The following is a 57,671-nucleotide window of genomic DNA, read 5'->3' on the forward strand; positions in this document are numbered from 1 at the left end:
TGGCCAGAGATGAGCGACGGTTTCACTCATCTCGCCAACATAGTCATAGCTTAGGTTGAACAAGGTCTCGTCAGTCCGCTCTAACAGTAGTTGCCTTATCAGGGCGCGTTTGAATAAGTCAAATCGTAGCGTCCCAGCTAGTGCTGCAATTGCCCATCCGCGGTCGGGATCAGGGGTGGTCGCCAAGTAGTGCTTTATGGCGCGAGCTTTGGTGGTTTGTCGGTTCGTGAAATACAGCTGTTCGAGCAGTTGTGAGAAGGCTTCCATTAATCACTGGCCTCTTCATCAAAACCCAGAACGGCTAGAGCTTGCGCTCTATAGCCCATGTTTTGCGCTTGGTAAACCAATGCCTCTTCACGCCCATGGGTAACCCAAACTTCGTGCGGATTAACTTCTTGAACCGTTCGCAGTAACTCAGGCCAATCACAGTGGTCGGAAATGATCAGCGGTAATTCGGCATTGCGCTGCTTACTGCGGGCGCGGATCTGCATCCAACCTGAGGCCATGGCGGTTAGCACGTTCGGTAACTTGCGCGACCAGCGGTCATTGAGTGCTGAAGGAGGGGCAAGCACTATTTTGCCCGCCAGAGTGGTTAAATCGTCCACATCACTGACCGCCACTAACTCACCGAGTTCAACGCCGTGTTGAGTATATAACTCACACATTTTAATCAGCGCACCATGCAAATATATGGGCTGTTGATAACCCAGTTCACGTAGCGCAATGATGACGCGCTGACACTTACCCAACGCGTACGTGCCGACTAGGTGACAACGCTCGGAAAACAGTTGCAGTGAGCGCAGTAATTTTTCAATTTCCTGTGCAATAGGGGGGTGCTTGAACACGGGTAACGCAAATGTTGCTTCGGTAATAAAAACATCACAGGGTACGACCTCAAATGGTTCACAGGTAGGGTCGTGACGCCGTTTGTAATCACCTGAGACTACTAACCGGCTGCCGCCGTAATCGATGACCGCTTGGGCTGAACCCAGGATATGTCCCGCTGGACGGAACTCAAGGATCACTGGATTACTCACGTCTGAGTTAAGCTGCAGTGCTTGTTTGTATGGCAAGGGTGTGGCTCGTTGCCAAGCACTTTCAGCATAGCGCAACTGCATAATATCGAGCGTTGCTGGTGTCGCTACAACCCATGTATTGTTGGGGCGCGCATGGTCTGCATGTCCATGGGTTATGATCGCACGAGCAACAGGCTCATGGGGGTCGATATAGCAATCAGCAGGTACGCAATATAAACCAGCATCACGGACTTCGAGCCACTCTCTGGGATGTTTCAAAAGCGGTTAGAATTTCTCTGTTTTAGCATGGTCTCTTTTTACGTAGACTTTGCTGAAATGGATGTTTCTGATGATTTGGGATACGCTCTGGCGAACTTTAGTCGTGTAGAGAAAAACTATGAACGTGCAATTTCGATTGGCGGATTATCATAATCCCGCAGATGCATCCGCTGTGCTTAGCTTGTTGGACGCTTATGCGCAAGATCCCATGGGCGGTGCAGCGCCATTGATCGACGAAGTTAAAGCTACCTTGATTGCTAAATTAGCCCAGCAGCCAGGCGCATTTTCCATTATAGGATTTAATGGTGAAGAGGCGGTTGCATTAGCCAACTGCTTTACCGGCTTTTCTACGTTCAAAGCCAAGCCGCTAGTTAATATCCATGATTGCTATGTAGCCCCACAGTGTCGTGGCCAGCATGTTGGTCAACGCTTGTTAGACGCAATAGTTAAGGAAGCGAAGGAGCGTGGTTGCTGCAAAGTCACACTGGAGGTGTTAGAAGGCAACGTGCGCGCCAAAGCAGCCTACCAGAAGTATGGTTTTCGTGGTTATACATTGGATGATACTTCCGGAGCCGCGGTTTTTTGGGAGTATCCTTTGTAATCAACGTAGTAGCGTTAGCACAATCTAGCGTTGAACTGGCAACTGGGCTTGGCTGGCCGTCCACGGCCCTGGCTCAGAGCATTCTAAGATATTAGATGATGCTTTCGCGCAGTTCATTGCGACCAAACACCCACAACCTTTGCTTAATTTTTTACTTCAACCTTCGGCCTAATCTAACGCCATTGAGGTCAGCTCTTTATCGCGTTAATTAAGCTGATGAAATTTGCTCTGAAAGTGATCGGGTCGAAGGTCAGTTGCGTTATATTCGCATGACGAACTCATCCCAAATGTTACCTCTAGCTTTTCAGCGTTGGTTTGAACAACGCGGTTGGAGTCTGCGTGAGTATCAACAATGGATGCTGTCTGCGTATGCGAATCAACAGTCTAGTTTGCTCATCGCCCCAACCGGTGCAGGAAAAACCTTAAGCGGGTTGCTACCCTCATTAATTGAACTTAGTCAGGGAGAGTATCCGGGGCTTCATACACTTTATATTTCTCCCTTGAAGGCCCTCACTCACGATATTGAGCGCAACGTACTACAACCTGTGCTAGACATGGAGTTGCCTATTACCGTTGAAACCCGCACCGGGGACACACCAGCACATAAGCGGCAGCGGCAGCGCAGAAAACCGCCCAACGTTCTGTTGACTACCCCAGAGTCACTTATGTTGATGCTGTCCTACACCGACGCAAACAAGTTATTTGGGCAACTTAAAGCCATCGTAGTCGATGAAGTGCATTCATTCGCCAATGGTAAACGCGGCGACTTTACAGCATTAGCACTCGCAGAGTTGCGCGGTCATGCGCCGCAGGCGACGACGTTTGGATTGTCGGCGACAGTGGCGCGGCCTGCAGCATTGGCCAAATGGTTGGGTAGCAGTGGTAATCCTGTGGTTGTGCACCAAGTTGAGGATGTCACCAAGCCTAGGGTTAGCATCATGCGCTGTGCAGAAAAAATCCCTTTTGGTGGGTTTATGGCGAAGTATGCTGTTACAGAGATCTATGCCAGTATTCAAGCGGTAGAGACAACGCTGGTGTTCGTTAACACACGAGCGCAAGCTGAACTATTGTTTCAGTTCCTTTGGGAAGTCAATTCAGCAGGCTTAGCGATCGCTATCTATCATGGGTCGTTAAGCAAAGAGCAGCGGCGGAAAACCGAAGCTTTGGTCGCCGCGGGTAGTATCCGTGCGGTAGTCACTACCTCTGCACTAGAGCTCGGTGTGGATTGGGGCAATGTACAGCGGGTTATCCAAGTAGGTGCGCCCAAAGGCGTGAGTCGTTTACTGCAGCGCATTGGTCGTAGCAACCATCGCCTCAATGAACCGTCTGAGGCGCTACTAGTTCCAGCTAATCGTTTTGAAGTGCTGGAATGTGACACCGCGATTAGAGCGATAGAGAAGGGGCAACTTGACGGTGAGCCCTTTATTCGAGGCTCTCTAGACGTAATCCCACAATTTATAGTCAATACGTTGTGCAGTAGAGCAGCTAAACCGGATGACATATTTCAACGGGTCCTGCAGGCGCCGACTTACGCAGATTTGGATCGCGCTACCTTTGATGCGTTATGGCAATTTACCTGTGATGGTGGCTATGCGCTGCGTGCCTACGATCGCTATCGACGACTAGAGGCAAGTGATGATGGTACCTTTCAACCAGCCTCGAAACGCGTGATCCAACGCCATCGACAAAACATCGGCACTATTGTTGAAGCCGGGCGTTTGAAAGTTAAGCGCTTGCGTCGATCACATCAAGGTAAGGTCATCGGTGAAGTTGAAGAGTACTTTGCCCAACAGTTGGTTAAGGGGGATACCTTTTATTTTGCTGGCGAGGTTTTAAAGTTTGAAGGGATCAGAGATATGTTTCTCGAAGCTTGGCCCAGTAAAGCCATGGATCCTAAAATTCCGAGCTATGTGGGTGGGCAAATGCCATTATCCACCTTCCTTGCGGATGGGGTGCGCGAGTTATTGGCAACGCCATCTGCATGGAATCGATTGCCAGTAGACGTGCAGGACTGGTTGTCTTTGCAAGCCTTATATTCGGCTATTCCTGCCAGTGAACGCATTCTGATCGAGCAATTCCCCTATCGACAAGCACAATACACGTTGTTTTATACGTTTGATGGTCGCAAAGCACATCAGACGCTTGGCATGTTGCTTACACGGCGAATGGAGAAGCTCGACTTACAACCACTCAGCTTTAGTATCACCGATTATGGTTTATCTATCTGCTCAATCAAACCAGTGACGGCGCAGCATATCCCGCATTTGTTTAATCCTGATATATTGGGCGATGAGCTTGCAGATTGGATGCTTGAGTCGCCAATGCTAAAGCGCTCGTTTCGCCGAGTGGCAATGGTTAGCGGATTGATTGAACAGCAGTATTTTAGTCAACGCAAATCGATGCGGCAGGTGACGTTTTCGACCGATCTTATTTATGACACCTTGCGCGAGTACGATCCTGACCATATTCTTCTGCTGGTCACGCGTGAGGATGCTGAGCGCGAACTTCTCGACTTATCACGTTTGACTGACTTACTTATCCGCTATGTGGGTAAGACCGATTTTAAAGTACTGGAAAAAGTGTCGCCTTTAGCCATTCCTATTGTGCTTGACGTGCGCAGTGAGCAGGTTAAAGGCGCAGGCCAGGCTGCGCTACTTGAGCAAGCAAGTTTGTATCAAGAAGCAGAAAGTATGTTGGAAGACGTACGCCAACTATTGACTGGAGCGGCGGAAAGCGAGTAATGGATGAAGCAACGTTAAAATATTTAATTAGCGCTAAGAAATCACTCCCATTTCGAATTCAAGAACATTTATTCCTGTTAAATGCCACGGGAACAATTTACTGGCCAGCGAAGCGATTACTCGTGGTCTCAGACTTACACTTTGAAAAAGCCAGCTTTTTGGCCCAGCAAGGGGCTCCATTACCCCACTACGATACTCATGCCACACTGCTTAAACTTAGCGCTGATATTAATCAGTTTAAGCCAGCAATGGTGGTCTGTTTAGGCGATAGTTTTCACGATCTCGGCGCTTGGCGCCGCTTGGGAAGTGCCGAGAGAGCGCAGCTATTTAGCCTTGTGCAAGATTGTGAGCGTTGGGTGTGGATTGAAGGTAACCACGATCCTGAACTGCCATTAGAATTACCCGGTGAACGACACAGTGAGTTGCAGAGTGAAGGAGTGGTGTTTACCCATGAGCCCCATAATGGTGCGGCAGAGGTATTTCAGGTAGTCGGCCATTTCCATCCCAAGCTGCGTAAGCGTGTCGCTCGCCAAACTATGTCAGGGCGGTGTTTTGCTGCCGGCAAGCAGCTTCTGATCATGCCAGCGTTTGGCGCCTATACCGGAGGCTTAGATGTTGCCGATAAGGCCTTTGAGCACGTATTGCCGAAGCGACAGCGCCAGTATTTTTTGCTCCATCAGGATTGTATTTACGCGATTAAATAATCGTTGTCTCGATTGCTTAGCCGCTAAGGCTGTGTCATCTTAATCCAGAGACTTCTAGCACGGAACCTTCTTTATGCTCAGCAAACGCGATTTTCTCCGCTTGTCCGCAAAAGCGCTAATTGCTTCAGGGTTAGCAGCAACCGTACCCATCACATCTGAACTAGGTGCTACCTCTGCCGTCACACTGCGTCAATCAAGCAAATTGCTGCAATTGCATTACAATGAGAACTCATTAGGGATGTCTCCTGCTGCGTTACAGGCAGCAATAGACGCTACAGGTGTGCTGGGTAATCGCTATGCTGATCAACCACTCGATGAACTGCGCGAAAAGCTAGCCGTTAAGCATAAGGTAGCGGGATCCCAGATTATATTTGGCAATGGCTCAACCGAAGTCTTGCAAGCTGTTAGTCGTCTAGCAGCCATGCAAGACGCTGTTTTAGTTGAACCTACACCAACGTTCGGCGCTCTCGCGCGTTACGCGAAAGCGCAAGGGATGCAAGTGGTTAAAGTGCCAGTTTCCGCGGATTTTGTGACCGATATTGCCGCTATAGAAGCGCAAGCAAATCAATACAAGGGTGCGGTATTAGTAAATTTATGTAATCCCAATAACCCTACCGGCACGATAGTCGATAGTGCTGCATTGGCAGCGTGGATCAGACGCGCGCCTGCCCAGCACATTTTTTTGTTGGATGAAGCTTATTTGGAATATGCACTGCAAAGCCCAGGTTATCAAAGTATGTTGCCGTTGGTGCTCGAAGGGCGAGAGAACCTGGTCATTGCGCGTACCTTTTCAAAAGTATTTGGTATGGCTGGGTTGCGCATGGGGTATGGTGTTGCTGCACCAAAAACGGCTGCACAATTGAATGCCCTCGGCGCCGATTTTAACTTAAATATTGCAGGTATTGCTGCTGCGTCGGCTTCTTTAGATGACCAAGATTTCTTTCTAACTAGCTTGAAAGCCAATGCCGAAGCTAAGCAGATCTTGCTTGGTACCCTTGATCAACTTAACCTCAGTTACATTCCCAGTCACACTAATTTTGTTTTGCACCGGATAAATAGCGATCTGCAAACCTATTCGCAACGGATGCGTGATAATAGTGTCAAGGTCGGTCGCAGAATGACCGCGGAAGATGGTTGGAATCGACTTTCTCTTGGAACGCCAGATGATATGCGCGAATTTAGCCAATTGTTGCTTAAATTTAGAGAACAGGGATGGGTCTAATCGCACCATCCCTAAACAAGGTTTATGAGCGCCAGCGTTTAGTTAGATCGTCATAAGCATCGATTCTGCGGTCACGGAAATACGGCCATATGCGCTTCACAGCTTCAGTGCGAGTCATGTCTATGTCAACCATCAACGTTTCTTCTTTATCACTGCTCGCTTGGGCGAGTATTTCGCCTTGTGGTCCAGCAATAAAACTTTGCCCCCAGAAGAAAATTCCATCGTTCTGATCATCAGGGGCTGCGCCTGGGGCAGGTTCAAATCCAGTTCGATTGGCAACAACAACCGGCACTGAATTAGCCACCGCGTGAGCTCGTTGGATGGTATGCCAAGCGTCGTGTTGACGCTGTTGTTCAGCTTTGTCGTCGGTCAGATCCCAACCGATTGCCGTTGGATAAAACAAAAGGTCGGCTCCAGCCATGCTCATCAGCCGTGCAGCTTCTGGGTACCACTGATCCCAACATACGAGCACGCCGAGCTTACCAACGGATGTCTCAATCGGCTGGAAGCCCATATCACCGGGGGTAAAATAAAACTTCTCGTAAAAGCCAGGATCGTCTGGAATGTGCATTTTACGGTACATACCAGCAATATCTGAGCTCCGGTCAAACACTACAGCGGTATTGTGATATAAACCCGAGGCACGTTTCTCGAACAGTGAAGTGACCAAAACGATATTTAGTTCGTCTGCTAAAGCGCCAAAAAACTCCGTTGCTGGGCCTGGAATAGGCTCGGCCAAATCGAAAGCATTGACATCTTCGTTCTGACAAAAATACAGCGTGCTGTGGAGCTCCTGAAGTAAAACCAATTCACAGCCGCTAGCCGCTAACTCGCGGACTCGCGCAGCGCTTTTTGCCCAATTAATCGATTTGTCATTGTTCTCAACGGCTTGTTGTACAAGTCCGACGGTCAGACTTTTTGGCTTAGCTGACATAGGATGAGACTCCTTTGTTTAATTGCTGAATAACGGCAGGCTTGAAGGTATTGCGCGGCACTTGCATGGTGATGCAATGTAAGCTGCCAAATTGTTGCACCAATGCATGGCAATTCACTGCAACGATTTGATGGTCAGGATAGGCTTTGCGCATAACCTCCAACGCCATTTCATCTTCCACTTGATCATACACTGGACAGAGTACATGCGAATTACAAATTAGAAAATTAGCGTAAGATGCTGGGAGGCGCTCACCCTCGGTATTGATGATTTCCGGCAGCGGTAATTCAAAAATTTCATGCGCGGGAAAGTGCATTCTAACTTCTTTTACTAGCTCACTAAGGCCCGCAAAATGACTATCCTCAGGGCGATTATATGCACTTTGAATGACGATACCATTGTCTGGTGTAAACCTTACCAGCGTGTCTATATGGCCATCAGTATCGTCGCCTTCTAAATGGCCATGTTCAAGAATGGTTGTTCTTTTTGCTCCAAGGGCATCAGCAAACAACATTTCATATTGTTGTAGCGGCATCTCACCATTTCGCTCAGGGTTAGACAAGCACAGAGCAGTGGAGAGAAGATGACCGTCTTGATCGATTTCCAGCGCACCGCCTTCACACACTACATCCACTGTCGCCAATGCATGCTGACAAAGTTCCGCGAGGAACTTTCGATTCACCACATTATCGCGTTGTGCAGAAAACTTATTACCCCAACCATTGAATTCAAACTCCACTGGTAAGCGCTGACCTTGCGTGTCAGAAAGTGTTAAGAACGCATAGTCTCTTACCCAGGTGTCATTGTACTCTGCAGCAATTAACAGTACTCGCGCATTTGCTAGCTGAGTTGATAAAGACGCGATGTCTTGGTTTCTGCAGAGCAATATCACACCTGCACCCGCCGCATTAATGGCTGCAATGAGTTGCTTATAGGTATTCGTTACGACGGGTAGCCAAGGTGCCCAATCCGTATTTTCATTCGGCCAAGCTAGGATCACCGCTTCACACGGTTCCCATTCGGGGATTAAGGTCGCAGTCACAAAACCTCTTTAACATTAAACAATGGAAACGCCAATTATAACGCACTTTATTTTAAATGACGCCCACCATCGAGGTGTAAAGTTTGGCCAGTTATAAATTCACTCTCTAGCAGATAGGCGACTGCTTTCACCACCTCCTGTGGACCAGGGCAAATTTGCAGTACAGACTTTTGCAGTGCCTTAGTGCGATACTCCTCTGAGTCGTTGTCATTAAACATGACTAACGCAGGTGCAATGCTATTCACTTTTACTTGTGGAGCCAGTTTGGCTGCAAAGGATAAGGTTAAATTATGTAACGCAGCCTTGCTGGCTGAATAAGCAATGTGTTTTTGGCTACCTTTGGTCTGCACATAATCTGTCATGTGAATAATATCGCTGACACCATCATAGGCGTTTAACAAATCGGCAAATGCCAGATTCATTTGATAGGGAGCTGATGCATGTACTTGCATCATCTTTTGCATTAAATCGGCAAAATCCGAATCAGCCTCTTCTTTGTCCCAGTCCGACGCATTGTGAATGACGGCGCGTAAAGTTGAAGTGTGCGCTTTCACCGCCTCGATGGCATTAGCAATACCTTCATTTGTGGCGAAGTCTGCAGCGATAAGGTGTGCGCCTAAACGGCTGAGTTCATCTACTGATGGTTTTCTGCGCCGGTATGTTATAATCACAGAGAAACCCTGTGCGATTAAGTATTTGGCAACGGCCAAACCGAGGCGTTGGGTGCCACCGGTAATCAAGATAGGTGATTTCAATCAACGGGTCCTTATGCGAATTTGCCTGAGGCAAGTTGGTATAAACATGTTGGTCAGTACGCGTGATAGGGTGACATTGGTTTTTTTTCGGGTCAATTAATCCCATTTATTAAGTTGTTGCGTATAACTGACTCAAGAGGAAACTGGAAGACGCTATGAGATCGAATGAAGCTGTGGTCGTGCGTGATGCATTGGAGCCAAGAATATCGCCTGAAGCTAAGCTAGTAAGAGAAGCTTTAGAAGCCCAAGGATTGGAAACGCCGATGGTGGCTAATCGTCTGTCTGATGAGCAGAAACGCGACAGAATACAAGCCGCTATGCTCACGGTTATGGAGACGCTTGGGTTAGATTTGTCTGATGATAGTCTTGCTGATACACCTGCTCGCATCGCAAAAATGTACGTAAATGAAATTTTTGCCGGCTTGGACTACAGCAAGTTCCCGAAGATTACCCAAATCGAAAATAAAATGAGCATTTCGCAGCCAGTACAAGTGTCAGATGTGAGTGTGACCAGCACCTGCGAGCACCACTTTGTTACCATTGATGGTACTGCAACCGTGGCCTATATTCCCAAAGAGACGGTTATCGGGCTCTCAAAAATTAACCGCTTGGTTGGTTTTTTTGCCCAGCGACCACAGGTACAGGAGCGCCTTACTCAGCAAGTAATGGTGGCTTTGCAAGCCCTGACCGGCACAGAAGATGTCGCGGTCACTATTAATGCCACCCATTATTGCGTGAAAGCGCGCGGCATCCGCGATAACAATTCCTTTACACGCACATCTGCATTGGGTGGTCAGTTTCTGACCAGCAGCGAATTGCGACGTGAATTTTTCCAAGCTTAATTTTAACGCGTCTTGTTCCTAAGAGTGAGACGCGCTACTCTTTCCACGTTTTCATGGATTGAGGTCAAAGGGATATGCGCTTTTTTTGGTTGGTATTTTTAGCACTGGCGAGTGCTGGGTGTAAGCTGACTGATCCTTCCCCTGTTGTAATAGACGTTAACCCACACGTGCACAGCGGTATGCCTAAAGAGCTGCGTCAGCTGGTCACGGTTGAAACGCTTCGAGGGGCGAAAAATCTGCCTGATACCTCAGTGCTTTTTGCCTTGACTACCGAGCAGCAAGCTCATTTTCTCAATTATTATACCGACCCCAGTCGAGCTGATATCGCCAAACACAAGCGCTTGTATAATTACATTGACAATTTATATGTAGGATTCACATATTTAGGCGATACCTACGATGCCCAAACGGCATTTGCGACTCAAAGTGGCAACTGCCTTTCGTTGGCCATTTTAACCACCGCGTTAGCAGATCTGGCTGGACTTGAAGTTGCTTATCAAGAAGTGAACGCTGCCCCAGTCTATCGTCGCTTCGATAATGTGATGACGCTATCGACCCATGTGCGTACTCACTTGTTTGAAGAGTTATCCCCCGAAGAACTTAAAACGACGGTAATTCGCGGCAAAATTATCATCGATTACTATCCGGAGCGCGGCAATATTCGGGGCAACATGATTGCTACGGACACATTTTTTGCTATGTATTACCGAAACTTAGCGAGTGATGCGATCATAAATGGTCAGTTAACTTTAGCTTACGAGTTATTGACTAATGCTTTGCAAATCGCCCCCAGTGATGCCGAATCATTGAACGCGATGGCAGTGGTTCTGAACAAGATGGGGTATTCACAAAAAGCCCTAAAGCTATATCGATATGCCGTGAGTCACGGCTCAGAATCGCTTAATTTATTAGCCAATTATGCTGTATTAGCACGTGCTATGGGATTTGTTGAAGAGGCGGAACAACTCAATGCTGCATTGTCGAAAAGTGATGACTCAAATCCGTATCGTTGGCTTGATTTAGCCAACGAAAGAATTCATCAAGGTAAGCACCATATTGCACGTTCAATGTTGACCAAGACGCTGGAACGAGCACCTTACTTACATGAAGCCTACTTCTCTTTGGCAAAAAGCTACTACCTTACCGGCCAACAAGACGCTGCGGACGAATCGCTGCGCAAAGCAGCTGAACTCGCTCAGCAACCAGAGACGGAAAAGCTTTATGAACAGAAGCGAGCAGTGTTAGCTATCGTTGATGATGAAGCGATTAATTAGTTGCGCTGTCATCGTCTAAACTGCTGGCGATGACATTGAGTTGTTCACCCAGCCCATCTGCAACGACGATCTCGAGCAAATGGTTACAGCGCTGACAACACACCTGATATTCGTGATATTTTTCTCTACATATTGCGGTATCAATTTTGTTAATTGAGCCGCAGTCCGGACAAATAAATTCTGCTTTTTTCATATCGCTGCCCATAATCGTTTCCTTGAAAATAGTGCGCAGTATCCCTGCTGGTTAAATTATAGTCAGCTTGGGTGGTTTTGGATTTGTTTTTTTTATATTTATTGTGGCAAATCAACTCAAACCGTAAACCACGAAATCCAAGAACCAAGAACCAAGAACCAAGAAACAAACCACAAACGTAAATTCGCTAGATTTCCATCTCTAACGCGGAGTCAGAAAATTCGTAGCTCGAAACCCAAGAACCAGCTTACGCTTGAGTCAATAACATAAATCACATCGATAGAGTTCATAAATGGGGGGGAATTTGTTTTGACGTGGCTTAATTACTAATGAGTATGGACGGGATTGAACGCACTGCGAAAAGGCAGTACTTGGTATGGCCAAATGACTACCTTCAGCCTTATTTCTGGCAGTCGTCAGATGCAGCTACTTCGTACAGTTCTAATGGCAAATCATCGGGATCACGGAAAAAAGTAAACTTTTGATTGGTATAGGGATCGACTCTCACTTCTTCAACAGCGACGCCATGTTCAAGTAGGTTTTCAATAGCACTTTGGATATTCTCAGTGGCAAATGCGAGATGCCTGAGCCCCTGTGCTTCCGGAGATGAGGGGCGTGGGGGCGGATTAGGGAAGGAAAATAATTCAATCTGGCCACCACCGGGTAGGGCCAGATCTAACTTGTAGGAATTGCGTTCAGCGCGATAATTCTCAGCCAGTACTTTGCAACCGACGACATTGCAATAAAAGGCTTTCGAGCGCGCATAGTCACTGCAAATAATCGCTACGTGATGAATACCCGAAATCATGTTAGGCATTATTGGGTAACTGCCAAAATATCTGGATTGAGGGTAAATTGCCGGCGAACTTCTTGGCCATCTGTTGACTCTGCAACGACTTCTATGGCGGTTATATTCTGCAAACGCGGTGGGGGAATAATGGCTGAAAAAGTCGCAGTATAGTCTGTCGCCAATTCGATGGTATTGCCCTCTTTATCAATTCCATAGGTCGTTACTTTAATGCCGGCCAACTCAGTTTCCTGCTCCAGAGTTACTGCATATTCAAACTTAACCCGCTCATTGTCTACGCGTTGGCTAACTAGTTCTAACGCTGTCGGGATTGCGGAAGGCAAGCTCTGGGTACCGCGGTAGAGGGCATACGAAAAGGGTGAAATTGTAAGCGTTAGTCGGTTGTCGGCTTGCTGTTTGTCGTAAGCAGGAACGACTGCATTGTAGTGAGAGTAAGCATGCACACTCACGTTTACGGTTTCGGAATTTGGATTAAACACGGCAACATACTCTTCTAGGGTATCTGGGTGAACCCGAGAAAATGCGAGAATACGTTTCGGATCAAAGTCACCGGCTACTTCAACCTCACGTAATTGCTGATAACCATAGCGCAGCGTATCGTGTTGTAAGCGTAATTTGGCTAAATGACTTAAACCAATATACAGCGGGTGGCTTTGGTCAAAATTTTCGTCGGCGGTGGTGGCGTCAGTGCCTATCAGATCGTTGTCATTGTAGCTTGCAACTTGTGAAGCAAACATATTTTCGCGTGCATCCACATCTCCAGCGTCTCCGGTGAAGCCTTGTTCATCACCGTAGTAAATCACGGGCACGCCGCGGGATAAGTACATAAACGCATGGGCTAATTGATTGCGTTGCAGCTGCTCCGCTTCGGGTGCATCAGGTTGAGCCTGCTGAATGAACATTCCAACCCGCCCCATATCGTGGTTACCCAGAAAATTCATCAGTTGGGTTGCATCACTGTCGGCGTCATTATAGTAGTCGTCATTCTGAATCAGTCTGGCGAGGCTATCCAGAGGCTGATCTTTGAAAAAGAAATCCGCAGTCGCGTACTGAATACCAAAATCTAACACGGAAGGCATGTTTCCGAGGGTCGTGTAGCGGCTAAGTACAGCTGGGTTGCCATCGTAAACTTCACCAAAAATGTAAAAGTGTTCGATGCCTTGTGCTTTGGCATGCGCCATGATCGCGGGAGAAAACGCTTCCCAAAACGATAAATCCACATGTTTTACCGTGTCGATGCGAAAACCATCAGGTTTAAATTCACTGATAATATTCTTGTAGATATCGATCATACCTTGCACGACAAACGGGTCTGAGGTGCGTAAGTCATCTAAGCCGACAAAATCGCCATTCAATGCACTTTCGCCTTGCCAAAAGCTATCCCCTTGGTTGTGATAATACTTAGGATCGTTTAACCAAGCAGGAGTTTTGGCATTCTCAAGTCCTGCAGGGATGAACGTCGTGTATGTATCCCCCGCGGCTAACTGCTCAGTGCTTTTATATTCACAACCCGACAGTCCTTCTTTAAAGCTGCCATCTGCATTGTGGCATTCAGTAAAACGGATCACGTCAGCAGTATGGTTGGTAATAATATCAAAAAAGATTTTCATGCCGCGAGCATGAGCTGCACTGATCAAGCTCTTAAGATCATCATTACTGCCAAAGTGTGGGTCAATTTGTGTAAAGTCGAGGATCCAATATCCATGATGAGCGAATCCGGTATTCTGAATGGCTTGGTTGCGTAAAATTGGTGTCATCCAAATCGCGGTAACGCCGAGATTCTGTAAATAATCGAGCTTTGCTTCAATGCCTTGCATGTCACCACCATGAAACGCCCACTTGGAAGTGACATCAAGTCCGCCAGCTGATATCGGTTGCGTCTTCGAACCATTATCATTGTCTGGGTTGGCATTATTGAATCTATCGGGCAAGACAAAATAGAAAACATCGTCCCGTACATCACGAACTGGAGATTCGTACACTACTGGTTGAGCAGCTAACGCTGGTTCGGCGCTACGGGGTGAGTCTTTGGAGGATGTGTTTGCTGACGTGTCAGGAGCTTTCTCACAACCTGCCAATAGCGCTGAAATCGATAAAAGTAGAACGGATAGTCTTATATTTTTCATTTGATTTTCCTAAGCTTACGGAACTTCCTGACCACGTGATTCTTGATATAACGCATACCAATCTTCGCGACTAAGACGAATATTAACGGCCTCAGCACATGCGCGAATGCGCGCTAGATTGGTTGTCCCTATAATCGGCTGGATTGCATTCGGTAAACGCATCAACCAAGCCAACACAATGGCTTCAGGTGAGCATTCGTATTTCTCTCCAAGGGCTTTTATCTTTGCTGCTGCCGCTCGCTGACTAGTGTTTTGTGCTCGTTCTTCTGAACTCAGTTTACCTTGGGCCAAACTCCCCCATGCTTGCATCTGTAGGTTGTTCTCGGTGCAATAGGTTAAAAGATGGCTGTCGAAGCTGTTGTCTCTGGCACTTGTACTTCCGGTGGTTAAACTTTCCTCTAACCAATCGCACTGTAATAGGCTCATTTCGATTTGATTCGCGACAATGGGTAAATCCAGATACTTTTGCATAAAACTGATTTGCGCACTTTGCATATTGGACACACCGATTTGCTTTATTTTGCCTATTGAAATGAGCTTGCGCAGGATCTCAGTCGTTTCAACGACATCCATCAAAGGGTCGGGGCGATGAAGTAAAAGAACGTCGAGCTGCTCGATATTTAATCGGCGTAAAATACCGTCTACAGATTGCTCTATCCAGGTGGCAGAAAAGTCGTAACGTTTTGGGCCCTTTTCATCAGCAAAGCGGATCCCACATTTACTCTGAATGACCATCTGATCACGCAGTTCAGGTGCCCGCTTCAGACACTCGCCGAAGGCTATTTCGGCTTTACCAAAGGTATAGATATCGGCGTGGTCAAAAACCGTTATCCCTTCCTCTAGGGCAGCTTCAATGACTGCTTGGGTATGCTTAATGTCATTTGTCGAAACCGGGTCGGTATTCCAACCGCCGCCCAGCCCCATGCAGCCGTAGATCAGTTGGCTCGCACGCGGAAAAGAAGTCTGTATGGGTAAAGATGTATGTGCTTTCATCGTGTTAGCTTAATCAATTTATCGCGTAAATGCGTATGAATACGTTTGTAGCCTATTGTGACAGAGTTACACAATAAAGCGGGGATAAATTGATGAATTCAACGCAGAATACTTACCATGCTGGTTTAGCTTCCGTATTGTTTGCGCTTGCTCTTGCTCTGCTTAGCGGATGCACCGCTATACCCAGTGGTGTTAAGCCAGTAAATGACTTTGACGTTGAGCGCTATCTCGGCCAGTGGTATGAAATCGCTCGTTTTGACCATTCCTTTGAACGTGGCTTGAGCAAGGTTACCGCCCAGTACACTCGTCGCGAAGATGGCGGAATTGATGTGACTAATCGCGGATTTGATGGTGCCAGCAAAACATGGGAAGAAGCGAAGGGGCGCGCTTATTTTGTTGATTCACCGACGGTAGGACATCTGAAAGTGTCATTTTTCGGTCCGTTTTATGCCAGCTATGTGATCATGGCTTTGGATAAAGATGGCTATCAATATTCTTTGGTCACAGGCCCAAACCGAGATTATTTGTGGATCCTCGCAAGAGCGCCAAGTCTCTCTGCCGAAATGACCAATCAATTGATTACGTATGCGGAACAGCAGGGGTATGACACCAGTAGGCTGATTTGGGTACAACAATAATTGACCTAGCATAGCGATAGCATTGTTGTTTAAATGGGGCTATTCTTTGCTCAGTGACAACTGTTCTCTCGAAGAGTAGTCCCAATAGTATGGAGGCTTTCCTTTTTCGTGTAGTGGAGGATGGTGTGCGCCATAAAACTGAAATAAATCTCGTTAAAACACTGCTTATTATCAGTGTCTCTCTGTTTGTAACGCCGTCCATATTTGCCGACGCTGTCAATCAGCGCTACTCAATCAACTTTGCCCCGAACCCGTCTTCGGTCGCACAGCTCGAGTTCTATCATATTTTGGTCAGTCGCTTCGAACGCCAATACCCACAAGTCGATGTGCATATTAATTCGCAAATGATGGAATCTCATAAACAGCGAGTAGCAGATTTTAACCAAGGTAACACGCAAGATATTGATGTGATGTTAGCTTTTGCTGGTACTCAGCTCGAATCATTGATCCGCAGTGGGCATATTGCTGCCATAGATGAGGTTTGGTTTAAACACGATCTCGATAATGTATTTCCATATTCCACTAAACAAATGGTTAGCATTGAGGGTCAACCGTTTGCAATTCCACTGGCTTACTATCAATGGGGCTTTTATTACCGCAAGTCATTTTTTCAGCGTTGGGGCTTATCGGAACCTGAGAATTGGGAACAATTCCTAGCGACAATTAAGCAGCTAGCTACAGTGGTTGATAGCCCTCTTAATTTTAGTGGAGCAAACCCATGGACAACACTTGCTTGGTTTGATTATCTGTCACTACGCCTTTTGGGGCGAGAATATTATTTAGAGCTAATGGCGGGTTCGCGAAGCTTCAATACTCCAGAGGTCGCAAATGTTTTTGAGCACTGGCAACAACTGATCCAAGCAGGAGCGTTCGATCCAGTTCATAAAGGACTGAGTTGGCAACAGTCTTTGCCTTTCTTTTACCGTGGTAAAACCGCTTTGATGTTACAAGGGAATTTCTTTTTGGCAGATGCGCCAGAGAGCCTATTAAGCGATATTGGTTTTTTCCCCTTCCCGCGCATGAGAGTTGACATGCCAAACTATGAAATAGCACCGATGGATACGGTCGTTATGGCTTCGCACGCAAAAGACAAGCCATTCGTAAAGGAGTTTTTAGTGTTCTTGTCGCTGCACGAAACGCAAACCTTTTTCTCTGAATACGTTGATGTGATTTCTCCGCGCAGTGATTATCAACCTAACAACAACTACTTACTACAGGTGGGCGCAGAATTATTGCATAACGCTGATGGGCTCGTGCAATACTTTGACCGGGAAACAGACCCTGAATTTACTCGTATTGCAGGAGAGACTTTTGTGACATTTATGAGTGGAGAAATCACGGTTGAGATGGTACTAACTAAACTCGAAAGTGCCCGGCAGATGTATTTGCTTAAACCTTCCTCTTAGTCAGAATTACGCTGGCAACAGTCTGCCAGCGTGGCTATCTTCCGTTAGGATGTCGCGGTATCCGTTATGGGCTGACCGCGCCCGCCATTGACCTTATGTTTCGCTATAGCCAACCACGCACCGAATAAACACACTGGCAGTGGCATAATGAGTTTTGCTACTTGCTGCAGTAGGTGATGTTCGGGATTTAGCACAATGCTAAGTGCGCCATAAAGGGTAAGTCCAATAGCAAAGTAACAGGCGTGCTTGTATCCGTATGCGCCGGTTTTAACTGTAATTGCATAGGCACAGCCAAGCGCAGTAAGGCTGCCAATCATGGCGGTACCGATGGTAATTAATCCAGAGTTTGCCGCCAGCGTCTGCAGTTCAGATGTTGTGTATTGATCGAGCGGGATACCTGTCTGCCAATACAGAGTTAGCAAGATAGCTAAGGTTGCAGAGATAAGAATATACAAACCAAAGGCAACAGCTAGGTTTTTAATCTTAAGTGGTTGTTTGTTCATCTATAGAGTCCTTTTTGCATCAAACGGTACTTGAGACCAGTTTGAAGGGGTTAAAAAATAGATGAGCCAAGCTGATATTTTTTCTGAGTACGCAGGTATGTCAGTAAAAAAATAACGGCAGAAATGATCAACACAATAGACAGGCTATTCTTCAACAACTGAAAGGTTTCGTGATCGATTTTCTGCATATCGAATGCGGAAAATATCCCGTAAAAACCAAACAAGTGGCTAACAAAAACAACAGCAAAGCCAATGTATAATTGCTTCACCGCTTGTTTGCCCTGTTGACGAAGCCGTATGTTATCTTTGCTTTCGCTATAGGTTTCGTGCTGACCCTCTTGGAGTTGTTCTGCGCTAGCTGAAGTTTCTTCGCCCATTTCCATTAACGCGGTATCTTCTAACAGTCCTTGAATATCAATATCAAAGACGGCGCACAGGCATTTTATGCTCTCTTGCGATGCAACGGCCTTGGCTTCAATTCTTTGCACTGTTCTTAGACTTAACCCTGATAAATCAGCGAGTTGCTGCTGTGACCAGCATTTGCTCTCGCGGAGTTGTTTAAGTTTGTTAGCGTTAATTTTCAATAGCACGAATGAGTCTCCTCGTTGGCTCAGTGTTAAACTAACAAGAAAACCCTATCTCCTTTACGAAACGACAGCGTTAGCGTTACGTTACCAATAAGACACTGGCTGTCAACGCCTTATTTTATAAAGCATTATCTTGAGGTGGTCACTGCGTCGCTGCAATAGAACAAGAGAAGTTAGCTCATCGGAAGCAGCGATAATCTTTGCATTTGTACAGAAAAATAAGCCTCAATAATGAAATAACTCTGTGACTTGGCAGGTCTGTGTAATCTGTTACTCTAATGCAGTGGTTATTTTTCAATCACTATTTAACACGGATTGCGCTTACCCATGCTGAAAAGCCATACAGAAGTCCTTGAGCAAGCACTTGAGATAATATCAACCATGACAGTTGAAGAGTATCAGCAGGTTCTTTCGCCGCATTTTAGCGGTTCGATTGGACAACATATCAGGCATATTATCGATCATTATCTGGCGCTTGAGCAGGGCGCATTGCTCGGGCATGTAGACTACAATCAGCGCCATCGAGCAAGTAATATTGAAAGATGTAAGCAGGAGGCAACGGCAGCGATTCAGGCAATAGTGACATGGTTGCATGGATTGGAACCAAGTGCTTTAGGTCGTCAGATTGTGATTGAAAGCGAAGTCTCCGTAATTGGAACACAAAGCGAACAGGGGGTGTCGACATTGGGTCGAGAAATCATGTTTGTTTCCAGCCATGCCATCCATCACTATTCATTGATTGCTATCATTCGTTCTTTGCAAGGCGGAGTGGTTCCTGAATTATTTGGCTATGCACCCGCAACCATTAGCTACATCAATCATCGCGAAACATAATCGACATAGCTTCGCCACTTGTCACCTAAAAAAAGCTGCAGCTGTTTTTCTGGTGCCTTCGGTAGCTCTACACTCAACAAGAAGCCTGGTGTGTCATTAAAGTTCTTGTCGATACCAAGGCAATGGAAGGTCGCGCCGAGCTTCAAGTACTGCTTCATCAAAACGGGAATGGATTTTCCATCGGCTTCTAAGCTAACTAAAAAGCTCGGCAATAAAGTTTGTAATTCTTTCTGCGTGTACTCTTCGCTTAGCTCGGGTTGCTCTGGCATGGGAAAAAAAGCACGCGGTTTAACGCTGCTGGAGTTCTGCGCATACGCTTGCTCGATCAGCTTAACGCTGCGCGGATCATAAAGTTTACTGACCGAAACAGTACCGTACAGTGTGCGGTATTGTGGGTGGCGCGCCACAAACGCGCCAATACCTCGCCAAAGTAAAAATAAACCTAAGCGGGAACGTTGCATATGCGGGACGAGAAACGAACGACCCAATTCTAAGCAGGGTTGGAGCTGGTTAACAAATGTTGGGGCGAAATTAAACATGCGGTTCAAATACAGTTGTTCTAAGTCGCCTTGAGCCAATAAACGGTCCGTCTGCCCCATTCGATAAGCACCAATAATGGCTTTTGTGTCACGATCGAATACAAAGAGGTGGGTATAAGTACTGTCAAAATAATCGGTATCAATCGGTTCTCCGCTGCCTTCGTTAAGCTGTCTGAAAACCATTTCACGCAACCGAGCAATTTCAGTGACTAAATGCGGGACTTGGGCCTGATAGGCATAGTAGATTTCAAATTGGTTGTGTGTGGCGAGCAATTGTTCTGACGGTAATTCGAGTAGCTCCTTACTGATTAAATTAGCATCCACTTTAGGTGCCAATGGTTTGCTCTCGGTATACCGGTTAGGTGGCCACTCTTGTTGCCAGGTCGTTTGCTGCGCATAGCTAAGAGCTCGACACTGCACCGCAGTGGAAACTAATTTTGCCGGAACGGGATATCCGCTTCCAATACTGATTGTTTGCCCTTGTTTGTTGAGTAATTCGTGACCCAATAAAAACATTCTCAGGCGATGATATAAACGTTCAACCGAATAGAAAAAGGGACTGTTCTGGCCACTCACAAAGATGGGCACATACTGACAACTAGAGGTTTGAGCTAAACGGGCAACGAGACGATTCCATGGATGTTCACGGATTCGACCGCGCTGACGATCTGAAAAGCTGACTTTACCTGCTGGGAAAAGTAGCAACGCGTTACCCTGTTGAATATGCTGCTTGCACTGTCGTAATGACGGACCGTTGCGAGGATCGCGTTCCGCCAGAGGATTGGTAAAAATGAAAAAACTCTGTAGCTCTGGAAAAATTTTCAGGCCCTGATTGGCTAAGACTTTGAGTTCCGGCCTGACTTGCGCAATCGCACGGGCGAGAACAACGCCCTCAATACCCCCAAAAGGATGATTACTCGCGATCACTACCGGCCCGGTGCGAGGGATCCGCTCCTGCAGGGTCGTTAATCCCTCAACCTGCAAGTCCAAAATCTGGATCAACTTATCTGCGAATTCTTCGCGTGATAATCCCTGCATCTGGTGGTGTTGGTAAAGACGATTCATTTTTGCGACGCCCAGCAAACGATCTAATACAGCAAGTGCCGCGCGAGTGAAAAAACTGGAGGTATCGGTCAGTGAGCGCAGGGATATGTCGGTTCTTTGCATTACGTTAATTCTTGTTGTCTTTACCGGTAATCGACCCGTTTTGGGCAGATAAAATTTCCAACTGGACAGCGCAGTTGCTGAATCCACGACTAAATGCTGCTTCGCCCCAGACTTTAAGGCATAATATCATTACTTGTTTCATTGAGATCTGCAATTCATCTATGCTCAATTCATTGACTATCACAGCGCCGGATGACTGGCACTTACATTTCCGTGACGGCGATATGTTATTGGAAACCGTCCCTGCCACAGCGCGTTGTTTCAAACGGGCAATAGTGATGCCTAACTTGGTACCACCGGTCACTACAACCGCACTAGCACTTGATTACAAAGCACGTATTTTAAGTGCAGCAGGCGCTGACGCCGATTTTGAACCTTTAGTGACATTGTATTTGACCAACGACACCTCCCCTGAGGAAATTCGCTTAGCTAAACAGGCGGGGATTGTTGCTAGCAAGCTGTATCCTGCAGGCGCAACCACCAACTCAGATGCGGCGGTAAAGGGCATCGCAAGCTTGTATCCGGTGTTTGAAGAAATGCAAAATCAAGGCATGTTGCTACTGATCCATGGCGAAGTCACAGACAGCCATATTGACATTTTTGACCGTGAAAAAGAGTTTATTGATCAGCACATGCGCGCAATCACGCGTGACTTCCCTGAATTGAAAGTCGTGTTTGAACACATCACTACTAAAGATGCCGCTGATTTTGTAATCGCCAGCTCCGACAACGTAGCTGCTACTATTACGCCACAGCACTTAATGTTAAACCGGAACGATTTATTGGTTGGCGGGATCCGTCCTCACAACTACTGTTTACCGGTGTTAAAGCGTAATATTCATCAACAAGCGTTACGCGGTGTCGTACAGTCGGGTAATCCAAAGTTTTTCTTAGGCACTGATTCTGCTCCGCATGAAAAGCATAAAAAAGAATCCGCATGCGGATGTGCCGGCTGTTACAGCGCTTGGAGCGCAATTGAGCTTTACGCTCAAGTCTTTGAGGAGCTTGATGCATTGGACAAGTTAGAGGGCTTTGCGAGTCACCATGGCGCTGATTTTTATGGCTTGCCACGAAACACTGACACCATAACCCTCGAGCGCAAAAGCTGGACTATTCCTGAATCTATCAAATTGCCAAATGGCGAAGACATTGTCCCATTCATGGCGGGTAGCGCTGTGAATTGGCAATTAGCGAAGTAAAGGGATTCTTTGTGAAGCATCTATTCGTTGGTTCTTGCCTATGGTTGTTCGGTATGTACCTTTTGGGTGCTTATGCGAAGGCCTACGAAAATCAGCAGATCACTGTGTTGACCAGCCCGTTGCCGGTTTTCAGTGAGCAAGCTGACAATGGCAGAATGAGCGGATATTCGGTTGAATTTGCGCGCGCAGTGTTGCAGCAAGCTGAGTTAGAGGCGGAATTTGTTCCCTTACCTTTTGCTCGCTTAATCAGTCAAGTTAAGCAGCAGAAGAACACTATCGCTACTGGAATCGGCCGCACGGAGGAGCGCGAGGATGAGTATTTTTGGATAGCACCTATGACGGCCAATGCGGTCGGATTGTTTGCAATAAAAGACTTACCTTTCACCTCGATTAATCAGATCAACCAACCGATGACTATTTCCGTCTTGCGCGGCGACTACCGTGAAGAGTTTTTGCGTCAGAATCCTATGATCACAGTGGTTGAGCTGGACTCTTGGGCGCAGGCTTTAGGCTCAGTCTTACTGGGGCGGGTAGATGCGGTATTGTTTAGTGAATTAGGGGTATCTTTGACCTGCCAGAATGCTGTTTTGCAGTGCAGCGGTATTCGCCAAGTTTTCACTCATTCGGTCTCGTACAGCTACATGGCGGTGCCAAAAACTGAGGAGAATCGAGGGCTGGCAATGACGCTCACGCGAGCCGCTGCGGAGTTCATAAAAAGTCGCCAGTTTCAGTATTTGACCGAGCGTTGGCTGCCTCAGTTGCGCTTAGTTTCACCGAATGTTTCAGTCGTCGAGGGGGTTATTACACTCGGGCGAGCTGATGTGAAGCCTTCTTTATCCCAGTCGCTGTGGGTTATTACTAATATGGAGCCGATGTTCTCCTATCGCGATGAACGTGGCAATTTAACCGGCTACGCCGTTGAACTGGTGCGCAATATTTTGATTGAAGCGGGTTTAAATACGGAGATTCTAACAGCGCCTTGGCAACGGATCTTGGTTGAAAGTGCTATGAAACCCGATGTGTTAGTGTTTTCGTTGGCGCGTACTGCAGAGCGCGAGGATGATTTTCATTGGATCACCCCAATTACTCAAAACGCATATTCAGTGTTCACCATCGACGCCGATGTAGGAGCCGCGACAAGCTTAGTCACATTGCCGCCAAGCAGTAAAATCGCGGTTCTTAAAGGAGACTTCCGCGAAGAAGTGGTCTTGCAGCATGGGCATGAGGCGATTACCGCTGATACTTGGGGCACCGTACTGTCACGTTTCCTGAATGGTGATGCTGACTACTTATTCTTTTCTGATGGTGGCGTCGATATTATGTGTGACATCTTGGCCGCGCGTTGTAACGACATTAAAAAAGTCTTTACGTATCAATTGGCGACCACCTATTTAGCCATATCAAAACAAGGAACCGATGAGAAAATGATCCAGCGCTTAAAAAAAGCTGCTGAGGCGGTTAAAGGTTCACGGGAATTCCAAACACTGGTGGATTATTGGTTAACAGATTACGCCCAGCAATCAGCATTAAAAATGCATGAAACCGAGGGTATTGTTAAATTATGGAAAGCTGAAGATGAATAGCTCAGACTCGTTTGCCACATTGCCACTGGCTGATGCATTAAAAAAGTATTTACTGGCTGCGGGTTTTAGCAACTTAACACCTATCCAAGCAGCGGCTATTCCAATTGCTATGACCGGCAAAGATGTTATCGCCAAAGCGCAAACCGGGTCAGGTAAAACGCTGGCCTTTGCGTTGCCCATTTTGCACCGGATTAAGCCAGAGTTATCAAAACCTCAAGCGCTAATCCTCTGCCCAACACGTGAGTTAGCCGAGCAAGTAGCAGAGCAAGCAAGGGCTGCTGCGCAGTACATTGCCAATACTAAGGTGCTTACCTTATGTGGTGGCGTGCCGGTGCCGCCGCAAATTGCTTCACTGAAACATGGGGCGAACATTGTTGTTGGTACACCTGGCCGCGTAATGGACCATGTACTCAAACGACGTTTAGATCTAAGTGCCGTAGAAACCTTTGTTTTAGACGAAGCGGATCGCATGCTAGATATGGGTTTCGAGGACGAACTGACGGCGATTGGCAAAGCCTTACCGACGCAACATCAAACGCTATTATTTTCGGCTACTTTCCCAGCGACGATGGATAACCTACTGGAGGCGGTAACGTTAGATGCCGAGCGTGTGGATATTGATAGCAGTGACTCTGTGGGGAACATCCAACAACTCGTTTACCGCGTAGAAGAACATACGCGATTGACGATATTACAAGCGGTGTTAACGGACGAACAAGCATCCACAGCCATTGTGTTTTGTACGACCAAAAAAGACACTCAATATGTTACTGACGCCCTCATTCAAAGCGGATTCTCTGCAGTTGGCTTGCATGGTGATTTAGAACAGCGTGACCGCACGGCCATGCTCGCCATGTTTGCTTCACGCAGTGCGCGCGTGCTGGTTGCCACTGACGTTGCGGCGCGCGGGTTAGATATTGAAGCGGTTGAGCTGGTCATCAATTACAAAGTTAGCGAAGAGACTGAAACTCATATTCATAGAATTGGCCGCACTGGCCGTGCAGGCCAAAAGGGCAAAGCGATAACGCTTGCAAGTGAGGCTGAAGATATATTCGTTGCCCGAATCGAAGAAATGATGAATTGCAGCCTGCCTCGCAAAGGGGGGCAAGCGCTGCGTTTTCATGCCAATCGCATCATTGCGCCTGAATACACAACCATCCAATTAAGCGCGGGGAAAAAAGATAAATTGCGCCCTGGCGATATTCTCGGTGGATTGACCAAAGACGCCGGTATTGAGAATGACGATATTGGAAAGATAAAGGTCACTGCCACGGTCAGTTTTGTTGCGGTGAAATTGCGCAGCGTAAAACGTGCAATGGCGTTTTTTCGAGATGGCAAAGTAAAAGGCAAGCGAATGCGAGCCCGAAAATTAACCCCTATCACTGCAGTTTAACCTTAACAAAGCTTACTTGGAGATATTATGTCGGCCACTATCAGCGTATTAATTGGGTACATTCTTTGGACCATGCTTCTGCTCTTGTTACTTGCAGGTTATCGAACGGTAGTCGCAAAGGAACGTCGTTCGCTAAAATTTTCTGCAGATGGCAGTGATGTACCGCCGCTTGGTCATCGGATCACCCGAGCCCAAGCTAATTGCAGTGAGAGCTTCGTGTTTATCGGCGGAACGTTGCTATTAGCACTGGCGACCAATAGTGCCGTTATCACTGACGGACTCGCCTGGGTATTGCTTGGTGCACGGATTCTGCAGTCACTGACGCATTTGATTTCAACAAGCACAATAGCAATCCAAATTCGATTTGTGTTCTTTTTAGTGCAATTTGGTTTATGCGGCTATTGGCTAATTATGCTAGCGTTAAAATTTGCTGGCTAAATTGAGATTCTTATTATGGATAAGCTCCTGCAACGGATTACTGCATTATCACCGTGTGATTTCGCTGATGCACTGCCAATAGAGCAATTTATTGACCCGGCAATCCAATCGTTATGGCAGCCTATCCCTAAATTGGTCGGTCGCGCGTACACGGTAAGCTGTCCGCCGGGTGATCATTTAATGTTTCATGCGGCCATATATCGTGCAAAGCCAGGGGACGTCATTGTTGCAGTGGGTGATCCCGCGTTCGCCTTAGCGGGTGGAAATGTATGTGCGATAGCACAAGAGAATGGCATCGCTGGCTGTATTATTGATGGTCGAGTGCGCGACCTTGCTGAAATACGCGAGATGCAGTTTCCATTATTTGCCAAAGGGGTTATCCCAAAGCCTGGAGCGAAAAAACAACTCGGCGAGTTGCAAGGCAGTATTCAGTGTGGCGGTGTGACGGTGAATAGCGGTGATTATGTGATTGCCGATGAAGAGGGTATCGCGATTATTCCACAACAGGATATTGAATCGGCGTTGGAAAAAGCCGAAGCTCGGGCTAAAAAGGATGCCGAAACGCCTTTACCTGCTTGGCGAGAGCAACACGTAAAGACCGTGCAAACTGCGTTAACAAACTTAGGTTTTAGCGACCAAGACTAGCCATTCGATTAATTTATTAGGTAGTCGCCATGTTTTCTTTTTTTGAACGCTTAACTGAAGCGTTCCCGCCACACCCACCGACCCAGCCGCCGAAAACCATTTGGGCGTTTTGTCGATATTATACTCAAGGCATGTGGCCGATTATTCTCTTCGTGTCAGCACTGAGTGCCTGCATTGCCGCTTTGGAAGTTGCTTTGTTTGGTTTCATGGGGCAATTGGTCGATTGGTTTTCAGAACGCGATCGCGCTACTTTTATGGCTGAAGAAGGCCAAACATTGATGATTTATGGCGGGGTTGTGTTACTGCTGATCCCGGGTCTTATCTTTCTCCACGCCATGCTCAAGCATCAATCCTTGATGGGCAACTACCCCATGCGCATTCGCTGGCTGGCGCATCGTTACTTGATTGGTCAAAGTTTAAGCTTCTTCCAAAATGAATTTGCGGGCCGGGTAGCGACTAAAGTGATGCAAACGGCTTTAGCCGTGCGTGAAACCGTCTTGAAGCTACTCGACTTGATGGTTTACGTTGGCGTGTATTTTGTCAGCGTTGTTGCGCTGGTATTCAGTACGGATTGGCGCCTAAGTATTCCGTTGATGATTTGGCTGGTCATTTACATCACTATTTTGCGTATCCTCGTACCGAGATTGAAGCAAATCTCAGAACGCCAAGCTGATGCGCGTTCATTGATGACCGGGCGCATCGTAGACAGTTATACCAACATGATGACAGTTAAGCTGTTTTCGCATAGCCAGCGAGAATCAAACTATGCGAAAGACGCGATGCGTGGGTTTTTGCATACGGTTTATCCGCAGATGCGGCTTGTCACTGTATTGGAAGGTGCAATTGAGTTTCTCAATGGAACGCTAATTTTTGTTATGGGGGCGTTGTCAGTACACCTATGGTTGGCTGAAATTGCGTCACCTGGCGATATTGCAATCGCAATCGCGTTATGTCTGCGCTTAAACGGTATTTCCCATTGGATCATGTGGGAAGTATCTAGCCTATTTGAAAACATTGGTACTGTGCAAGACGGCATTAACACCCTCTCGCGCCCAGTGTCAGTCACTGATCAAGAGCACGCTCAGCCATTGCAAGTGCGGGGGGGGGAATTACGCTTTGACAAAGTTAACTTTGCTTACGTCCCTGAAAAAGCCAAAGATGCGCTACCTATTCCGGTATTTGAACAACTTAATCTGACCATCAAACCAGGTGAAAAAGTCGGGCTGGTGGGGCGTTCTGGTGCCGGTAAGTCAACCCTAGTTAATCTACTCTTGCGCTTTTACGATATTCAAGGTGGCTCCATTCAGATTGATGGGCAAGATATTCGCGACGTCGATCAAGAGAGCCTGCGCGCGCAAATAAGTATGGTGACGCAAGATACGTCTTTGTTACATCGTTCGGTACGCGACAATATTGTCTACGGGCGCAGTGGCGCTAGCGAGGAAGCGATGATTGATGCCGCGCGCAAAGCAGAAGCGCATGAATTTATCCAGTTGCTTTCTGATGCACAGAATCGTCGAGGGTATGACGCGCATGTGGGCGAGCGTGGTGTGAAGCTATCGGGTGGACAAAGGCAACGGATCGCCATCGCCAGAGTTATGCTCAAAGACGCGCCGATCTTGATATTAGATGAAGCGACATCAGCACTAGATTCTGAGGTCGAAGTGGCCATTCAAGGCTGCTTGGATCAGATGATGGAAGGAAAAACCGTGTTAGCAATCGCGCATAGACTGTCAACCATCGCGCAAATGGATCGCTTGCTGGTACTTGATAAAGGGCAAATCGTTGAATCTGGCACTCACAACGAGTTGCTCCAACTCAATGGTATTTATGCGAAATTATGGGCACATCAAACGGGTGGATTTATCGGGCTGGAATAGTTCAGTGCATTTCGCGCTTGTATCCAAAGTGGGAATAAGTATAATGCCAGTCCCTTCCTTGCGATGCCCTCGATTCCCTTGATTTAGAGACTTCACAAGGTAAGTGTAACTATTAATCGGTGAACGTGATGAGCGGTCACTGTAATAGGGGTGTAGTTCGAATTGGTAGAACAGCGGTCTCCAAAACCGATGGTTGGGGGTTCGAGTCCCTCCACCCCTGCCATATTAAGTTGCCGAATAATTCGGTAGGCGGCACAGTCGCACATGTTTAGGACATACGGGTAATGAGTGAGAAAGTAGAAAATACATCAGGTGGCGCATTTGACCTGATCAAGTGGCTAGTGGTTTTTGCGATCCTAGCAGCGATTATCGCGGGTAATTCAGTTTATGGCGATGTATCGGTATTGTATCGTGCCTTAGCAGCCGTTGTGGGTGTTGTGGTCGCTGGTTTTATTGCGGCAACAACAGTTAAAGGCAGCGCATTTCTTACCTATGCAAAAGAGTCTCGTACTGAAGTTCGCAAGGTCGTTTGGCCATCACGTCAAGAAGCAACACAAACAACCTTAATTGTGTTGGTAGCAACCGTTATTGTCGGCTTGATCCTGTGGGGTCTTGACGGGATCATCGTTCGCGTTGTTGGCTGGATCACGGGAATAGGAGCGTAATCATGTCAGATAAAAAATGGTATGTAGTGCAAGCGTATTCGCAGTACGAAGGACGCGTTAAGAAGACGCTCGAAGAGTATATCAAAATGCACGGCATGGAAGAGTACTTCGGACAGATCCTAGTGCCAACCGAAGAAGTGGTTGAAATGCGTGCTGGCCAAAAGCGTAAGTCTGAGCGTAAGTTTTATCCAGGCTACGTGTTAGTCGAAATGGATATGAATGAAAAATCGTGGCACTTAGTTAAAAGCGTGCCTCGCGTTTTGGGCTTTATTGGTGGTACTTCGGATCGTCCAATGCCGATTACTCAGCGTGAAGCAGATAACATCCTGAACCGTCTAGAAGAGTCGGTTGATAAGCCAAAACCAAAAACGTTGTTCGAGCCAGGCGAAGTGGTACGTGTTACCGATGGTCCGTTTGCGGACTTCAATGGTGTGGTTGAAGAAGTGGATTATGAGAAGAGCCGTGTGAAAGTATCGGTGTTAATCTTCGGCCGTTCTACGCCGGTTGACCTAGAGTTTAGCCAAGTCGAAAAAGGCTAAATCACAGTTAGTTGAAAAAGCCCGCAATAAGCGGGCTTTTTTATGCAAAACATAACGCTCGCATGCGTTGCTGTTCAGCTTGCAGTGTTTTAACTATTCAGACTACCAATCGGGCGCAAAGTCTGGGTCGATCATGCGCTGATCCGTATCAAGTGATGCTATGCGATCCATGTCTTCTGGGGTCAAACGAATATCTTTGGCCGCCAGATTGGCTTCAATATGCTCTGCATTGGTTGACGCCGGGATAGGTATAATGCCTTGCTGAATTTGCCACGCAATAGCAATACTTGCGGGCGATGTATCGTGCTCCTTTGCTATCGCCTGTAATACTTCGTTTTGCATAACTTCTCCATTAGCGATAGGCATATAGCCAACAACTGTGATCCCTTGGCTTTGACAATACTTCACCAAATCTTGATTTTGAAAAAACGGGTGTACTTCAACCTGATTACAGGCAATATTTTCTACTCCAATCACTGCCGCAGCTTCTTCCAGTTGCTGTTTGGTAAAATTACTGACACCGACGGCGCGCGTCATACCTTTGTGCATAGCACTGACTAGCTCGGTTAAATATTCCGCCATGGGCACTTTGTTTTTAGGACTCGGCCAGTGGATCAACAGTAAATCCACATAGTCAGTGTTCAACTTCTCAAGGCTTTCCTCCACCGAGGGCAAGAATTTATCTTTAGCTAAGTTATCGAACCAAACTTTGGTAGTGATGAACAAGCGACTGCGTGGTGTACTCGCGATGGCAGCGCCGACATCGGTTTCGTTGGCATAAATCTGTGCAGTATCAATATGGCTAAAGCCAGCATTAAGTGCCTTCTCTACTGCATGTTTAGCGGTATCTCCTTTCAGGCGAAAAGTACCGAAACCTGGGGTTGGGATAGCAACGTTGTACATAATCTACTCCTACTTAATTTTCGCAATAACAAGTTCGTTACTGAAAGAAGCATGCCAACCTCGGAACGCGGAGATTAGCGCCATAGCGCAAAGTGATATGCCTAATGTTGGGTAGCTTTTACATAGCAGTGACAGCAGTGTGAAAAATCTACTCAGCAAAAAAGTTTACGACTTGTTACATCTAATCGCTTGAACGATTTTTAAACAGGAGTACCGTGTAAGCGATAGTCAGTAATTGTAGGAGAAGCTCTATGGACGAAGGTATGATTTTCGTACTCACAATTTTATTTTTATTTGTGCTGCCCATTGTGTTTGTTGGTATTTGGACTAGCCATAAGAAAGACATGCTCAAACTTAATGGCCAACTCTCTACCTCAGAGAAAGCCAATTATGAAAATGAGTTGGCTGGGGTGAAAAAACGCTTAGAAGTCCTTGAGGCTATTGTCACTGACAAGCGCTATCAGCTTGACTCAGAAATAGCTGAGCTGCAAAAGTCTGATCGGATCCAGTAGCAAACTATTGCAGAGCTCATTCTTAGCATCTACGATAAAACGCAGGACAAAATAATTGCCTGCGTTGTTTTCCGCTTAAACAAGCTCAGCGTGGGCCAATGGAGTACTCTGTGGCCGTAAAGCAAATCGATCACCCGCTAATCCAACACAAACTTGGCTTGATGCGTAAAGCCGGGATCAGTAGTAAACAGTTTCGCGAATTAACTAATGAGTTAGGTTCTTTGCTGACCTATGAGGCCACACGAAGCATGGCCACGGAAACCGTCAACATAGATGGATGGGCTGGTGAGCCAATCCCAGTTCAACGGTTAAAAGGTAAGAAAATGACCGTGGTACCGATTTTGCGCGCGGGAATGGGTATGCTGGACGGCGTTATGAACCTGGTCCCAAACGCGAAAATCAGTGTGGTTGGATTTTACCGGAATGAAGAAACGCTCCAACCGGTGGCGTATTTTGATAAAGTGGTGAAGGACGTTGATCAGCGCCGAGCATTAATTATCGACCCCATGTTGGCGACGGGGGGAACACTTAATGCAACCATCGCACTGCTCAAGAGTAAAGGTTGTCAGCATATTACCGGCTTGTTTTTGGTCGCCGCTCCTGAGGGTATACAAGCCGTTACCGCCGCTCATCCTGATGTGGATCTTTATACTGCAGCGATTGATGAACGTCTCAATGAGAATGGATACATTTTGCCTGGCCTCGGTGATGCCGGCGATAAAATCTTTGGGACTCGATAGCGCTCGAGCCCCAGTTGATCTGTATCAAGGCAATCCCACCAATAGTAAGCGACACTTGCACAGTACAATACCGAATAATGAAGGGTTGTCATGCAAGAGCCACGGCTAATACCCTCGGGTGAATCTGCTTCTGATAAAGCAACCTTAAGCGCCAAAAACCTGATAAAAACCTACCAGACCGGCGAAGTTACAGTGCAAGCTTTACGCGGCGTGGACTTTGAGCTGTTTCCGCGTGAAATGGTGGTTTTACTTGGGGCTTCTGGCAGCGGCAAATCAACACTGCTCAACATTTTGGGAGGTCTCGATCTACCGACGTCAGGGCAGGTGTATTATCAGCAGCAAGATCTGAGTCAAGCGTCTGATGCTGAGTTGACGCGTTTTCGCCGCGACCATGTGGGTTTTGTCTTCCAATTTTATAACTTAATTCCTAGTCTAACGGCATACGAAAATGTTGCCTTGGTTACTGAAATTTCACCCCACCCCATCCCTCCTGAGGAAGCGCTAGCTTTAGTCAATTTAGCTGATCGCATGCATCACTTTCCTGCTCAGTTGTCAGGTGGTGAGCAACAGCGTGTTGCGATTGCCAGAGCGATAGCCAAACAACCCGATATCTTATTGTGTGACGAGCCCACCGGTGCACTGGATAAACACACGGGTATTTTAGTGTTGGAGGCGATTGAAAATATCAATAAGCAATTGGGTACGGCAACTGCCGTCATCACCCACAATAGCGTAGTCGGAGCAATGGCCGATCGCATTGTGCATATCTCTGATGGCTTGATTAGCCGTTGCGAGATAAATGCTAACCGCCAGCCGGCGAGCAGTTTAATATGGTAGCGATCTCGGCACTTAATCGGAAACTACTCCGTGATTTATGGCGCTTGCGCGGCCAGGTGTTGGCGATAGCGCTGGTCATCGGTTCGGGGGTTGCGACGCTAGTGATGTCGCTCTCTACGGTCGAAGCACTGCATGACACCACCAATGCTTATTATCAGCAATACCGCTTTGCCGATGTGTTTGCGCAGGTGACTCGGGCACCTGAACGAGTGGTAGAACAATTACGTCAAATACAAGGTGTGCAGACAGTAGAGTCACGCATTACCCATTATGTAACGGTGGATATTAACGGTTTTGCTGAGCCTGTAGTGGGACAGGTTATGTCTATCCCGTCACGCGGTCAGCCACTATTGAATCAGTTAGTCCTGAGGCAAGGGCGCTGGATATCACCTCATGCCGTTGACGAAATCATTCTTAGCGAACCCTTTGCACAAGCCCATGGCCTGCAGATAAATGATCCCATCGCGCTAATATTAAATGGTAGCAAACGTCAGTTTAGGGTGGTGGGTTTAGCCTTGAGTCCTGAGTTCATCTATAGCATCGGTCCGGGTGCGCTAATGCCAGAGGATTTGCGCTTTGGCGTTATGTGGTTAGCCCGCGATGTATTGGCCGCCGCTTTTGACCTCAAGCATGCTTTTAATGCAGTGGCCATCAAGACTATGCAAACGGCAGTTCTGGAAGATATTCTCGCCGAAACTGACTTGCTACTCGATCCTTATGGTGGCGGTAATGCCATCGGTAGAGCCGATCAAATCTCAAATTGGTTTGTCATGAATGAGATCGAGCAACAAAAAACCATGGCCAGAATATTGCCCGGGATTTTTATCTTGGTGGCAGTGTTTCTGACTAATATGGTGCTATCGCGTCTGATCGCAACGGAGCGCACTGAGATTGGTTTGTTGAAAGCCTTTGGCTATGAGCGCGTTGCGCTTATTTGGCATTACACAAAACTAGTACTGCTGATGTGTTTATTCGGCTGGATATTGGGTTCGGGGCTTGGGGCGATGTTTGGTCGCATGAATACACAAATGTATGCTGAAATGTTTCGCTTTCCACTGCTTATCTATCAACCGGGCTGGCATGCGTTTACCTATGGTGGCGCAGTTGCCGTTATGGCTGTGTTACTCGGGGCCTGGACTGCTGTTAGGAAAGCCGCCATCTTGCCGCCAGCCGTGGCTATGACTCCATCTGCGCCACCCAGTTATCGTCGCGCGATTTTTTCCACTAGCGCGTTTGGACGTTGGCTTGATCAGCCGACCCGTATCGCGTTACGGCAAATTGCGCGCTGGCCATTACGCTCATTCTTTACCAGCCTCGGCATTGCCTTTGCAATTGGGCTCACCATCATGAATTTACAGTGGACAGACTCGCTATCGCACTTATCCAGAGTCTTTTTTTTCGAAGCACAAAAACAAGACATTATGCTTGGTGTTCCGAAGCCATTGTCTATGCGCGCAATCCACGACTTCAAACAATTACCCGGGGTACTGCAAGCTGAACCCATGCGCATCGTACCTGTTGAGTTTAGTGTAAATGGCATTGTGCATCGTGGTGCACTCAATGGTATTCAGTCAGGTAGTCTGTTACAGCCAATCTATGACGACGCCTTAAGGCATACCAAAGCGGTCCCTGAAAACGGTGTAATGTTGTCGACTGCGCTAGCGGAAAAACTCAATGTTCGCGTGGGCGGACGGGTCTGGATCGAAGTACTGGAAGGTAAGCGCCTCTACTTTGAAGTACCGGTAGTGGGCACCTTTGAAACTTACATTGGCACTCCAGCATTTATTGAAATATCCGCGCTAAATCGATATATCGGTGACTCGCCAAGCTTTAACTATGTCAATTTGAAGATCGACTATGCGCAACAAATGGCATTGTTTCGTGCGCTTAAAAATACCCCCCAAGTGAGTGCTGTAATGCTCAAGCAAGCAGCCCTGCAAGCATTTAACTCAGTTATCATTGAACACCTCATGGTATTTATCAGTATGTTTGTGCTGCTGGCCTGTTTGTTGGCATTGGGCGTGGTTTATAACAGCACTCGAATTGCCCTGTCTGAGCGTGCACGCGAATTGGCAACACTGCGCGTGTTGGGGTTTTCCAAAGCCGAAATCAGTTATGTGCTATTGGGCGAAGTCATGTTTTTGGTGCTTTTCGCATTACCCTTAGGCTGCTTATGTGGGTGGCTATTGGTAAACGCTATGGCAAATGCATTCAATACGGAAATGTATCGGGTGCCTATGGTTATTGAAACTTCGACTTATGGTGGCGCCATCTTGTTGGTTGTATTAGCTGCTTTGATCTCCGCCATTATTGTGCGGCGCCGAACGAATCACTTGGATTTAATTAAAGTCCTTAAAACTAGGGAATAATGTATGCAGACTCGACATTCTCGTTTTATTTTATGGTCGCTACTACTGGGTGTATTGGTTGTGCTCATTGTTTTCTCATTTCAACCTAAACCTGTCCTTACCCAAATCAACACGGCGCAGCTAGGCGAACTGTTAATCAGTGTGAAGGAAGAGGGCAAAACACGGATCCATGACACCTATGTGATATCTACACCGGTAACCGGCAACTTAAAACGCATTAATGCAGATGTCGGTGACAGCGTATTAGTGTCAGAGACAGTGATTGCCAGTATCGAGCCGATTGACCCGGCTTTTTTGGACCCGCGCACTGAAGCTCAGGTAAAAGCCGAAATTGAAGCGGCTGCCTCGTCGCAGAAATTGGCCCAAGCACGCGTAGAGCAAGTAGAAGCGGAACTTGAATTTGCAGTTTCTCAGCTCAAGCGCATGCAGGAGCTTCGGATCAGCAACAGTGTTTCACAAACCCAATTGGATGAGGCTGCGCGGCTGCATAAAACGACTAAGGCAGAACTAGCAACGGCACGCGCTGCATTACAAATGCGTTTGTTCGAATACGAACGTGCCAAAGCGCAACTATTATCACCGGCAACAGTCCGTGCGCAGCCGCAGGAATGCGAATGCATCAATATAACCTCGCCGATCAATGGAAAAGTATTAAGCGTGTTTAGTCGCAGTGAAGGTGTTGTACAAGCGGGAACGCCGCTGGTCGAGGTTGGTGATCCACAAGACTTGGAAATTGTCGTAGAGCTGTTGTCATTTGATGCGGTAAAAGTTGTACCCGGTTACCCTGTATTGATCTCGAATTGGGGCGGGGAGGAAACACTGAACGGAACGGTGCGGCGTGTTGAGCCGGTGGGCTTTAAAAAAGTCTCTGCGTTGGGTATTGAAGAGCAGCGGGTGAACGTGATTGTGGCCTTTGAGAGTGAGTATCTTGAACGTGAACGCTTAGGGCATGGCTATCAAGTGGACGTTGAGATTGTACTGGAGACAAAAGCGGATGTATTAACTGTGCCCATCAGTGCGCTGTTCAGAGAGGATAATCATTGGGCGCTTTATAGCGTTGTAGAAGACACCATTGAGAAACGCATCGTCGTCATTGGTGCAATGAACGACTATGCTGCCGAGATCCAATCAGGATTAACCGCAGGGGAGGCATACATTGTTTATCCCAATGAGCAAACCATCGTAGGAGCGACAGTTGAGGCTTTATGATTACATGTGACCAATATGACTACATTGAAATTGTCTGCTTGTTTCACTACCCCGTTGAAATCAAGTGCAAATCCGGAGCGGTAGTAAGTGGTTGCGCGATGGATATCCAAAAAGATAGTCACCGAAATGAATGTATACTAATTACCACGCTAGCGACATCGCAGTTAATCCCGTTGGATGCTATAAGCTCGTTACGTATAACGGTGGACAACCCGCATTTTTCTGAGGTCTCGTTTCAAGCATAAACGGTGTTAGATGCGACGTAGCACGTATCTCAATTTCTTGAATGCAAGCTAATACTTAATTTCACACTGATTTCACAGGCACTTGATTAATCTTGTTTGCATCTAGCTAACAAGGTTACTCAAACATGGCGAATATCCCTTTTCGAGCGCTTGCATGCATGGCAATTGTCGCAATCAGCCTAAGCGGCTGTAGTGTGGTTAATTCCTTACGCATGATGCAAATAAATTCCGACGTAGAGCCGGTTTTTACTCAGCAAACTCGACTTAAATTAGACGCGGTATATGAAGGTGAAAAGCCTTACGTGTATGCGACAGTCAATGGTGAGAAGTTACTCTTCTTATTAGACACCGGCGCGCGCTTTTTGATCCTAATGGACACGCCAAAAGTGCAACAACTAGGCTTAGAGCGAGGCTTCGATCTGGCGTTAACCGGCTGGGGGGAAGACGGTAAAACCCAAGCCTATCAAACCGCTATTCAACGTATCGATCTTGGCGGCGTATTTTTTGATGACATGAAAGCTGCACTGATTCCGGTATCGCAAACCCATTACTACTTACGCGAAGATGAAGCGATCTATGATGGTGTTATCGGTCATGACATGATGCGCCACTTCACTTGGGAGTTTGATGCGAACGCTAACACGATCCACTTGTCAGCCGACCCCTATCGCCCCGAAACCAACGCGCAAAAGTTAGTTATGAGTAGCTTTATGAATAAGATTTCGGTGCAGGGTGAACTAACCTTTAATGCTGATACAACGGTAGAGGAAGCCTTCATCATTGATACTGGTAGTCGGCACTATGTAAAACTAAGCGCGGCCTATCCTGAGGCGAATGATATTACGATAAACTCGACGCGTGTTCGTGCTGCGGATTTTGGGTTGAGCGGTAAAACCGAACATGACCGGGTATCTTTGCCAACGCTCGCACTCGGTGATATCGCGGTGCAAGACGTCAAAGTTAACTTGATCCCAAGCGATGATGAGGATGACTGGTGGGTGTTGGGCAATGCATTACTCAACCAATTCAAAACGGTTATCGATTATCAGCAAGAGGCGATGTATTTAGTTCCGCAACAGCCATTTGTGACCGATTACAACTTGTTAGGGCTTGAGCTTAGGAAAATCAGAAGCGGAGAGTTTGTTGTGCGTTACGTGTTTCCCAAACTTCCTGCCAGCGCAACGGGGTTGCAGGTGGGCGATATCATTACACATATTGATGGCACAGTAGCTTCGCTTTTAAGCTTAAGCGAATACAATGATTTAGCCTCTGTTGCCGGTGAGCATGAGGTGTGTATCGCGCGGGAAGCACAATGCTTTGCGATTGTCGCAAAAGAAATCCCAGGGTACTCAGTCGGTCATTGAAGACACAATATACGGCTCTTTTCACATGGAAGAATGAGAATAGCAACCTAGTCGATAGTGCTGTGATATGCTCAGCAAACAGCGACAATTGATTTGGACTAGAGAATTGTTGTTGCTCGTACCGCTTAAAGTAGTGCTCACATTGCGAAAGAGGGAAGACTGGCGTGAACTATTTGGCACATATTCACATGGCGCATGTTTCACAAACGAGCTTAGTTGGAAACTTTTTAGGTGACTTTGTAAAAGGCAGTGACCTAACACGATTCCCGCATGAGTTACAAACCGGTATCCGCCTGCACCGTGCGATTGATAGCTATACCGATAGCCACCCGGTCATTAGCCAGTTACGTGAGCATTTTCCGCCGGCGTTACGGCGTATGTCTGGGATCATCATTGATGTGTATTTCGACCACCTACTGTGCCGCCATTGGTCACGTATAGAGTCGACTCAGCTGGAACATGTATTAGCCAAGTTTTACGCTGAGATCAACACAACAAACGTCCAACTCAACTCACGATTCTAGCAAGTACGCGAAGGGCTACTCAACTACCAATGGCTCGCCGATTATCACGATGAAGCGGCAGTATTCAGGGCATTGCTGCAAATAGAGCGTCGCTTAAACGGTAGAATCGAATTTGCACTGGAAGCAACAAAACTAGTGAAGGCCAAACGCGAGGTAATGGAATCTGAGTTTTTAGCGTTCTATCCGCAAGCGCTTGAGCATGTGTTGAAAGTCACTGAGGGGTTAAACGGTGAACCCACCGTTTAATGACTCGGTGACTTTCATACTAAGTCCGACTATGGGTTAGCCGTTTTCTACCATACAAAACGCATTTAGTTTGTTGCCATCTAAATCGCGGAAGTAACCGGCATAAAAGCCCTGTGTAGCGCCTTCTGGGCGAAAACCTGGCTTGCCTTCACAAGTGCCGCCAAGCTCCAGCGCTTTTTGGTAAAACGCATCGACTTGTTCGGGGTTGTCTAAAATAAGTGCAACCATGACGCCATTGCCCACCGTAGCCGGCTCTTTATTGAAGGGCAGAGTGACTGAAAGTGCACATTCATCAGGCTTGCGTGCCCAAGCGACGAAATAGTTTTCTTCCTCCATAAAGCGTGTCGCGTCGATGGTTGCGAGCAACGCATCGTAAAATCCAGCTGCGCGCTGTAAATCACTGGTTCCTAATGTTACATATCCGATCATTATTCTCTCCTCTGTGCTGAATGATGGCGTAAAAGAGCATAGTCGTTGACTACTGACATCTAGTGTCAGTAATGTTTATGTAGACTAAATAAAAGTAAACCAAGCAGAGCTGAGTTATGCGTAAATCCGAAAGGCTTAATGCAATTGTGCATTATTTGCGGCGAATGCATCACGCTGTCACCGCCGAAGTGCTAGCTGCTGAGTTTGAGGTCAGTGTGCGTACGCTGTATCGCGATATTCAAGATTTGCAAGATAACGGTGTACCCATTCTAGGAGAAGCGGGCGTGGGGTATGTGATCGACAAGAAATACCATTTGTCACCGATCATGTTTGATGCTGATGAAGTTGAAGCGATTGCCTTAGGTATCAGTTTGGTGACTAACTGGACGGATAAAAAATTTGCGCAAAAAGCACAAAGCGCATATCAGAAGATCCAAGCAACACTCTCAGCCCCGATGCTGAATGAACTGGCTCAAATAACCACATTTTCTGCGCCCAGCCATTATAAAATTCCATGGGAAGTGGATTTTTCCGAATTAAGGGAGTGCATTCGGCGTAAACAACGGGTGCAATTTAACTATTTAGATTTACGCGATTCGTTAACCGTTAGAACCATTCGGCCGTTGGCTTTAACCTCATTTAGCCCGGTATGGCTGCTAACCGGCTGGTGTGAGTTAAGAGAGTCTTTCAGAAACTTTCGCATCGACCGGATTTCAGGATTCACACCACTCCATGACCGCTTCAAGGATGAAAAAGGTAAAAATTTAGCTGCCTATATGGCGATTGTTGCCAGCGAGCAAGCGGAGTATGAGGGTTCGATTGATTGCGATACGAATTCAAATCTTTGATTTTATAAGTTTGAAGGAAGGCATCTCTTTTGTGCCTCCATTAGCCCATCATCCTGACGAGAGTCAGGACCTGCTGCGAACGTGAAGCTGACGTTAATACTTGGGCCAAACCCCAATCAGAAATGGACATTAAGCGGATATTCAATATATTTTTAGCAACTCTAGTTCGAAATGGATGTTTCAGTCCCCTCGGCAGGCAGTGTTGGAGCTCTGTGAAAAAAGCACTGGAACGAATAATTAGAATGCGAGGTTTTTACTTTCCCTTGTTGTCACCTTTGAACCTAGCGATGTATTTCTTAGCAGGGACTTGCCAATAAGGCTAGCTATCTTTTTGCAATAACAAGCCTTCGTAGTTGAGAAATGCTTTAACAATTAACGCTTTGCCGGTGCAAGCGATACCGTCAAAGTAACAAAGTAACGAACGACTGATTTGTCCGATTTGTGTAAGCTCTTAAGCATTGGTGGAAAGTGACTACAAAGCGATAAAAAAAAATAAATACCCCTTTATTTATTTTTTCCTAACATGAATTGTAAAACTCAGGCTAGGTTAATGAAAAAAGTACTTTCATAGTTCCAAGAGGATAATTCAGGAAAGCGGAACCTTAACCTTAAAACAGATAAAGCATGTTTAATTGATTTAGCTCAATTGTAATTCATTTCGAATACTTCTATTACTTATATAGTATTGTGTAACTTAAGCCCACATGAATCATATTAAATCAACAACGCTATCAAATTGTGACAAAGAACCTATCCACATCCCTGGGGCAATTCAACCTTTTGCATACGTAATAATTTTAGACTCTCTTTTCCAAGTCGTTGCAGTGAGTGAGAACATTGGTTTATTGTTAAATTTAAAGCCCGAACAATGCATTGGCCGCAACATATCCGAAATTCCCCTGTTAAACAGTATTTCGGGAACTGAGATTCAAGCGAATAACATCATCACTGATGTTTACTTTAATAATTCGTCATATACAGTCCACGTAACTGATTTAGCGCCAAAGAATTCTTATATATTTCTTGAAATTGAATCGTCAAAGCGAAATCTGGAAATGCTCAAAGAGCAACAAATAGCACTGCAGAAACTTGCTGCTGATTTCACCGGCAAGTCAGAGTCACAAGACTTTTTTGACGCTATTGTAGAAAACATAAGGAATTATACAGGGTATGACAGATGCATGCTCTATCGCTTTGATAAAGATTGGAATGGAGAGGTAATCGCAGAGAGCAAAGAAGCCAAACTAGAAGCTTTCAAAGGGCTTCATTACCCCCACACGGATATTCCTACTCAAGCCCGAGAGTTATACACCAAAAAACTTACCCGTATGATTCATGATGTTAACTATAGTCCCGTTCCATTAATTCAAGCTAGCAATGACTCATCACCCATCGATTTATCAAAAATTGATTCTCGTGCAATATCGCCTATGCACATACAATATCTATCCAATATGGGCGTTAAAGCAACATTGGTTCTATCTTTACTCGTTGAAGGAAAACTGTGGGGGTTGATCGCTTGTCATCACTATGGGTCAGAAAAATTATTAAACTATGCTGAGCGTGAAGCATGTGGGACTTTCGCGCTCATGGTTTCACTATTAGTTGAGCGCATGCAACGAGAAACACTTTCTCAAAGACAGGCGGGTGTTTTAAAAAAGCTTTCCCCTATGGCACTTATGGGAATATTAGAAAAGCCATTTACTGGCCGTGAAGTCGCCAATACGTTGCTTAATCTAACTCAATGCGACGGCATAGCCTTTGTTGAAGGTAAAACCATTCATACATATAAAAGGGTGGTTTCGACTGAGTTTTATCCAGAGCTTTGCAAAGAATCTGATATTAAAGACCAGAAACCTCGTTGTTTTAGCTCGTTGGCATGGCTTGACAGTGATGAATCTAAATTAGCCGGTTGTGCTGGCGCAATCGTTCTTGCATTGCCCAATGCAAATGACAATAACTGCCAAAGGAACTATATCGTCCTTTTTCGAAAGGAAATTACTCAAGTGGTCAATTGGGCTGGGAATCCCAATGAGAAAACCCAGCAAGCGGTTTTAAATGATGTAACTATGCTCTCACCGCGGAATTCATTTGCTCTTTGGCAAGAAACCATGAGCGGTTCATGTAGAGACTGGACCGAAGCTGATTTACAAATTATCAACAGCTTGCATGCTCTGCTAAAAGAAGCGTACTTCTCTCTTTCCCAAAAACGTAAAAACATTGAAATTCAAGTAATCGCAGAAACGAGTGACATTGGGTTATGGGTAATGGATATTCAATCTGGCGTCCTGAGTTGGAGTGACGCCATGTTTGATATTTATGGTATCGAACAATCCTCTTTTGATAACAGCTATGAATCATGGCTCTCATCGGTGGTCGAGGAAGAGCGGGATGATATAGCTGCAACCTATGAACGATGTGTTCACGAAAAACAGTTGTTTCAATCTACATTTCACATAAAAAACCCTAAAACGGGAATCCGACTAGTAAGAGCTCATGGTAAGTGTGTGTTATCAGAAGCTGGCGATGTTACCCGAATTGTGGGTACTAACGTAGATATTACCGATGAGTTATGGAAAACCGATACTAACTTAACAGCAAATTTGCAGACCGCCGAGCAAAGTAGGCTTATTTCGCTCGGCGAGATGACTGCGATGGTTGGACATGAAATTAATAACCCACTATCGGTAATATTGAATAGCCTAGAACTACAAGAGCTTGAAATAAATAAGTTACCAATAATGAATCCGCATATCTTATCTCATAACACTCGAGCCAAAAAAGCGAGCAAACGAATTGAAAAAATTGTTTCGGGGCTGCGGAGTTTGACAAGGCGTTCTTACACTGATGTCCAAAGCTCCGCATGTAAAGCATACGAATCGGTTCAAGAAATCGTTGAACTCATGAAGGAACTCTTCGGTAAAAAGGGCATAACCTTCACCCAAAATTTAAAAGACCAAGACACATGGGTAATGATAGAAAACTCGCTGTTACAACAGATTCTTGTAAATCTAATTAACAATTCAATTTATGCACTTGAAGACATTAAAGAAAAAAGCATAAAAATAGAAGGTAATAGAGTTGATGATGCTTATGTGATCAACGTAATAGACAATGGTGCAGGGATCCCTCAAGACGTTATAGAAAAGATTTTTCAAGCATTTTATACTACCAAACCTTCCGGAAAAGGCACCGGACTCGGCCTCCCAATTTCACGCCAACTGCTAAAACAATATAATGGAGATATAAAGTTAGAATCCTTAAAAGGGCAAGGCACAAAAGTAACCATTACTTTAAAAGTCACCTCATCTCCTTGCGAAAAAGGTATTGAAGATTCAGTAAACCATAAAGAAATCACAGTTAACAAAGTACTTATCGTTGACGATGAGGAGGATTTATTGGATGTCCTCAAACTGCAAGTTGAAACTCTCGGACTAGAAAGTACTATAGCTAGCTCACCTCAAGAGGGCTTGAAAAAAATAAAAGAAGAGCACTTTGACATTCTGTTAGTTGACTCTCAAATGCCTTTAATGTCAGGTGAAGAGATGATTTCAAACTTACCTCAAGAGCATCAAATATTTGTTGTATTAATGACCGGTGATGTCACCAAAACGATTGATGGCTTGAGTAAGCTAGGTATTAAAGTGAACCAACTGCTTCATAAACCATTTGGACTTGCTGAACTCAAAAATGTGTTGAGTGAAAAAGAAATATAAATCAAATTAATCGAGTAAAAACTCAAAGCTTTTTCTGGCACCAGTGAGAACTGATTTACGCTGTTTTTGGCTCATATCTTTATCGTAATCACTTAACCATGCTATAAACTGTTGCCAGCTTTCCGCTTCTTTCGCACATTCAGTATAATAATGAATCGGAAACAAAGGTTTAACCCTTTTTAAGTGACGACTTATAATTTTTGCACCATTAGTACTACCAAGCATCACATAAATAGCTCCAATTATCTGATCGGGACCGCAAATATCAAGCTCTGCTTCGCTTGTAGTATCTAATTCGGTATATTCTAGTGAATTCAGGTCGTCCCTGAGAGGCGAAGAATAGTCAGTTGTTCCGACGAATTTGACTATGTCTGGCGGTAACATAATTGTAAATAAACGCTCTAACGCGGTATGCCAAGAGAGCATCTTTATTAACACGCTCGTGTACTCTTCGCGAGTCAAGTCACGCATTAATAACCTATTGAAAGGATATTGATTTTCAACCCGGTCGTGTAACACACATGTGTCTATTCGTAACTTTTGCAGAATCGTCACTCTATATTATTTCTTCATTTTTACACTGTAATTAAAATGTAGCTTAAGAGACGTGCTAGCACGAAACATTTAAAACAATTATCAAAAAAACAACTGATTATTCGTTATCCAGACGCTACAGAATGGTCATCCAATAATGCAGTTTCAGATATAGAAAAGTGTGAACTCTCATCATTAAGTTGAGAAGCTATTCAAGAAGTATCTGGTTCCGACTCTTTCATTTTTTAAATAGTATAGGTGACCGCTTCACGACCTGAGTCATTCGACAACCCTTTTATGCATTTAAAAGTGGAGAATTTCTCTCTTAATGCCTTCAAGTATCGAGATTCACTGTAGGGTGTTTTCGTTTGCCAACATCTAAACACAATCCTCGCCTATTTGAATGCTAGTGCCCTAACTGCGTAAAATTTGTTCATTCGTTGTATTGAGTTTTGCTTAAGGCTGAACGAACGGTTATTGTCTTCAGGAGATCCTCGATTACTCGAGGATGACGGGTAGGAAGTTGTCTTTTGATGCCAGTCAGCGTAGCTCGTGGGTGTTCAAAGTACCTTGAGTTCAATTAGTGAATGCAAGATAAAGATATTTCGTTATTGCCGTCCCCATTCCTTTCCACCCATTTCTACCAACCGAGACGCGGCTCGTCGAAAGGAAAAGGCGAGATCATTGGCGGACGATAATTGTGCCAATGACACGCCAATTCGACCCGTCGCCGACCACTCATAATATTCCCCCTCTTTGGTACGAATAATGGTCGTCGCAAAAGAACTCGAGTTCCCCCCTTTATCACTGACAATTAATTCTCCATCTCCATCGCTGCTTTCGACTTGCGCTTCAAAATCAACAAACAGTTCGTAGAGCGGGACTTGTGCCGCCAGCACCAAGCGGGTGCGAGATTCATAACACGCGTCAATAAGGGTCACGAATCGTCGCGCTTCGTTGAGGTGATTGGCATCCAGTTGGGGGACGCGTTCCATGATGATGACCGGAAATCGGTCGCAGAGGGAAATATAATCGGCCGCCCCGAGCGGTTGGTAGCACAACTCGGAAAAGTCAAACCAGGCGCACCGGTCATTCAATCGGGTGACCTGCACGGTGCGACCAAAGAGAACAGGAATAGTCTCGGCCTCAGTTTCGGATGCAGTGCCACCAAATATTTCTTCCAACTGCGCCTGTGTGTTCTCAGTACTATTATTATCGCCATGAACATCCTTGTTTGACCAAAAATAGGATTGACCATCCGCCCAAGTTTCGAGTCGATAATCCTTGGCGGAATCCTCCATGGAAATAATGTCGAACGTGTGTTTTAACATGTCTATGAATGGCAAAAAGAGGGATCGGTTAATGCCTCCCTCATACAATGCATCGGGGGCGCGATTCGAGGTGGCCACCACCACGACATTCCAATCCAATAATAATAAAAACAGTCGTTTCAAAATCATGGCATCGGCAACGTCTGTCACTTGAAATTCATCGAAACAGAGGAGTTGGGCCTCTTGTGCCAATTGCTGCGCAATAACGGGAATCGCATCATCTCGTGGGTGCTTCTGTTTGTAGACAAAGATCCGATGATGAACGTCTAGCATGAATTCATGAAAGTGGATGCGGCGTTTGGTAATTTTCGCGTATTTGAGGCTGTCGCTGTCATTATTGCAGCAAGAATCATCATCAGGAACAGTAACCGACGCGTAAAAGAGATCCATTAGAAAGCTCTTGCCGACCCCGACCGGTCCATGAATATATATGCCTCGCGGTGGTGGACCAAAAGACCACAAATGGAACTTCTTTCGAAGAAAGGACTGGGCCGATGCCAGGGGTCGCGCCAGTACAGGTGAACTACTGCTTGTACGGCTGCTCTCTGTCGGATTTTCAGTACGCACGGCTACTGGTGGGAGCGAGGCAAGAGACTCGTGCAGGGCATCTAATTTTGCCGCCAGAGCGACTTGCGCGTCATCTCGTTGCATCTCCCCCGCTTCCACCTTGAGTTCATAAGCCGCTGTAACGGGACCCGTCGGGATGTACCGCCGAGCGACGCGATGTTTTGCTGTCATACTCTTCATCACAGTCTTCATTATGGTCCTGATGTGTTTATCAACATAATGATGTTGTACACCAGATTTCTGAAAGGGTATCAAATGGATTTGTATTAAAGACTCAAGTTTCTAAGACAAGCGTCCCCTAAAGTTGTGCAAGCCAGTTTTGAATATTTCATATTTAAACAGAGTTATCTGAGGCCAAGTTTGATTAACAGTATGATGATTCCTCACTCAAGATAGTCTTATAGTTCGAATTTTCTAACGTCAGCTGTTTGCTTCAGCATATCCTCGATTTCTCAAGGATGACGGTTTTTCACTGCATAAACTCCAAACTTAATAGCTGTTATCCGATCATAGTCGCTTCTTTACTGCCTTATAAGTTTTCTTGAAGTTTTTATCGTCCTCTATAGCGATTTCACTAAACACTGCTTTGGCTTGTGCTGGTTGGTCAGCCTTTAGGTAAAGCTCACTAAGTCTTAGCTGTGCCCAGCTTTTCGAGGGCAAGTCACGTTGAATCGCTTTCTTATCTTCTCGCCCAGCTATAAAGGTTTGACCATGCTGTATCGCAGCTGCGCTATTATCCCCTGATAAGAGAGCGATCCGTGCCAGTTGATAGTGAGCATTTAGTTGACTGGTAAACAGCTCTCTAGCTTCAGTTGCATTGTCAGATTCCGTAGTGTTTTGAGCGGTAAGCTCCGTGATCCTTTGATAATACTGGTTTGCTTCTGTCCAACGTTCTTCGCGATTGAAAACGTTGGCTGCGTAACTAAGGATGGGTAAGGAATGGGGATAGTCTGCTAGTAACAATTCAAGCTTTTGCTCGAAAGGTTCATCTTGAGCGCGAGCTAAGCGAATCTCTGCCAGGCCACCTAACTCTGGATCAATGGTTTTAATTTTAGTCACTAATTTTGCCGCCTCATCTAGATCACCACCGGCGATGGAGGGGGCATTTAGGTGAAAGCCGAGTAGACCCATGTAGGGATGGACTTCCTCGGGTGCTACTTGAATGGCTGTTTCTAAACTATTCAGAGCCTTCTCTGCATAACCCAGGGCACTAAAAATTGAATCTGATGCCTGCGCGCCCATAACCGTCGCATGGGTTAAATACACGCGATAATCGTTAGGAAACGTTTTAACCGCGTGTTCAGCAATGGCTTCGGCGTCGTCCAAATCTTTCCCTAACAGGGCAAGCGTATGCCATTGAGCGGTTTTCACTGTAGCGTCGCTTTCTGGTAGTTCGCTAACCAATTGGATGACTCGCTCATCATCTCCGGCATAGAAGGCTTCTTCGATAGCTTGCTCGTTCGCAGCAAAAACATTTGTGCTGAGCAATAGTAGAGCGAATTGCAAAAAAAGAATCTGCTTTAACATGGTGTCCTTTCCTAAGTTAGGGGTAGTAAAAATCGTGTGTGCGATGCTAAACAAGACCTTCCTAAGACTTTTACCCACCCTAAAAGTTTCTGCTGTGAAGCAAAAACTAACTTTGCAAGTGGTTCTTTGCTTGTGCCTCGGCTTCCTTAGCACGTTTCAATGCAGGCCTGGCTACCACTCGCTCAGCATAAGCTGATATTGAATCGAAAGGGATTGGCTGCTTGGCGTTTTGTGCCCATATTAGGATTTGTCCCGTGATAATATCGGCAACGCTAAAATCTGCGCCCAAGATAAATTCGTTATCGGCTAACATTTCATTGAGTATTTTCAATGCTTGTTGAAACTCCCATTGCGCCACCTCTATGATTGCTGGTACACGTTTTTCTTCAGGGAATACAAAGGTATGCTTGGCAATGGTCCAAAGCGGTTGCTCTAATTCGGTTAGGGCGAAGTACATCGCTTGTTCAAATCGTCCACGCGCATCTGAGCCACAGGTGGGGATCATGCGGCCTACCTTATCGGCAAGATGAGTTACTATTGCCCCCGATTCTGCAATCACCAAATCTCCGTCCTGAATAACCGGAACTTTCCCTAAGGGTGAAATGCTGCGGTAGGCGGGTTGTTTATGCTCACCCTGATATAGATTGATGAGTTGATACTCGTAGGGAATGTTGAGTTCTTCGGCAGCCCAGGTAATGCGCAATCCCCGGGTTCCGGGAAAGCTTAAAATTTTTAGCATGGGTAAATTTCCTTACCTTAGTTCATCGCAAAGCGGTTTATGCGAGTATAAGCTAACACTACGTCGTATGACGCTTAAATTTGCAACAAAAGGTGTTTTTTAGGCAGCTTTTTCTCGAGTTTTGTGTCGTGATTATTGTTTCGAGCTTTGATTTACTTTTGCTATGATAATCAGCTATTTAACGATCGCAGTTGTCATCAAGTTTGTGCAAAATATGGTTCAATGCAAAATAGTAGCAAGACAAGCGTTTATTGAGTGACACTACGTAGCGGGTGATATGGGATCTGACATAAGCAAAACATTAATTCAGGATCAACAATTGGATTTGCTCGTTCGCTCGACGTCCAAGGTTACCTATGTTTTCCCGGTTACCGCGAGCGTATTAGTTGCCGTTTTTTATGCACAAGTGCCACCTATGCAACTGTTCGGTTGGTGGTTGGCGGTTCTTCTGTGTAGTGCTCTGCGTTTCAGCGTGCTGCGACGTTATCGTCTTAACAAAAACACTGAACATGCTTATCAGCAGTGGCTAAAGGCACTACTAGTGGTTGATGTATGTAACGGCCTAACCGCCGGCATGTGTGCCATGTTTATAATGTATTTGCCACTAGAGTATGAACTTTTGGTGTTGGTAGTGCTGATTGCCATAACCATGGAGAGTGTTGGCGCGCAATCTGCTATTAAGTCTTCTTTCATCTGCTTTGTTTTGCCTCTTTTCTGCACCATGATTTTTTGGTTGCTGTTGGTCGGTGGGCAACTTAATTACGTGATTGCATTTCTCGCGCTGGTGCACTTGGTTTTGTTGTGGGGGAATTTTAAGTCACTCAATTCGACTATTCAGAGCAATTTTGAGTTGGCGATAAAGAATCAAGGTTTGAATGCTGAATTGCAGCAAACCAATCAAGAACTTTCCTTGTCGCGTGATCAAGCATTGCAAACCAACTTAGCACAATCCAAGTTCATTGCTGACATGAGTCATGAATTGCGCACCCCCATGCAAGGGCTGCTTGGCTCAATTGAATTAGCTAAGCAACAATCGACGAGTCCAGCGGTTGCCAAGACTTTACAGACTGCTCAGGCGGCAGGTGCCACTTTATTAAACTTGCTTAATGGCATTTTAGAACTCAGCCGAACGGAAGCAAAGATGCAATCGCAAAGCACCGAACCCTGTAATTTAGGCGTGCTTTGCCAAGAAATCATTGACTTAGTTGCTATAACGGCAGAGGCGAAAGGGCTAGGTATTTCCATGACCACCGAAGGCGCGTTGCCGCGCCTCGTGCACGTGGATAAAAATCGGCTGTCGCAAATCGTATTAAATTTTTTGTCTAACGCAATTAAGTTTACTGACCGGGGGTATATACGACTTTCGCTAAAACGAGTCCCTGCAAGTTCGGACCGCTTCATCATTACCGTCAGTGATACTGGTGTGGGTATCGATGAAGCAGATATTCCTCACGTCTTCGAACGCTTTAAACAACTGTCTGAGGGGCGTGAAAAGGGCGGCTCAGGTCTGGGACTGGCGATCTCTGCTGAACTCTGCCGCGTTATCGGTGCTGAGATCAAGGTTAATAGTAAAGTTGGTCGGGGTAGTGAGTTTTCAGTTGAATTCAGCGCCTACGTTGAAGAATCGACATCGCCGGAATACCAAAATGTCAGTCGATCTCCTGATCCAGATGTGAGTCATTTGCGGGTTTTAATCGCTGAAGATGAACCACTAAGTCGATTGGTGTTAGAAGCATTTTTTAATAACTTTGGGATCCAACCGCACATGGTTGTTAATGGCGAGGAAGCGGTAACTGTTTGCATGGAACAAGCATTTGACGTCATTCTGTTGGATTGTCAAATGCCAACGCTCAATGGGATCCAAGCGAGTCAAAAGATCCGCGAGACCAGTTCACAAAATGCGCATAGCTTCATTGTTGCTATGTCTGCTCATATTGAGGCGCAAGATGCCGAGATGGTCAAAACCGCAGGTGTAAATCTCCTACTGGGCAAACCCATCGAACAAAAACAGCTAACCCAAATCTTACAACAGGTTGACGCTAAGAAATGAATTGACGCTCATGCCGAGCAGTGTTTCTGCTGCTAAAGGCGAGTTCCTGATATCTTATTCGTACGCGCTATTGTGCCTTTCTCTGTGCAACCTATAAACTATAAATATGAACGCATTTCTTTCACTCTACATCACCAATTTATTTTTGGTTGCCGGAACCGGTTTGTTAACCACTTATGTCGCTCTTTACATGGGCGGTAAAGGTATTGCGACCACTTGGATTGGTTTGTTGTCTTCGTTTTATTACGTTGGGCTGTTATTTGGTTCGCGGGTGGGTTACTACTTTATCAAGTCTGTAGGTCACATTCGGACATATGCTGCCAGTACCGCTATTGTGATTGCGTGCGTTGCATTACACGGCATTTCCGCCAACATTTATCTTTGGTTTGCATTACGACTAATCGTTGGTATGGCAATGATGTGCAACTATATGGTTTTGGAAAGCTGGCTAAACGAGCAGGCCAATCCAGACCAACGAGGCCGTGTGTTTTCATTTTACATGATCACGTCTTACATCGGCATGATTGCTGGTCAATTTGCGTTAGCCAAGTTCCCAGAGCTCGGTTATGCACCACTATTCCTAGTGTGTTTTGCTGTGGCCATTGGGATTGTGCCCATTGCGATCACGCGCCGCATTCACCCGCAGCCATTAAAGCCAGTTAGCATTAGCTTTTTTGCCTATATTAAACTCGTCCCGCAATCCCTAACCGGCGTACTGTTTGCGGGAATTATTAGTGGTAGCTTTTACGGTTTAGCCCCTACCTTTGGGCGGGAAGCTGGGTTCAGTTCAGCGCAAATCGCCAACTTTATGACTTTAACGATACTCGCAGGTCTATTGGCGCAATGGCCGATGGGGTTGTTATCCGATCGCTTTACGCGCAGCAGGTTAATGCGCATGAACGCTGTGTTTATCGGTGTGGCAAGCCTGGCTCTCTTTGTTTTACCGGTAAATGTACAGACTAGCCTGGTATTTACCTTTGTATTTGGACTTTTCGCTTTTACCTTGTATCCATTGGCGTCGGCGATGTCGAATTCGCGGGTATCCGATGACGAACGCGTGGGCTTGTCAGCTGCATTGCTGATTTCCTTTGGCGCTGGAGCGAGTTTGGGGTCGTTTCTCTTAGCAGAGGTAATGACCATATTCGGATTTCAGGCGCTGTATGCCGCGATAGCGTTATTGACTGTGGTGATGTTTGTCTTACTGACGTTGATAAATGCGCGTCAAAAAGCGGAAAAACCAATATCGTCTGACTACATTGTAACGGTGCCGGATATTACTTCATCGCCCATGGTTGCAAGCTTTGATCCACGTATCGAAGAAGCCATCGCGCATGAACAACTATTAGACGAAAATGATCCTGTAGCGCCTACAGAAATTGAAGACTCATACAACGAACCGACTCGATAAGACGCCAAAAGCGAATTTTGTTGAAAAAACACGCGATTATTGGCAAACAACGCTTGCACAATACTTAATCATCTCCTATACTTCGCGACCCTAAATTTTATCGGGGAGCCGATTGAGCAAGTAATCTCGATACTTGCGAGGCGTTTTACCCAAACTGAGAGATTGTCAAAATGGCTAAAAAAGTATCTGGCTATATTAAGCTACAAGTGGGTGCTGGTGCAGCAAACCCAAGTCCTCCAGTTGGTCCTGCATTGGGTCAACACGGTGTTAACATCATGGAATTCTGTAAAGCGTTTAACGCAAAAACAGAAAGCCTAGAAAAAGGTGCTCCGGTTCCTGTTGTTATCACTGTATATGAAGATCGTTCATTCACGTTCGAAACACGTACTCCGCCTGCGTCTTTCCTATTGAAGAAAGCGGCTGGTATCAAGAGCGGTTCTGGCCGTCCTAACACTGAAAAAGTGGGTACAGTTACTCGTGCACAATTAGAAGAAATTGCGAAAGCTAAAGAGCCAGACTTAACAGCGGCCGACTTAGACGCAGCAGTTAACACCATCGCGGGCTCTGCTCGTAGCATGGGTTTGAACGTAGAGGGCTAAGCGAATGGCAAAGTTAACAAAACGCGCTCGTCTAATCGCAGAAAAAGTAGACTCAACTAAAGAATACGCAATCTCAGAAGCAGTAGCGTTGTTGAAAGAACTAGCAACAGCTAAATTCCCTGAGAGCATTGACGTTGCAATCAACCTTGGTATCGATGCTAAGAAATCTGACCAAAACGTACGTGGTGCAACTGTACTACCTAACGGTACTGGTAAAGACGTTCGCGTAGCAGTATTCACTCAAGGTGCTAACGCTGAAGCCGCTAAAGAAGCTGGTGCTGACGTTGTTGGTATGGATGACCTTGCTGAGCAAGTGAAGAAAGGCGAAATGAACTTTGACGTAGTAGTTGCTAGCCCAGACGCAATGCGTGTGGTTGGTCAACTAGGTCAAATCTTAGGTCCACGTGGCCTTATGCCTAACCCTAAAACTGGCACTGTAACACCAGATGTTGCAACTGCAGTTAAGAATGCTAAGGCGGGTCAGGTTCGCTACCGTAACGATAAGAACGGTATCATTCACGCGTCAATCGGTAAGATTGCGTTTGAAGAAAACCAAATCAAAGAAAACCTAGAAGCATTATTAGACGCGCTGCGCAAAGCGAAGCCTTCTTCAGCTAAAGGTACATACATCAAGAAAGTTAGCTTAAGCACTACGATGGGTGCTGGCGTTGCACTGGATCAGTCAACTCTAAGCTAAAAATCTCTGTAAAAAATATGGGTTGGAGCCGCAGCTAACATTGTGGCTCCCGTCCAAGACCGCAGGTGCGGTGCGGTGGAAGAGGTAAGAGACCTTCTACACTAACGCCCGCTTAATTAAATGCCTGCGCAGACGGTGGTTTCGACTCAGACTCTCTGGGGTAACGAACACCGTAGAGCGGTACTTACGATAAGCAATTATCTAAAGTATCAATCTGTGAACCCTGATAAACAACCTTTTGAGTGCGTTTATCAGATACAAAGAGGTGAACTCAGTGGCACTAGGCTTAGCAGCAAAGAAAGAGATCGTAGCGGAGATTAACGACGTTGCATCTCGAGCTCTATCCGTTGCCGTCGCTGAATACCGTGGGATGGAAGTTGCAGAACTGACTGACCTGCGTGTTAAAGCTCGTGAACAAGGTGTTTACTTACGTGTTGTACGTAACACTCTTGCAAAACGTGCTCTAGCAGACAGTAAGTTTGCAGACCTTGATAGCGCGCTAACTGGCCCGCTTATCTATGGCTTCTCTATCGATGCACCAGGCGGTGCAGCGCGTTTGTTTAAAGACTACGCGAAAGGTAATGACAAGCTTAAGGTTACAGCTCTTTCATTAGGTAGCGGTCTATTGGGTCCAGAGAAATTGGATTCTGTAGCTTCACTACCGACTCGCGACGAAGCGCTTGCAAAACTTCTTGCAACCTTCAAAGCACCGGTTGGCAAATTCGTTCGCACTATCAACGAAGTTCCAACCAAGTTTGTGCGCGTATTGGCGGCGATCAAAGACGAGAAGTAATTCCCGTTTTTGGCATAGTAATTTTTTTAACATTAAACCCAGGAGTTTAGAGACATGGCTCTAACTAAAGAAGATATCTTAAACGCGATTGCTGAAATGCCAGTTATGGAACTGGTTGAGCTAATCGAAGCAGCTGAAGAAAAATTCGGCGTTGATGCATCTGCTGCTGTTGCAGTAGCTGCTGGTCCTGCTGCAGCTGCAGAAGCTGCAGAAGAAAAGACTGAATTCGACGTTATCATGACTTCATTCGGTGCGAACAAAGTTGCTGTTATCAAAGCAGTTCGCGGCGCAACTGGTCTTGGCTTGAAAGAAGCTAAAGAAGTAGTTGAGTCTGCTCCTAAAGCAATCAAAGAAGGCGTTTCTAAAGAAGATGCTGAAGCACTGAAGAAAGAGCTTGAAGAAGCTGGTGCAGAAGTTGAAATCAAGTAATTTGGTTTAACCAATTTACTTGGCTGAAAGGCTTGGGCTGGTGATTTATTGATCACCAGCCTTTTTGCGCTGTAGAGATTGACGTTTTCTGCCCTGAAATTCTCTACGAAAAAGTGCATGGGAATCCCAAAAATAGATTAAAAAACCAACGTCTTAGCTATCGATTGTTTAAGAATTTGGTGTAAGCTAGTGGGATTGCCCTAAATTAGGGTACTAGAAGTTTGTTACAGCAGTGCGCACTGGTGTGGCAGGTCGGGTCAAAAATCAGCAGGCTGAGGGACCAATGGTTTACTCTTATAGCGAAAAGAAACGTATCCGTAAGGATTTTGGCAAACGCCCACAGGTATTGGAAATTCCATACCTTCTTTCAATCCAGCTTGATTCCTTTAAAAAGTTTATTGATATCGATCCAGATGGTCAATATGGCTTGGAAGCAGCATTTCGTTCCGTATTCCCCATAAAAAGTTATTCGGGTAACTCAGAACTTCAGTACGTGAGTTACCGGTTAGGTGAACCCGTGTTTGACGTTAAAGAATGTCAAATCCGTGGGGTTACCTACTCTGCACCGCTAAGAGTTAAACTTCGTTTAGTGTTGTTTGATAAAGAAGCAGCACCGGGCACGGTTAAAGACATTAAAGAACAAGAAGTCTACATGGGTGAAATCCCATTAATGACTGAGAATGGTACCTTTGTTATCAACGGTACTGAGCGTGTAATCGTTTCTCAGTTACACCGTTCTCCAGGTGTGTTCTTTGATCATGACAAAGGTAAAACACACAGCTCGGGTAAAGTTTTGTATAACGCCCGTGTGATCCCTTACCGTGGTTCTTGGTTAGACTTTGAGTTTGATCCAAAAGATAACTTATTCGTGCGTATCGACCGCCGTCGTAAGTTACCTGCATCTATTATCTTGCGTGCGCTAGATATGAGCACCGAGCAGATCCTTGAAGAATTCTTTGAGTCTGTTCAAATTCGTTTTGAAGACGAACGTGCCATGATGGAAGTTGTGCCAGATCGCCTGCGTGGTGAAACTGCACAGTTCGACATCATTGACGCTGACGGCAATGTTCTGGTTGAAACCGGACGCCGTATTTCAGCGCGTCACACGCGTGCTCTTGAAAAAGCGAAAATTACTGAACTTGAAGTACCAATGGAGTACTTGGTTGGTAAAGTTTACGCGAAAACTTATATCGATGAGTCGACTGGCGAAGTTATTGTTAATGCTAACGATGAAGCAACGCTGGAAAACATGCAGGCATTGAAAACTGCCGGCATCACTGAAGTACAAACCCTTTACATCAATGAACTTGATCATGGTTCGTACATTTCTGACACGCTACGTATTGATTCAACTGAGTCGCGCTTAGACGCATTGGTTGAAATCTACCGTATGATGCGTCCTGGTGAGCCGCCAACGAAAGATGCTGCAGAAACCTTATTCGACAACTTATTCTTCTCTGACGACCGTTATGACTTGTCATCGGTTGGCCGTATGAAGTTTAACCGTCGCCTAGGTCGTGAAGAGTTGACCGGCGCTGGTACTCTGCAGAACGAAGACATCATTGCGGTAATGAAGCAATTGATCACAATTCGTGACGGTAAAGATGACGTTGATGACATCGACCACTTAGGTAACCGTCGTATCCGTTCTGTTGGCGAAATGGCTGAAAACCAATTCCGTGTTGGCCTAGTACGTGTTGAGCGTGCGGTTAAAGAACGTCTGAGCTTAGGTGACCTTGATGCGGTAATGCCACAAGACTTGATCAACGCGAAGCCAATTTCTGCTGCGGTTAAAGAATTCTTTGGCTCTAGCCAGTTGTCACAGTTCATGGACCAAAACAACCCATTGTCAGAAGTTACGCACAAGCGTCGTATTTCTGCTCTAGGTCCAGGTGGTTTGACGCGTGAGCGTGCGGGCTTTGAAGTTCGTGACGTACACCCAACTCACTATGGTCGTGTTTGTCCAATCGAAACACCGGAAGGTCCAAACATCGGTTTGATCAACAGCTTATCAAGCTTTGCGCGTACCAATGATTTCGGTTTCCTAGAAACACCTTATCGTCGCATTGTAGACGGTAAAGTGACTGATGATATTGATTATTTATCAGCAATTGAAGAAGGCCAGTTTGCGATTGCACAGGCTAACGTCGAGCTGAATGGTGATGAACTTGCGGAAGATTTGATCCCTTGTCGTCACCGTGGTGAAACTACCTTGATGGCTAAAGAAGACATCAAGTACATGGACGTTTCACCACAGCAGATCGTGTCAATTGCTGCGAGCATTATCCCGTTCCTAGAACACGATGACGCAAACCGTGCCTTGATGGGCTCGAACATGCAACGTCAAGCCGTACCTACCTTGCGTGCCGATAAGCCGCTCGTTGGTACTGGTATGGAGAAGACTGTTGCAGTAGATTCTGGGGTAACTGTTGTTGCGAAACGTGGTGGTGTAATCGATTATGTCGATGCCAGCCGTATTGTGGTTAAGGTTAATGAAGAAGAGATGGTTGCTGGTGAAGCAGGTATCGATATCTACAACTTAACCAAGTACACGCGTTCGAACCAGAACACCTGTATTAACCAAAAGCCTACCTGTAACGTTGGTGACCCCATCGTTGCTGGTGATGTATTGGCTGATGGTCCATCAACTGACTTGGGCGAATTGGCACTTGGTCAGAACATGCGTATCGCGTTCATGCCGTGGAATGGTTACAACTTCGAAGACTCGATCTTAATCTCTGAGCGCGTTGCGCAAGAAGATCGTTTCACGACAATCCACATCCAAGAACTTAGCTGTATTGCACGTGATACTAAGCTCGGTCCAGAAGAAATCAGTGGTGATATCCCGAATGTCGGTGAGTCAGCATTGGGTAAATTGGATGAATCTGGTGTTGTTTATATCGGTGCTGAAGTGAAAGGCGGCGATATTCTTGTGGGTAAAGTGACGCCGAAAGGTGAAACCCAGCTTACGCCAGAAGAAAAACTATTGAGAGCGATCTTTGGTGAGAAAGCATCTGACGTGAAAGATACGTCATTGCGCGTTCCAAACAGCGTTCACGGCACAGTTATTGACGTACAAGTCTTTACTCGTGACGGCGTAGAAAAAGATAAGCGTGCTTTAGAAATCGAAGATATGCAGTTGCGTCAGGTTAAGAAAGACCTATCTGACGAATTTAATATCTTAGCTGACGGTATCTTTGCTCGTGCGCAAAATTTATTGCTTAAGAATGGCGTTGACCAAGCGAAGCTTGATGGCATGCCGCGTGAGAAATGGTTCGACATCCCGTTGAAGGACGAAGATGCACAAAACGAACTGGATCAAACGGCTGAGCAGTACACAGCAACTAAAGATGACTTTGATAAGAAGTTTGAAGCTAAGCGTCGCAAGATCACTCAAGGTGATGACCTAGCGCCAGGCGTGTTGAAGATTGTTAAAGTATATCTTGCGGTTAAACGTCACATTCAGCCTGGTGACAAAATGGCTGGACGTCACGGTAACAAAGGTGTTA

At 46.0% G+C, this 57,671-nt stretch carries 52 protein-coding genes and 1 tRNA gene (2 of these 53 cut by a window edge); 35 read left to right on the forward strand and 18 right to left on the reverse strand.

What is annotated here, in order from left to right; translation table 11 throughout:
* Both CSH92_RS11665 and CSH92_RS11670 read right to left on the reverse strand, forming a co-directional pair.
* Window positions 1–267, reverse strand: the 5' end (the start) of a protein-coding gene (locus CSH92_RS11665; RefSeq protein WP_100657807.1) for a cisplatin damage response ATP-dependent DNA ligase. 1,332 nt of this gene lie to the left of the window's left edge; 267 of the gene's 1,599 nt are visible here — the first part of the coding sequence; its start codon is at window positions 265–267; the stop codon falls past the left edge of the window.
* Entirely contained in the window at window positions 267–1,295 is a 1,029-nt protein-coding gene (locus tag CSH92_RS11670) for a ligase-associated DNA damage response exonuclease (protein ID WP_100657808.1), read from the reverse strand. The genes CSH92_RS11665 and CSH92_RS11670 overlap by 1 nt, the downstream gene beginning before the upstream one ends.
* Before the next feature lie 118 nt (window positions 1,296–1,413).
* Here CSH92_RS11670 and CSH92_RS11675 point away from each other — a divergent pair, with 118 nt between their 5' ends.
* From CSH92_RS11675 to CSH92_RS11690, 4 genes are all read left to right on the forward strand, one after another.
* Window positions 1,414–1,896: a GNAT family N-acetyltransferase gene (locus CSH92_RS11675; RefSeq protein ID WP_100657809.1), complete on the forward strand. Its 483-nt coding sequence runs from the start codon at window positions 1,414–1,416 to the stop codon at window positions 1,894–1,896.
* A gap of 269 nt (window positions 1,897–2,165) precedes the next feature.
* Window positions 2,166–4,637: a ligase-associated DNA damage response DEXH box helicase gene (locus CSH92_RS11680; RefSeq protein ID WP_100657810.1), complete on the forward strand. Its 2,472-nt coding sequence runs from the start codon at window positions 2,166–2,168 to the stop codon at window positions 4,635–4,637.
* Window positions 4,637–5,341 (forward strand): ligase-associated DNA damage response endonuclease PdeM, encoded by a 705-nt coding sequence (pdeM, locus tag CSH92_RS11685; RefSeq protein ID WP_100657811.1) that lies wholly within the window; start codon window positions 4,637–4,639, stop codon window positions 5,339–5,341. Before CSH92_RS11680 ends, pdeM begins: the two co-directional genes overlap by 1 nt.
* Before the next feature lie 73 nt (window positions 5,342–5,414).
* The gene (locus CSH92_RS11690; protein ID WP_100657812.1) at window positions 5,415–6,563 is read left to right on the forward strand and encodes a pyridoxal phosphate-dependent aminotransferase; all 1,149 of its coding nucleotides are present in this window, start codon (window positions 5,415–5,417) and stop codon (window positions 6,561–6,563) included.
* 22 nt (window positions 6,564–6,585) lie between these two features.
* On the opposite strand, the gene CSH92_RS11695 is transcribed toward CSH92_RS11690, so the two are convergent.
* From CSH92_RS11695 to folM, 3 genes are read right to left on the reverse strand one after another with little or no spacing between them, the layout of a single operon-like run.
* Window positions 6,586–7,497, reverse strand: a complete 912-nt coding sequence (locus tag CSH92_RS11695; RefSeq protein ID WP_100657813.1) for a carbon-nitrogen hydrolase — start codon at window positions 7,495–7,497, stop codon at window positions 6,586–6,588.
* The gene (locus tag CSH92_RS11700) at window positions 7,487–8,539 is read right to left on the reverse strand and encodes an agmatine deiminase family protein (RefSeq protein ID WP_100657814.1); all 1,053 of its coding nucleotides are present in this window, start codon (window positions 8,537–8,539) and stop codon (window positions 7,487–7,489) included. The genes CSH92_RS11695 and CSH92_RS11700 overlap by 11 nt, the downstream gene beginning before the upstream one ends.
* A gap of 47 nt (window positions 8,540–8,586) precedes the next feature.
* A complete protein-coding gene (gene folM / locus CSH92_RS11705; protein ID WP_100657815.1) occupies window positions 8,587–9,294 on the reverse strand; it encodes a dihydromonapterin reductase in 708 nt (235 codons plus the stop codon).
* A 155-nt stretch (window positions 9,295–9,449) separates the two neighbouring features.
* Here folM and folE point away from each other — a divergent pair, with 155 nt between their 5' ends.
* Together folE and CSH92_RS11715 are read left to right on the forward strand one after the other, a co-directional pair.
* Entirely contained in the window at window positions 9,450–10,136 is a 687-nt protein-coding gene (folE, locus tag CSH92_RS11710) for a GTP cyclohydrolase I FolE (RefSeq protein ID WP_100657816.1), read from the forward strand.
* Between the two features lie 74 nt (window positions 10,137–10,210).
* On the forward strand, window positions 10,211–11,410 hold the full coding sequence (locus CSH92_RS11715) for a tetratricopeptide repeat protein (protein WP_100657817.1): 1,200 nt from the start codon (window positions 10,211–10,213) through the stop codon (window positions 11,408–11,410).
* On the opposite strand, the gene CSH92_RS11720 is transcribed toward CSH92_RS11715, so the two are convergent.
* The 4 genes from CSH92_RS11720 to CSH92_RS11735 all read right to left on the reverse strand — a co-directional run bounded on the left by CSH92_RS11720 (window position 11,403) and on the right by CSH92_RS11735 (window position 15,530).
* Window positions 11,403–11,603 carry a hypothetical protein gene (locus CSH92_RS11720; protein WP_124916952.1) on the reverse strand — a complete coding sequence of 67 codons (201 nt, stop codon included), beginning with the start codon at window positions 11,601–11,603 and terminating at the stop codon, window positions 11,403–11,405. The two genes, CSH92_RS11715 and CSH92_RS11720, sit on opposite strands and share 8 nt — an antisense overlap.
* A gap of 400 nt (window positions 11,604–12,003) precedes the next feature.
* On the reverse strand, window positions 12,004–12,411 hold the full coding sequence (gene gloA2 / locus CSH92_RS11725; protein ID WP_100657879.1) for an SMU1112c/YaeR family gloxylase I-like metalloprotein: 408 nt from the start codon (window positions 12,409–12,411) through the stop codon (window positions 12,004–12,006).
* Between the two features lie 8 nt (window positions 12,412–12,419).
* Window positions 12,420–14,537, reverse strand: coding sequence for an alpha-amylase family glycosyl hydrolase (locus CSH92_RS11730; RefSeq protein ID WP_100657819.1), 2,118 nt, complete (start codon window positions 14,535–14,537; stop codon window positions 12,420–12,422).
* A 15-nt stretch (window positions 14,538–14,552) separates the two neighbouring features.
* A complete protein-coding gene (locus tag CSH92_RS11735) occupies window positions 14,553–15,530 on the reverse strand; it encodes an aldo/keto reductase (protein WP_205662170.1) in 978 nt (325 codons plus the stop codon).
* A gap of 92 nt (window positions 15,531–15,622) precedes the next feature.
* Between CSH92_RS11735 and CSH92_RS11740 the strand changes: the two genes are divergently transcribed.
* Complete coding sequence (locus tag CSH92_RS11740) at window positions 15,623–16,168, forward strand: lipocalin family protein (RefSeq protein ID WP_100657820.1); 546 nt, start codon at window positions 15,623–15,625, stop codon at window positions 16,166–16,168.
* A gap of 125 nt (window positions 16,169–16,293) precedes the next feature.
* The gene (locus CSH92_RS11745; RefSeq protein WP_164084725.1) at window positions 16,294–17,574 is read left to right on the forward strand and encodes an ABC transporter substrate-binding protein; all 1,281 of its coding nucleotides are present in this window, start codon (window positions 16,294–16,296) and stop codon (window positions 17,572–17,574) included.
* 44 nt (window positions 17,575–17,618) lie between these two features.
* Here the strand turns inward: CSH92_RS11745 and CSH92_RS11750 are convergent, their stop codons facing one another.
* Both CSH92_RS11750 and CSH92_RS11755 read right to left on the reverse strand, forming a co-directional pair.
* Window positions 17,619–18,077, reverse strand: coding sequence for a hypothetical protein (locus CSH92_RS11750; protein WP_100657822.1), 459 nt, complete (start codon window positions 18,075–18,077; stop codon window positions 17,619–17,621).
* A gap of 50 nt (window positions 18,078–18,127) precedes the next feature.
* Entirely contained in the window at window positions 18,128–18,667 is a 540-nt protein-coding gene (locus tag CSH92_RS11755) for a helix-turn-helix domain-containing protein (RefSeq protein WP_100657823.1), read from the reverse strand.
* A gap of 324 nt (window positions 18,668–18,991) precedes the next feature.
* Here CSH92_RS11755 and CSH92_RS11760 point away from each other — a divergent pair, with 324 nt between their 5' ends.
* A complete protein-coding gene (locus CSH92_RS11760; RefSeq protein ID WP_100657824.1) occupies window positions 18,992–19,498 on the forward strand; it encodes a DinB family protein in 507 nt (168 codons plus the stop codon).
* On the opposite strand, the gene CSH92_RS11765 is transcribed toward CSH92_RS11760, so the two are convergent.
* Window positions 19,483–21,204, reverse strand: a complete 1,722-nt coding sequence (locus CSH92_RS11765) for a lysophospholipid acyltransferase family protein (protein ID WP_100657881.1) — start codon at window positions 21,202–21,204, stop codon at window positions 19,483–19,485. The genes CSH92_RS11760 and CSH92_RS11765 overlap by 16 nt on opposite strands.
* A gap of 161 nt (window positions 21,205–21,365) precedes the next feature.
* Here CSH92_RS11765 and pyrC point away from each other — a divergent pair, with 161 nt between their 5' ends.
* From pyrC to nusG, 9 genes are all read left to right on the forward strand, one after another.
* Window positions 21,366–22,403, forward strand: a complete 1,038-nt coding sequence (gene pyrC / locus CSH92_RS11770; RefSeq protein ID WP_100657825.1) for a dihydroorotase — start codon at window positions 21,366–21,368, stop codon at window positions 22,401–22,403.
* 11 nt (window positions 22,404–22,414) lie between these two features.
* Window positions 22,415–23,986, forward strand: coding sequence for a substrate-binding periplasmic protein (locus CSH92_RS11775; RefSeq protein WP_124916953.1), 1,572 nt, complete (start codon window positions 22,415–22,417; stop codon window positions 23,984–23,986).
* On the forward strand, window positions 23,979–25,379 hold the full coding sequence (gene dbpA, locus CSH92_RS11780) for an ATP-dependent RNA helicase DbpA (RefSeq protein WP_100657827.1): 1,401 nt from the start codon (window positions 23,979–23,981) through the stop codon (window positions 25,377–25,379). The genes CSH92_RS11775 and dbpA overlap by 8 nt, the downstream gene beginning before the upstream one ends.
* A 27-nt stretch (window positions 25,380–25,406) precedes the next feature.
* A complete protein-coding gene (locus CSH92_RS11785) occupies window positions 25,407–25,817 on the forward strand; it encodes an MAPEG family protein (protein ID WP_100657828.1) in 411 nt (136 codons plus the stop codon).
* Window positions 25,818–25,832: 15 nt separating this feature from the next.
* Complete coding sequence (locus CSH92_RS11790; protein ID WP_100657829.1) at window positions 25,833–26,462, forward strand: RraA family protein; 630 nt, start codon at window positions 25,833–25,835, stop codon at window positions 26,460–26,462.
* Between the two features lie 29 nt (window positions 26,463–26,491).
* Window positions 26,492–28,342, forward strand: coding sequence for an ABC transporter ATP-binding protein (locus CSH92_RS11795; protein WP_100657830.1), 1,851 nt, complete (start codon window positions 26,492–26,494; stop codon window positions 28,340–28,342).
* A 146-nt stretch (window positions 28,343–28,488) separates the two neighbouring features.
* A tRNA-Trp gene (locus CSH92_RS11800) sits at window positions 28,489–28,565 on the forward strand.
* 61 nt (window positions 28,566–28,626) lie between these two features.
* Window positions 28,627–29,007 (forward strand): preprotein translocase subunit SecE, encoded by a 381-nt coding sequence (secE, locus tag CSH92_RS11805; protein ID WP_100657831.1) that lies wholly within the window; start codon window positions 28,627–28,629, stop codon window positions 29,005–29,007.
* Window positions 29,008–29,009: 2 nt separating this feature from the next.
* Window positions 29,010–29,546, forward strand: coding sequence for a transcription termination/antitermination protein NusG (nusG, locus tag CSH92_RS11810; protein ID WP_100657832.1), 537 nt, complete (start codon window positions 29,010–29,012; stop codon window positions 29,544–29,546).
* Window positions 29,547–29,648: 102 nt separating this feature from the next.
* On the opposite strand, the gene dkgB is transcribed toward nusG, so the two are convergent.
* Window positions 29,649–30,449, reverse strand: a complete 801-nt coding sequence (dkgB, locus tag CSH92_RS11815; RefSeq protein ID WP_100657833.1) for a 2,5-didehydrogluconate reductase DkgB — start codon at window positions 30,447–30,449, stop codon at window positions 29,649–29,651.
* Between the two features lie 251 nt (window positions 30,450–30,700).
* Here dkgB and CSH92_RS11820 point away from each other — a divergent pair, with 251 nt between their 5' ends.
* The 8 genes from CSH92_RS11820 to CSH92_RS17370 all read left to right on the forward strand — a co-directional run bounded on the left by CSH92_RS11820 (window position 30,701) and on the right by CSH92_RS17370 (window position 38,249).
* Window positions 30,701–30,961 (forward strand): hypothetical protein, encoded by a 261-nt coding sequence (locus tag CSH92_RS11820; RefSeq protein ID WP_100657834.1) that lies wholly within the window; start codon window positions 30,701–30,703, stop codon window positions 30,959–30,961.
* A 110-nt stretch (window positions 30,962–31,071) separates the two neighbouring features.
* Window positions 31,072–31,701, forward strand: coding sequence for a uracil phosphoribosyltransferase (upp, locus tag CSH92_RS11825; protein ID WP_100657835.1), 630 nt, complete (start codon window positions 31,072–31,074; stop codon window positions 31,699–31,701).
* A 90-nt stretch (window positions 31,702–31,791) separates the two neighbouring features.
* Window positions 31,792–32,538 (forward strand): ABC transporter ATP-binding protein, encoded by a 747-nt coding sequence (locus CSH92_RS11830; protein ID WP_100657836.1) that lies wholly within the window; start codon window positions 31,792–31,794, stop codon window positions 32,536–32,538.
* Window positions 32,532–34,907, forward strand: a complete 2,376-nt coding sequence (locus tag CSH92_RS11835) for an ABC transporter permease (protein ID WP_240612797.1) — start codon at window positions 32,532–32,534, stop codon at window positions 34,905–34,907. The genes CSH92_RS11830 and CSH92_RS11835 overlap by 7 nt, the downstream gene beginning before the upstream one ends.
* A 3-nt stretch (window positions 34,908–34,910) precedes the next feature.
* Window positions 34,911–36,116, forward strand: a complete 1,206-nt coding sequence (locus CSH92_RS11840; RefSeq protein ID WP_100657837.1) for an efflux RND transporter periplasmic adaptor subunit — start codon at window positions 34,911–34,913, stop codon at window positions 36,114–36,116.
* Window positions 36,113–36,361: a Rho-binding antiterminator gene (locus CSH92_RS11845; protein ID WP_100657838.1), complete on the forward strand. Its 249-nt coding sequence runs from the start codon at window positions 36,113–36,115 to the stop codon at window positions 36,359–36,361. Before CSH92_RS11840 ends, CSH92_RS11845 begins: the two co-directional genes overlap by 4 nt.
* A gap of 125 nt (window positions 36,362–36,486) precedes the next feature.
* The gene (locus tag CSH92_RS11850) at window positions 36,487–37,725 is read left to right on the forward strand and encodes an aspartyl protease family protein (RefSeq protein ID WP_100657839.1); all 1,239 of its coding nucleotides are present in this window, start codon (window positions 36,487–36,489) and stop codon (window positions 37,723–37,725) included.
* A gap of 164 nt (window positions 37,726–37,889) precedes the next feature.
* The gene (locus tag CSH92_RS17370) at window positions 37,890–38,249 is read left to right on the forward strand and encodes an acyl carrier protein phosphodiesterase (RefSeq protein ID WP_338063738.1); all 360 of its coding nucleotides are present in this window, start codon (window positions 37,890–37,892) and stop codon (window positions 38,247–38,249) included.
* A gap of 282 nt (window positions 38,250–38,531) precedes the next feature.
* On the opposite strand, the gene CSH92_RS11860 is transcribed toward CSH92_RS17370, so the two are convergent.
* Window positions 38,532–38,924, reverse strand: a complete 393-nt coding sequence (locus CSH92_RS11860; RefSeq protein ID WP_100657840.1) for a VOC family protein — start codon at window positions 38,922–38,924, stop codon at window positions 38,532–38,534.
* 116 nt (window positions 38,925–39,040) lie between these two features.
* Between CSH92_RS11860 and CSH92_RS11865 the strand changes: the two genes are divergently transcribed.
* Both CSH92_RS11865 and CSH92_RS11870 read left to right on the forward strand, forming a co-directional pair.
* Window positions 39,041–39,772, forward strand: coding sequence for a helix-turn-helix transcriptional regulator (locus CSH92_RS11865; protein WP_100657841.1), 732 nt, complete (start codon window positions 39,041–39,043; stop codon window positions 39,770–39,772).
* 704 nt (window positions 39,773–40,476) lie between these two features.
* Window positions 40,477–43,488: an ATP-binding protein gene (locus tag CSH92_RS11870; RefSeq protein ID WP_100657842.1), complete on the forward strand. Its 3,012-nt coding sequence runs from the start codon at window positions 40,477–40,479 to the stop codon at window positions 43,486–43,488.
* Between the two features lie 6 nt (window positions 43,489–43,494).
* On the opposite strand, the gene CSH92_RS11875 is transcribed toward CSH92_RS11870, so the two are convergent.
* The 4 genes from CSH92_RS11875 to CSH92_RS11895 all read right to left on the reverse strand — a co-directional run bounded on the left by CSH92_RS11875 (window position 43,495) and on the right by CSH92_RS11895 (window position 48,186).
* Window positions 43,495–43,959, reverse strand: a complete 465-nt coding sequence (locus CSH92_RS11875; RefSeq protein ID WP_100657843.1) for a heme oxygenase-like domain-containing protein — start codon at window positions 43,957–43,959, stop codon at window positions 43,495–43,497.
* 671 nt (window positions 43,960–44,630) lie between these two features.
* Window positions 44,631–46,112, reverse strand: a complete 1,482-nt coding sequence (gene zapE, locus CSH92_RS11885; protein WP_100657844.1) for a cell division protein ZapE — start codon at window positions 46,110–46,112, stop codon at window positions 44,631–44,633.
* Window positions 46,113–46,427: 315 nt separating this feature from the next.
* A complete protein-coding gene (locus tag CSH92_RS11890) occupies window positions 46,428–47,447 on the reverse strand; it encodes a tetratricopeptide repeat protein (protein ID WP_100657845.1) in 1,020 nt (339 codons plus the stop codon).
* A gap of 106 nt (window positions 47,448–47,553) precedes the next feature.
* Window positions 47,554–48,186: a glutathione S-transferase family protein gene (locus tag CSH92_RS11895; RefSeq protein ID WP_100657846.1), complete on the reverse strand. Its 633-nt coding sequence runs from the start codon at window positions 48,184–48,186 to the stop codon at window positions 47,554–47,556.
* 277 nt (window positions 48,187–48,463) lie between these two features.
* On the opposite strand from CSH92_RS11895, the gene CSH92_RS11900 reads away from it, so the two are divergent.
* The 7 genes from CSH92_RS11900 to rpoB form a co-directional block, all read left to right on the forward strand.
* Window positions 48,464–50,236 carry an ATP-binding protein gene (locus CSH92_RS11900; RefSeq protein WP_100657847.1) on the forward strand — a complete coding sequence of 591 codons (1,773 nt, stop codon included), beginning with the start codon at window positions 48,464–48,466 and terminating at the stop codon, window positions 50,234–50,236.
* A gap of 106 nt (window positions 50,237–50,342) precedes the next feature.
* A complete protein-coding gene (locus CSH92_RS11905) occupies window positions 50,343–51,644 on the forward strand; it encodes an MFS transporter (protein ID WP_100657848.1) in 1,302 nt (433 codons plus the stop codon).
* 170 nt (window positions 51,645–51,814) lie between these two features.
* Window positions 51,815–52,243 carry a 50S ribosomal protein L11 gene (rplK, locus tag CSH92_RS11910; RefSeq protein WP_100657849.1) on the forward strand — a complete coding sequence of 143 codons (429 nt, stop codon included), beginning with the start codon at window positions 51,815–51,817 and terminating at the stop codon, window positions 52,241–52,243.
* Between the two features lie 4 nt (window positions 52,244–52,247).
* Complete coding sequence (gene rplA / locus CSH92_RS11915) at window positions 52,248–52,940, forward strand: 50S ribosomal protein L1 (RefSeq protein WP_100657850.1); 693 nt, start codon at window positions 52,248–52,250, stop codon at window positions 52,938–52,940.
* Window positions 52,941–53,214: 274 nt separating this feature from the next.
* The gene (rplJ, locus tag CSH92_RS11920; RefSeq protein WP_100643685.1) at window positions 53,215–53,733 is read left to right on the forward strand and encodes a 50S ribosomal protein L10; all 519 of its coding nucleotides are present in this window, start codon (window positions 53,215–53,217) and stop codon (window positions 53,731–53,733) included.
* A gap of 54 nt (window positions 53,734–53,787) precedes the next feature.
* Complete coding sequence (gene rplL, locus CSH92_RS11925) at window positions 53,788–54,162, forward strand: 50S ribosomal protein L7/L12 (protein WP_100657851.1); 375 nt, start codon at window positions 53,788–53,790, stop codon at window positions 54,160–54,162.
* Window positions 54,163–54,445: 283 nt separating this feature from the next.
* Window positions 54,446–57,671, forward strand: the 5' portion of a protein-coding gene (gene rpoB, locus CSH92_RS11930) for a DNA-directed RNA polymerase subunit beta (RefSeq protein WP_100657883.1). It continues 800 nt past the right edge of the window; 3,226 of the gene's 4,026 nt are visible here — the first part of the coding sequence; the start codon lies at window positions 54,446–54,448; the stop codon falls past the right edge of the window.

The organism is Neoalteromonas flava (genome assembly GCF_002807685.1).
Lineage (GTDB): Bacteria > Pseudomonadota > Gammaproteobacteria > Enterobacterales > Alteromonadaceae > Alteromonas_E > Alteromonas_E flava.

What these genes read in the sequence shown, in the direction of transcription:
- CSH92_RS11675 (WP_100657809.1), top strand. Translation starts at nt 1,414, where the DNA reads ATGAACGTGCAATTTCGATTGGCGGATTATCATAATCCCGCAGATGCA.
- CSH92_RS11680 (WP_100657810.1), top strand. Translation starts at nt 2,166, where the DNA reads ATGACGAACTCATCCCAAATGTTACCTCTAGCTTTTCAGCGTTGGTTT.
- pdeM (WP_100657811.1), top strand. Translation starts at nt 4,637, where the DNA reads ATGGATGAAGCAACGTTAAAATATTTAATTAGCGCTAAGAAATCACTC.
- CSH92_RS11690 (WP_100657812.1), top strand. Translation starts at nt 5,415, where the DNA reads ATGCTCAGCAAACGCGATTTTCTCCGCTTGTCCGCAAAAGCGCTAATT.
- CSH92_RS11695 (WP_100657813.1), bottom strand. Translation starts at nt 7,497, where the DNA reads ATGTCAGCTAAGCCAAAAAGTCTGACCGTCGGACTTGTACAACAAGCC.
- folE (WP_100657816.1), top strand. Translation starts at nt 9,450, where the DNA reads ATGAGATCGAATGAAGCTGTGGTCGTGCGTGATGCATTGGAGCCAAGA.
- CSH92_RS11715 (WP_100657817.1), top strand. Translation starts at nt 10,211, where the DNA reads ATGCGCTTTTTTTGGTTGGTATTTTTAGCACTGGCGAGTGCTGGGTGT.
- CSH92_RS11720 (WP_124916952.1), bottom strand. Translation starts at nt 11,603, where the DNA reads ATGAAAAAAGCAGAATTTATTTGTCCGGACTGCGGCTCAATTAACAAA.
- gloA2 (WP_100657879.1), bottom strand. Translation starts at nt 12,411, where the DNA reads ATGATTTCGGGTATTCATCACGTAGCGATTATTTGCAGTGACTATGCG.
- CSH92_RS11730 (WP_100657819.1), bottom strand. Translation starts at nt 14,537, where the DNA reads ATGAAAAATATAAGACTATCCGTTCTACTTTTATCGATTTCAGCGCTA.
- CSH92_RS11735 (WP_205662170.1), bottom strand. Translation starts at nt 15,530, where the DNA reads ATGAAAGCACATACATCTTTACCCATACAGACTTCTTTTCCGCGTGCG.
- CSH92_RS11740 (WP_100657820.1), top strand. Translation starts at nt 15,623, where the DNA reads ATGAATTCAACGCAGAATACTTACCATGCTGGTTTAGCTTCCGTATTG.
- CSH92_RS11750 (WP_100657822.1), bottom strand. Translation starts at nt 18,077, where the DNA reads ATGAACAAACAACCACTTAAGATTAAAAACCTAGCTGTTGCCTTTGGT.
- CSH92_RS11760 (WP_100657824.1), top strand. Translation starts at nt 18,992, where the DNA reads ATGCTGAAAAGCCATACAGAAGTCCTTGAGCAAGCACTTGAGATAATA.
- CSH92_RS11765 (WP_100657881.1), bottom strand. Translation starts at nt 21,204, where the DNA reads ATGCAAAGAACCGACATATCCCTGCGCTCACTGACCGATACCTCCAGT.
- pyrC (WP_100657825.1), top strand. Translation starts at nt 21,366, where the DNA reads ATGCTCAATTCATTGACTATCACAGCGCCGGATGACTGGCACTTACAT.
- dbpA (WP_100657827.1), top strand. Translation starts at nt 23,979, where the DNA reads ATGAATAGCTCAGACTCGTTTGCCACATTGCCACTGGCTGATGCATTA.
- CSH92_RS11785 (WP_100657828.1), top strand. Translation starts at nt 25,407, where the DNA reads ATGTCGGCCACTATCAGCGTATTAATTGGGTACATTCTTTGGACCATG.
- CSH92_RS11790 (WP_100657829.1), top strand. Translation starts at nt 25,833, where the DNA reads ATGGATAAGCTCCTGCAACGGATTACTGCATTATCACCGTGTGATTTC.
- CSH92_RS11795 (WP_100657830.1), top strand. Translation starts at nt 26,492, where the DNA reads ATGTTTTCTTTTTTTGAACGCTTAACTGAAGCGTTCCCGCCACACCCA.
- secE (WP_100657831.1), top strand. Translation starts at nt 28,627, where the DNA reads ATGAGTGAGAAAGTAGAAAATACATCAGGTGGCGCATTTGACCTGATC.
- nusG (WP_100657832.1), top strand. Translation starts at nt 29,010, where the DNA reads ATGTCAGATAAAAAATGGTATGTAGTGCAAGCGTATTCGCAGTACGAA.
- dkgB (WP_100657833.1), bottom strand. Translation starts at nt 30,449, where the DNA reads ATGTACAACGTTGCTATCCCAACCCCAGGTTTCGGTACTTTTCGCCTG.
- CSH92_RS11820 (WP_100657834.1), top strand. Translation starts at nt 30,701, where the DNA reads ATGGACGAAGGTATGATTTTCGTACTCACAATTTTATTTTTATTTGTG.
- CSH92_RS11830 (WP_100657836.1), top strand. Translation starts at nt 31,792, where the DNA reads ATGCAAGAGCCACGGCTAATACCCTCGGGTGAATCTGCTTCTGATAAA.
- CSH92_RS11835 (WP_240612797.1), top strand. Translation starts at nt 32,532, where the DNA reads ATGGTAGCGATCTCGGCACTTAATCGGAAACTACTCCGTGATTTATGG.
- CSH92_RS11840 (WP_100657837.1), top strand. Translation starts at nt 34,911, where the DNA reads ATGCAGACTCGACATTCTCGTTTTATTTTATGGTCGCTACTACTGGGT.
- CSH92_RS11845 (WP_100657838.1), top strand. Translation starts at nt 36,113, where the DNA reads ATGATTACATGTGACCAATATGACTACATTGAAATTGTCTGCTTGTTT.
- CSH92_RS11850 (WP_100657839.1), top strand. Translation starts at nt 36,487, where the DNA reads ATGGCGAATATCCCTTTTCGAGCGCTTGCATGCATGGCAATTGTCGCA.
- CSH92_RS11860 (WP_100657840.1), bottom strand. Translation starts at nt 38,924, where the DNA reads ATGATCGGATATGTAACATTAGGAACCAGTGATTTACAGCGCGCAGCT.
- CSH92_RS11865 (WP_100657841.1), top strand. Translation starts at nt 39,041, where the DNA reads ATGCGTAAATCCGAAAGGCTTAATGCAATTGTGCATTATTTGCGGCGA.
- CSH92_RS11870 (WP_100657842.1), top strand. Translation starts at nt 40,477, where the DNA reads ATGAATCATATTAAATCAACAACGCTATCAAATTGTGACAAAGAACCT.
- CSH92_RS11875 (WP_100657843.1), bottom strand. Translation starts at nt 43,959, where the DNA reads ATGCGTGACTTGACTCGCGAAGAGTACACGAGCGTGTTAATAAAGATG.
- zapE (WP_100657844.1), bottom strand. Translation starts at nt 46,112, where the DNA reads ATGAAGACTGTGATGAAGAGTATGACAGCAAAACATCGCGTCGCTCGG.
- CSH92_RS11890 (WP_100657845.1), bottom strand. Translation starts at nt 47,447, where the DNA reads ATGTTAAAGCAGATTCTTTTTTTGCAATTCGCTCTACTATTGCTCAGC.
- CSH92_RS11895 (WP_100657846.1), bottom strand. Translation starts at nt 48,186, where the DNA reads ATGCTAAAAATTTTAAGCTTTCCCGGAACCCGGGGATTGCGCATTACC.
- CSH92_RS11900 (WP_100657847.1), top strand. Translation starts at nt 48,464, where the DNA reads ATGGGATCTGACATAAGCAAAACATTAATTCAGGATCAACAATTGGAT.
- CSH92_RS11905 (WP_100657848.1), top strand. Translation starts at nt 50,343, where the DNA reads ATGAACGCATTTCTTTCACTCTACATCACCAATTTATTTTTGGTTGCC.
- rplK (WP_100657849.1), top strand. Translation starts at nt 51,815, where the DNA reads ATGGCTAAAAAAGTATCTGGCTATATTAAGCTACAAGTGGGTGCTGGT.
- rplA (WP_100657850.1), top strand. Translation starts at nt 52,248, where the DNA reads ATGGCAAAGTTAACAAAACGCGCTCGTCTAATCGCAGAAAAAGTAGAC.
- rplL (WP_100657851.1), top strand. Translation starts at nt 53,788, where the DNA reads ATGGCTCTAACTAAAGAAGATATCTTAAACGCGATTGCTGAAATGCCA.